General features: G+C 63.3%; 61 protein-coding genes and 3 pseudogenes (1 of these 64 running past the window's edge). 53 read left to right on the top strand and 11 right to left on the bottom strand.

Going from position 1 to position 53,834, the window contains the following annotated elements; genetic code table 11:
• Together ACZYOF_RS10725 and ACZYOF_RS10720 are read left to right on the top strand one after the other, a co-directional pair.
• Positions 1–770, top strand: the end of a protein-coding gene (locus ACZYOF_RS10725) for an FAD-dependent oxidoreductase (protein WP_463715734.1). The gene continues 1,285 nt to the left of window position 1, outside the view; 770 of the gene's 2,055 nt are visible here — the last part of the coding sequence; the start codon falls outside the window, past its left edge; it ends in the stop codon at positions 768–770.
• 142 nt (positions 771–912) lie between these two features.
• On the top strand, positions 913–2,937 hold the full coding sequence (locus ACZYOF_RS10720; protein ID WP_463715744.1) for an ABC transporter ATP-binding protein: 2,025 nt from the start codon (positions 913–915) through the stop codon (positions 2,935–2,937).
• On the opposite strand, the pseudogene ACZYOF_RS10715 reads toward ACZYOF_RS10720, so the two are convergent.
• A pseudogene (locus ACZYOF_RS10715) lies at positions 2,868–4,120 on the bottom strand (FAD-dependent oxidoreductase). The gene ACZYOF_RS10720 and the pseudogene ACZYOF_RS10715 overlap by 70 nt on opposite strands.
• 154 nt (positions 4,121–4,274) lie before the next feature.
• Between ACZYOF_RS10715 and ACZYOF_RS10710 the strand changes: the two are divergent.
• Positions 4,275–5,159: pseudogene (locus ACZYOF_RS10710) on the top strand (GNAT family N-acetyltransferase); the annotation flags it as partial.
• Between the two features lie 171 nt (positions 5,160–5,330).
• Here the strand turns inward: ACZYOF_RS10710 and ACZYOF_RS10705 are convergent.
• Positions 5,331–6,518, bottom strand: a complete 1,188-nt coding sequence (locus tag ACZYOF_RS10705; protein WP_463715733.1) for an FAD-dependent oxidoreductase — start codon at positions 6,516–6,518, stop codon at positions 5,331–5,333.
• 669 nt (positions 6,519–7,187) lie between these two features.
• Between ACZYOF_RS10705 and rpsL the strand changes: the two genes are divergently transcribed.
• The 33 genes from rpsL to ACZYOF_RS10540 all read left to right on the top strand — a co-directional run bounded on the left by rpsL (position 7,188) and on the right by ACZYOF_RS10540 (position 28,844).
• The gene (rpsL, locus tag ACZYOF_RS10700; RefSeq protein WP_028168167.1) at positions 7,188–7,559 is read left to right on the top strand and encodes a 30S ribosomal protein S12; all 372 of its coding nucleotides are present in this window, start codon (positions 7,188–7,190) and stop codon (positions 7,557–7,559) included.
• Positions 7,560–7,574: 15 nt separating this feature from the next.
• Positions 7,575–8,045, top strand: coding sequence for a 30S ribosomal protein S7 (gene rpsG, locus ACZYOF_RS10695; protein WP_028168166.1), 471 nt, complete (start codon positions 7,575–7,577; stop codon positions 8,043–8,045).
• 30 nt (positions 8,046–8,075) lie between these two features.
• Positions 8,076–10,148, top strand: coding sequence for an elongation factor G (gene fusA / locus ACZYOF_RS10690; protein WP_463715732.1), 2,073 nt, complete (start codon positions 8,076–8,078; stop codon positions 10,146–10,148).
• A 40-nt stretch (positions 10,149–10,188) separates the two neighbouring features.
• Positions 10,189–11,379 carry an elongation factor Tu gene (gene tuf, locus ACZYOF_RS10685; RefSeq protein ID WP_027583251.1) on the top strand — a complete coding sequence of 397 codons (1,191 nt, stop codon included), beginning with the start codon at positions 10,189–10,191 and terminating at the stop codon, positions 11,377–11,379.
• A gap of 83 nt (positions 11,380–11,462) precedes the next feature.
• Complete coding sequence (gene rpsJ / locus ACZYOF_RS10680; protein ID WP_002712302.1) at positions 11,463–11,771, top strand: 30S ribosomal protein S10; 309 nt, start codon at positions 11,463–11,465, stop codon at positions 11,769–11,771.
• A gap of 54 nt (positions 11,772–11,825) precedes the next feature.
• Positions 11,826–12,545, top strand: a complete 720-nt coding sequence (gene rplC, locus ACZYOF_RS10675; protein ID WP_130225562.1) for a 50S ribosomal protein L3 — start codon at positions 11,826–11,828, stop codon at positions 12,543–12,545.
• 1 nt (position 12,546) lies between these two features.
• The gene (gene rplD / locus ACZYOF_RS10670) at positions 12,547–13,167 is read left to right on the top strand and encodes a 50S ribosomal protein L4 (RefSeq protein WP_027583253.1); all 621 of its coding nucleotides are present in this window, start codon (positions 12,547–12,549) and stop codon (positions 13,165–13,167) included.
• Positions 13,164–13,463 carry a 50S ribosomal protein L23 gene (locus ACZYOF_RS10665; protein ID WP_028168161.1) on the top strand — a complete coding sequence of 100 codons (300 nt, stop codon included), beginning with the start codon at positions 13,164–13,166 and terminating at the stop codon, positions 13,461–13,463. Before rplD ends, ACZYOF_RS10665 begins: the two co-directional genes overlap by 4 nt.
• 13 nt (positions 13,464–13,476) lie before the next feature.
• On the top strand, positions 13,477–14,310 hold the full coding sequence (rplB, locus tag ACZYOF_RS10660) for a 50S ribosomal protein L2 (RefSeq protein ID WP_028168160.1): 834 nt from the start codon (positions 13,477–13,479) through the stop codon (positions 14,308–14,310).
• Positions 14,311–14,322: 12 nt separating this feature from the next.
• A complete protein-coding gene (rpsS, locus tag ACZYOF_RS10655) occupies positions 14,323–14,601 on the top strand; it encodes a 30S ribosomal protein S19 (RefSeq protein WP_027583256.1) in 279 nt (92 codons plus the stop codon).
• Between the two features lie 10 nt (positions 14,602–14,611).
• Entirely contained in the window at positions 14,612–14,998 is a 387-nt protein-coding gene (gene rplV, locus ACZYOF_RS10650; RefSeq protein ID WP_028168159.1) for a 50S ribosomal protein L22, read from the top strand.
• 22 nt (positions 14,999–15,020) lie between these two features.
• On the top strand, positions 15,021–15,719 hold the full coding sequence (rpsC, locus tag ACZYOF_RS10645) for a 30S ribosomal protein S3 (protein ID WP_027583258.1): 699 nt from the start codon (positions 15,021–15,023) through the stop codon (positions 15,717–15,719).
• A 30-nt stretch (positions 15,720–15,749) separates the two neighbouring features.
• Positions 15,750–16,163: a 50S ribosomal protein L16 gene (gene rplP / locus ACZYOF_RS10640; protein WP_028168157.1), complete on the top strand. Its 414-nt coding sequence runs from the start codon at positions 15,750–15,752 to the stop codon at positions 16,161–16,163.
• Between the two features lie 5 nt (positions 16,164–16,168).
• A complete protein-coding gene (gene rpmC / locus ACZYOF_RS10635) occupies positions 16,169–16,375 on the top strand; it encodes a 50S ribosomal protein L29 (RefSeq protein WP_130577496.1) in 207 nt (68 codons plus the stop codon).
• Positions 16,376–16,385: 10 nt separating this feature from the next.
• Positions 16,386–16,634, top strand: a complete 249-nt coding sequence (rpsQ, locus tag ACZYOF_RS10630) for a 30S ribosomal protein S17 (protein WP_027583261.1) — start codon at positions 16,386–16,388, stop codon at positions 16,632–16,634.
• An 81-nt stretch (positions 16,635–16,715) separates the two neighbouring features.
• Entirely contained in the window at positions 16,716–17,084 is a 369-nt protein-coding gene (rplN, locus tag ACZYOF_RS10625; RefSeq protein WP_028168155.1) for a 50S ribosomal protein L14, read from the top strand.
• A complete protein-coding gene (gene rplX / locus ACZYOF_RS10620) occupies positions 17,084–17,398 on the top strand; it encodes a 50S ribosomal protein L24 (RefSeq protein ID WP_028168154.1) in 315 nt (104 codons plus the stop codon). The genes rplN and rplX overlap by 1 nt, the downstream gene beginning before the upstream one ends.
• Complete coding sequence (gene rplE / locus ACZYOF_RS10615; protein WP_130577495.1) at positions 17,391–17,948, top strand: 50S ribosomal protein L5; 558 nt, start codon at positions 17,391–17,393, stop codon at positions 17,946–17,948. The genes rplX and rplE overlap by 8 nt, the downstream gene beginning before the upstream one ends.
• Before the next feature lie 47 nt (positions 17,949–17,995).
• Positions 17,996–18,301 carry a 30S ribosomal protein S14 gene (gene rpsN, locus ACZYOF_RS10610; protein WP_130577494.1) on the top strand — a complete coding sequence of 102 codons (306 nt, stop codon included), beginning with the start codon at positions 17,996–17,998 and terminating at the stop codon, positions 18,299–18,301.
• A 13-nt stretch (positions 18,302–18,314) separates the two neighbouring features.
• Entirely contained in the window at positions 18,315–18,713 is a 399-nt protein-coding gene (rpsH, locus tag ACZYOF_RS10605; protein ID WP_130577493.1) for a 30S ribosomal protein S8, read from the top strand.
• 14 nt (positions 18,714–18,727) lie between these two features.
• A complete protein-coding gene (gene rplF, locus ACZYOF_RS10600; RefSeq protein WP_130577492.1) occupies positions 18,728–19,261 on the top strand; it encodes a 50S ribosomal protein L6 in 534 nt (177 codons plus the stop codon).
• 11 nt (positions 19,262–19,272) lie between these two features.
• Complete coding sequence (gene rplR, locus ACZYOF_RS10595; RefSeq protein WP_027583268.1) at positions 19,273–19,632, top strand: 50S ribosomal protein L18; 360 nt, start codon at positions 19,273–19,275, stop codon at positions 19,630–19,632.
• 60 nt (positions 19,633–19,692) lie between these two features.
• On the top strand, positions 19,693–20,265 hold the full coding sequence (rpsE, locus tag ACZYOF_RS10590) for a 30S ribosomal protein S5 (RefSeq protein ID WP_027583269.1): 573 nt from the start codon (positions 19,693–19,695) through the stop codon (positions 20,263–20,265).
• 38 nt (positions 20,266–20,303) lie between these two features.
• Positions 20,304–20,498, top strand: coding sequence for a 50S ribosomal protein L30 (gene rpmD, locus ACZYOF_RS10585; protein WP_028168147.1), 195 nt, complete (start codon positions 20,304–20,306; stop codon positions 20,496–20,498).
• 20 nt (positions 20,499–20,518) lie between these two features.
• The gene (rplO, locus tag ACZYOF_RS10580; RefSeq protein ID WP_463715731.1) at positions 20,519–21,007 is read left to right on the top strand and encodes a 50S ribosomal protein L15; all 489 of its coding nucleotides are present in this window, start codon (positions 20,519–20,521) and stop codon (positions 21,005–21,007) included.
• A 141-nt stretch (positions 21,008–21,148) separates the two neighbouring features.
• Positions 21,149–22,480: a preprotein translocase subunit SecY gene (secY, locus tag ACZYOF_RS10575; protein WP_394566289.1), complete on the top strand. Its 1,332-nt coding sequence runs from the start codon at positions 21,149–21,151 to the stop codon at positions 22,478–22,480.
• A gap of 79 nt (positions 22,481–22,559) precedes the next feature.
• The gene (locus tag ACZYOF_RS10570) at positions 22,560–23,423 is read left to right on the top strand and encodes an adenylate kinase (protein WP_463715730.1); all 864 of its coding nucleotides are present in this window, start codon (positions 22,560–22,562) and stop codon (positions 23,421–23,423) included.
• Between the two features lie 186 nt (positions 23,424–23,609).
• Complete coding sequence (gene rpsM / locus ACZYOF_RS10565; protein ID WP_130580944.1) at positions 23,610–23,978, top strand: 30S ribosomal protein S13; 369 nt, start codon at positions 23,610–23,612, stop codon at positions 23,976–23,978.
• Positions 23,979–24,102: 124 nt separating this feature from the next.
• Positions 24,103–24,492, top strand: coding sequence for a 30S ribosomal protein S11 (gene rpsK, locus ACZYOF_RS10560; protein ID WP_006021048.1), 390 nt, complete (start codon positions 24,103–24,105; stop codon positions 24,490–24,492).
• 99 nt (positions 24,493–24,591) lie between these two features.
• On the top strand, positions 24,592–25,635 hold the full coding sequence (locus ACZYOF_RS10555) for a DNA-directed RNA polymerase subunit alpha (RefSeq protein ID WP_207234542.1): 1,044 nt from the start codon (positions 24,592–24,594) through the stop codon (positions 25,633–25,635).
• A gap of 140 nt (positions 25,636–25,775) precedes the next feature.
• Complete coding sequence (gene rplQ / locus ACZYOF_RS10550) at positions 25,776–26,192, top strand: 50S ribosomal protein L17 (protein ID WP_130580942.1); 417 nt, start codon at positions 25,776–25,778, stop codon at positions 26,190–26,192.
• 282 nt (positions 26,193–26,474) lie between these two features.
• A complete protein-coding gene (locus ACZYOF_RS10545; RefSeq protein ID WP_463715729.1) occupies positions 26,475–27,266 on the top strand; it encodes an SDR family NAD(P)-dependent oxidoreductase in 792 nt (263 codons plus the stop codon).
• Between the two features lie 249 nt (positions 27,267–27,515).
• Positions 27,516–28,844 carry a chloride channel protein gene (locus tag ACZYOF_RS10540; RefSeq protein WP_463715728.1) on the top strand — a complete coding sequence of 443 codons (1,329 nt, stop codon included), beginning with the start codon at positions 27,516–27,518 and terminating at the stop codon, positions 28,842–28,844.
• Between the two features lie 42 nt (positions 28,845–28,886).
• Here ACZYOF_RS10540 and ACZYOF_RS10535 read toward each other — a convergent pair whose 3' ends face one another.
• Entirely contained in the window at positions 28,887–29,900 is a 1,014-nt protein-coding gene (locus tag ACZYOF_RS10535) for a zinc-binding alcohol dehydrogenase family protein (RefSeq protein ID WP_463715727.1), read from the bottom strand.
• A gap of 111 nt (positions 29,901–30,011) precedes the next feature.
• Between ACZYOF_RS10535 and ACZYOF_RS10530 the strand changes: the two genes are divergently transcribed.
• From ACZYOF_RS10530 to ACZYOF_RS10520, 3 genes are all read left to right on the top strand, one after another.
• Positions 30,012–30,389 (top strand): winged helix-turn-helix transcriptional regulator, encoded by a 378-nt coding sequence (locus ACZYOF_RS10530; protein ID WP_463715726.1) that lies wholly within the window; start codon positions 30,012–30,014, stop codon positions 30,387–30,389.
• 69 nt (positions 30,390–30,458) lie between these two features.
• Entirely contained in the window at positions 30,459–31,850 is a 1,392-nt protein-coding gene (locus ACZYOF_RS10525; RefSeq protein ID WP_130580937.1) for a DegQ family serine endoprotease, read from the top strand.
• Entirely contained in the window at positions 31,847–33,184 is a 1,338-nt protein-coding gene (locus ACZYOF_RS10520; RefSeq protein ID WP_463715725.1) for a replication-associated recombination protein A, read from the top strand. The genes ACZYOF_RS10525 and ACZYOF_RS10520 overlap by 4 nt, the downstream gene beginning before the upstream one ends.
• Positions 33,185–33,218: 34 nt before the next feature.
• Here the strand turns inward: ACZYOF_RS10520 and ACZYOF_RS10515 are convergent, their stop codons facing one another.
• On the bottom strand, positions 33,219–34,019 hold the full coding sequence (locus ACZYOF_RS10515; RefSeq protein WP_463715724.1) for an LON peptidase substrate-binding domain-containing protein: 801 nt from the start codon (positions 34,017–34,019) through the stop codon (positions 33,219–33,221).
• Between the two features lie 317 nt (positions 34,020–34,336).
• On the opposite strand from ACZYOF_RS10515, the gene ACZYOF_RS10510 reads away from it, so the two are divergent.
• The 5 genes from ACZYOF_RS10510 to blaOXA all read left to right on the top strand — a co-directional run bounded on the left by ACZYOF_RS10510 (position 34,337) and on the right by blaOXA (position 39,691).
• Positions 34,337–35,542 (top strand): RluA family pseudouridine synthase, encoded by a 1,206-nt coding sequence (locus ACZYOF_RS10510; RefSeq protein WP_463715723.1) that lies wholly within the window; start codon positions 34,337–34,339, stop codon positions 35,540–35,542.
• Positions 35,543–36,139: 597 nt separating this feature from the next.
• Complete coding sequence (locus ACZYOF_RS10505) at positions 36,140–36,913, top strand: ATP12 family chaperone protein (RefSeq protein WP_463715722.1); 774 nt, start codon at positions 36,140–36,142, stop codon at positions 36,911–36,913.
• Positions 36,914–37,002: 89 nt separating this feature from the next.
• Positions 37,003–38,541: a flagellar hook-length control protein FliK gene (gene fliK, locus ACZYOF_RS10500; RefSeq protein ID WP_463715721.1), complete on the top strand. Its 1,539-nt coding sequence runs from the start codon at positions 37,003–37,005 to the stop codon at positions 38,539–38,541.
• A complete protein-coding gene (locus ACZYOF_RS10495) occupies positions 38,538–38,804 on the top strand; it encodes an EscU/YscU/HrcU family type III secretion system export apparatus switch protein (protein WP_463715720.1) in 267 nt (88 codons plus the stop codon). Before fliK ends, ACZYOF_RS10495 begins: the two co-directional genes overlap by 4 nt.
• Positions 38,805–38,872: 68 nt before the next feature.
• The gene (gene blaOXA, locus ACZYOF_RS10490) at positions 38,873–39,691 is read left to right on the top strand and encodes a class D beta-lactamase (protein ID WP_463715743.1); all 819 of its coding nucleotides are present in this window, start codon (positions 38,873–38,875) and stop codon (positions 39,689–39,691) included.
• 22 nt (positions 39,692–39,713) lie between these two features.
• Here the strand turns inward: blaOXA and ACZYOF_RS10485 are convergent, their stop codons facing one another.
• Entirely contained in the window at positions 39,714–40,124 is a 411-nt protein-coding gene (locus ACZYOF_RS10485) for a DUF4260 domain-containing protein (protein WP_463715719.1), read from the bottom strand.
• A gap of 147 nt (positions 40,125–40,271) precedes the next feature.
• On the opposite strand from ACZYOF_RS10485, the gene ACZYOF_RS10480 reads away from it, so the two are divergent.
• Positions 40,272–41,804: an acyl-CoA carboxylase subunit beta gene (locus tag ACZYOF_RS10480; protein ID WP_463715718.1), complete on the top strand. Its 1,533-nt coding sequence runs from the start codon at positions 40,272–40,274 to the stop codon at positions 41,802–41,804.
• Between the two features lie 152 nt (positions 41,805–41,956).
• Here ACZYOF_RS10480 and ACZYOF_RS10475 read toward each other — a convergent pair whose 3' ends face one another.
• Positions 41,957–43,057: a hypothetical protein gene (locus ACZYOF_RS10475; protein WP_463715717.1), complete on the bottom strand. Its 1,101-nt coding sequence runs from the start codon at positions 43,055–43,057 to the stop codon at positions 41,957–41,959.
• Between the two features lie 81 nt (positions 43,058–43,138).
• Between ACZYOF_RS10475 and ACZYOF_RS10470 the strand changes: the two genes are divergently transcribed.
• Positions 43,139–43,453, top strand: coding sequence for an EthD domain-containing protein (locus tag ACZYOF_RS10470; protein ID WP_463715742.1), 315 nt, complete (start codon positions 43,139–43,141; stop codon positions 43,451–43,453).
• A gap of 16 nt (positions 43,454–43,469) precedes the next feature.
• Here ACZYOF_RS10470 and ACZYOF_RS10465 read toward each other — a convergent pair whose 3' ends face one another.
• Positions 43,470–43,928, bottom strand: a complete 459-nt coding sequence (locus ACZYOF_RS10465) for a VOC family protein (protein WP_130584394.1) — start codon at positions 43,926–43,928, stop codon at positions 43,470–43,472.
• A 17-nt stretch (positions 43,929–43,945) separates the two neighbouring features.
• Between ACZYOF_RS10465 and ACZYOF_RS10460 the strand changes: the two genes are divergently transcribed.
• On the top strand, positions 43,946–44,458 hold the full coding sequence (locus ACZYOF_RS10460) for a hypothetical protein (protein WP_463715716.1): 513 nt from the start codon (positions 43,946–43,948) through the stop codon (positions 44,456–44,458).
• A 232-nt stretch (positions 44,459–44,690) separates the two neighbouring features.
• Here the strand turns inward: ACZYOF_RS10460 and ACZYOF_RS10455 are convergent, their stop codons facing one another.
• Together ACZYOF_RS10455 and ACZYOF_RS10450 are read right to left on the bottom strand one after the other, a co-directional pair.
• Positions 44,691–44,918 (bottom strand): GCG_CRPN prefix-to-repeats domain-containing protein, encoded by a 228-nt coding sequence (locus ACZYOF_RS10455; RefSeq protein WP_282530737.1) that lies wholly within the window; start codon positions 44,916–44,918, stop codon positions 44,691–44,693.
• Positions 44,919–45,166: 248 nt separating this feature from the next.
• Positions 45,167–45,862: an ArsR/SmtB family transcription factor gene (locus tag ACZYOF_RS10450; protein ID WP_165421400.1), complete on the bottom strand. Its 696-nt coding sequence runs from the start codon at positions 45,860–45,862 to the stop codon at positions 45,167–45,169.
• A gap of 165 nt (positions 45,863–46,027) precedes the next feature.
• Here ACZYOF_RS10450 and ACZYOF_RS10445 point away from each other — a divergent pair, with 165 nt between their 5' ends.
• Genes ACZYOF_RS10445 through ACZYOF_RS10435 form a run of 3 tightly spaced genes read left to right on the top strand, consistent with a single transcriptional unit; the run spans position 46,028 to position 47,576 of the window.
• Complete coding sequence (locus tag ACZYOF_RS10445) at positions 46,028–46,336, top strand: NIPSNAP family protein (protein WP_463715715.1); 309 nt, start codon at positions 46,028–46,030, stop codon at positions 46,334–46,336.
• Positions 46,337–46,367: 31 nt separating this feature from the next.
• Positions 46,368–46,718 carry an antibiotic biosynthesis monooxygenase family protein gene (locus ACZYOF_RS10440; RefSeq protein WP_282530736.1) on the top strand — a complete coding sequence of 117 codons (351 nt, stop codon included), beginning with the start codon at positions 46,368–46,370 and terminating at the stop codon, positions 46,716–46,718.
• Between the two features lie 45 nt (positions 46,719–46,763).
• On the top strand, positions 46,764–47,576 hold the full coding sequence (locus ACZYOF_RS10435; RefSeq protein ID WP_463715714.1) for an isocitrate lyase/PEP mutase family protein: 813 nt from the start codon (positions 46,764–46,766) through the stop codon (positions 47,574–47,576).
• 60 nt (positions 47,577–47,636) lie between these two features.
• On the opposite strand, the gene ACZYOF_RS10430 is transcribed toward ACZYOF_RS10435, so the two are convergent.
• Complete coding sequence (locus tag ACZYOF_RS10430) at positions 47,637–48,044, bottom strand: hypothetical protein (RefSeq protein WP_463715713.1); 408 nt, start codon at positions 48,042–48,044, stop codon at positions 47,637–47,639.
• Between the two features lie 371 nt (positions 48,045–48,415).
• Here ACZYOF_RS10430 and ACZYOF_RS10425 point away from each other — a divergent pair, with 371 nt between their 5' ends.
• From ACZYOF_RS10425 to ACZYOF_RS10415, 3 genes are all read left to right on the top strand, one after another.
• Entirely contained in the window at positions 48,416–51,907 is a 3,492-nt protein-coding gene (locus ACZYOF_RS10425; protein WP_463715712.1) for an indolepyruvate ferredoxin oxidoreductase family protein, read from the top strand.
• Between the two features lie 212 nt (positions 51,908–52,119).
• Entirely contained in the window at positions 52,120–53,268 is a 1,149-nt protein-coding gene (locus ACZYOF_RS10420) for a thiolase domain-containing protein (RefSeq protein ID WP_463715711.1), read from the top strand.
• Entirely contained in the window at positions 53,268–53,657 is a 390-nt protein-coding gene (locus ACZYOF_RS10415) for a Zn-ribbon domain-containing OB-fold protein (protein ID WP_282530731.1), read from the top strand. The genes ACZYOF_RS10420 and ACZYOF_RS10415 overlap by 1 nt, the downstream gene beginning before the upstream one ends.
• 73 nt (positions 53,658–53,730) lie before the next feature.
• Here ACZYOF_RS10415 and ACZYOF_RS10410 read toward each other — a convergent pair.
• Positions 53,731–53,834 (bottom strand): annotated as a pseudogene (locus ACZYOF_RS10410) (IS110 family transposase); the annotation flags it as partial.

The raw sequence follows: 53,834 nt of genomic DNA, 5'->3' as shown, positions 1-53,834 counted from the left end.
CCCTGAACGGCCTGCTCGATTCCTCCGATGCCGCGACCGACATCATCCTGACCGAGATGATCCGGCTGCGCTATGCCCGCGCCCAGGCCGAGCGGCCGCTGTCGGACAAGATCGACCGCGATTATTTCGAGAATTATCGCGGGCAGGGTCCGTACAGCGAGTCGTGGCGCCACTTCACCGATCCCGCGCTGCTGATGGAGATGATCCAGCTCGTCTGGGGCGAGGCCAAGGGCTACAAGCTCCTGGTGGCGGGCTCGGCCAGCGGCGAACTGGTCGGCGCGCTGCGCGAGCGCGGGGTTGACGCCTGGGGTGTCGAGAACAACCGCTTCATCCACGGCAAGACGCCGAAGGCGCTGCAGAAGTACAACAAGCTCGGCTCGGTCGTCGACCTGCCATTCGAGGACAACGAATTCGACTTCGTGTTCGAGACCAGCCTCTGCCATCTCGGCGGAAAGCAGGTGGTGCGCGCGGCGCGCGAACTGCATCGCGTGGTCAAGACCGGCCTCGTGTTCGGCTCGGTGACCTCGGATCTCGCGCCCGGCTTGATCGACCGCTACGATCTGTTGCGTGGCGTCAAGAAGCTCGCCACCTGGTGGGAATGGTCGGAACTGTTCTTCGGCAACGGTTTTGATCTCGCCGCCCACCGTCGCGACTGCACCGAGGCGCTGTGGACCGCGGCGCGCGCCGCCAACAAGGGGCCCGGCCACTGGTACGGCGACTCCGACGCGTTGCGCTATTCGTTCTTCGACAAAGTCGAGGACGAGGATTGACCCAAGGGTTGGCCGGCGCAATCGGCCGGTTCAATTGCTTTGCCCAATCCTTGCTGATCGCATAGAATCGTTGGCATAGCGCGTATCGCGCTGTCGCGCTCGATTTGCGGTCATGCCGGCCGTGCAGTATCGGTTGGTTTCATTGGCATCGAAGCCCCCATCATCTGACGGTCACAATCCGGTTGCGACGGATGAACTCGAGCTGAAAAAGAAGCTCGGGGCGAATGCCGATTCCGCTACGTCTAGGCCCGGCGGGAAGCCTTCGTCGACATCACCGCCTCCCGATGATGATGACGAAGCCGACGACGAGAACGAAGTCGAGCTCGATGACGATGATGAGGACGAGGACCTCGTCGTCTTCACCGCCAAGGAAGCCGCCGGCGCGCTCGCCACGATCTACGGCTTCGTCAAGCCGTATCTCGCCAACTACAAGCAGATGCTGGTCTTCGTCAGCTTCGGCCTTGTGGTCGAGACGTTGTTCAACGTCATCATGCCGCTCAGCCTGAAGTTCCTGATCGACGATGCCCTCGGCGAGGAAGATTTTCAGGCGCTCTACAAGATCCTCGGCGTGCTCGCCGCCGCCGGGATCATCACCTCCATCATCGCGGTCTGGTACGAACGCTGGGACGCGCGGCTTGCCGCCTGCATCATTTCCGACGCGCGGACCAAACTGTTCGAGCACGTCCAGAACCTGCCGTCGGCCTATTTCGCCCGCACCAAGCGCGGCGAGATCCTGTCACGGTTCTCGATCGATCTTTCGGCCTTCGAGGGCTCGGTCAAGAGCTTCGCCAACAGCGCCGCCTTGCCGTTCCTGGAGCTCATTGCCGGCATCATCCTGATGCTGTTCCTGAGCTGGCAGCTCGCCGTGGTCGCGCTACTCGTGTTTCCGATCACCCTGATCGGGCCGCGGATCCTGACCCCGAAAGCGGTGCAGGCCAATTACGAGCAGAAGCTGAACGAGGCCGCGCTGCTCGGCACCGTGCAGGAGAATGTCGCGGCCCAGGCCGTGGTGAAGGCGTTCAACCTGCAGCGCCGCGCGCTCGGCTGGTTCACGATGCGCAACAACGACGTGCGGCGGAAGGCGGCCTCCGCCATGTTCCTGTCGACCATGGTGGAGCGCACCGTCACCATCGCGGTGCTGCTGTTGCACCTCGTGGTGCTCGCGATTGGCGCCTATCTCGCCACCAAGGGCCAGATCACCATCGGCACTTTCGTCACCTTCGAAAGCGCGTTCTGGGAGGTGTCCTACAACATCGCGCACCTGATGCACTTCATCCCGGTATCGATCCAGTCGGCGGCGGCGGTGCAGCACATCCAGGAACTCCTGGATGAGCCGACGCGCGGCGCCGACCGGCCGGGCGCGCCGGACCTGCCGCGCATAACCAATGACATCACCTTCGAGCGCGTGACCTTCCAGTACGAGGGCAGTCAGGAGCCGCTGCTGGATAATTTCAGCCTCAAGCTCAAGGTCGGCCAGCGCATCGCGATCGTCGGCCCCTCTGGCTCGGGCAAGAGCACGCTGCTCAATCTCATCCTGCGGCTTTACGTGCCCGACGAGGGCCGCGTCACCATCGACGGCGTCGATATCCGCAAGGTGACGCGCGAATCGCTCAGGCGGAGCATGGCGGTCGTGTTCCAGGAGAACATGCTGTTCAACATGTCGATCCGGGAGAACATCCGCCTCGGCAAGGAAGGTGCAAGCGACGAGGAAGTCGTGGACGCCGCGCGCAAGGCCGAGATCCATCGCTTCATCATGAGCCTGCCACAGAAATACGACACCGTGGTCGGCGAGCGCGGCGACACCCTGTCGGGCGGCCAGCGCCAGCGCATCGCGATCGCGCGCGCCATCATCCGCAATCCGTCCGTGCTGCTGCTCGACGAAGCCACCTCGGCCCTCGACCAGACCACGGAGGCCGCGATCAACCGTACGCTGTTCAGGGTCGCCGCCGGCCGCACTATGATCTGGTCGACGCACCGGCTGACGTCGGTGGTCGACATGGACGAGATCATCGTGATCTCCGGCGGCAAGGCGATCGAGCGCGGCACCCATGCCGAGCTGCTCGCCGCAAACGGCATCTACCGCAAGCTCTGGGACGATCAGGGCCATGTCGCGCACAATGCCGCCGCGCAGGCCGACGACGACGATGAAGACGACGACGAGGAGTGATCGCTCAGCTTGACGTCGCGATCCGGCCTTGCCGCGCTGGGCGAAACGCGCCGGCGGTGGAATAGCGGACGCCTTGCGCGAAGCGGACCACGAAGCGGCCCCAGCGTCCGGCGCGCCAGGTCAGGCCATGGTCGATCGACAGCGAGCGAAGGTGGTAGGCCTTGGCAAGCGATCGTGCCTCGCAGGCCTGCTTGACCGGATCGTCGTAGAACGCCTGGATCTTCCGCACGTCCATGCCGTCGCTCGAAAGCCACGCCGGGATGTGGACGTTGCACAGTCGCTCGACGTCGGTGAAGACCTTGTCGCTACCGGTGCCGGCGGCGGGGCAGGAGGTGGAGAACGCGTCGCCGACCAGGACGATGCCGGGCTGCAAATATCCTTCGGTGACGTAGAGATCGGCGGGCCTGATCCTGATCGGCCCGGAGACCATGAAGCCTCCGGTCATGCGCGCAAGCCCTGGCATTGTGCTGAGCATGGTTGCTTCCGGCGACTCCCTGAACTGCTGCAGCCATGGGTCGGTCATGTCGCGGTAGACCATGAGATTGGCGCGCATCGTTCCGCCGATCGGGAACAACGTAAGATAGGCCATGCGCGCGCTCGGCCGGCCCGGCCAATAGGTCAGCGCTGGAAAATCGAACATCACGCGGCCGGCCGGCACGACATCGAAGCCTAGCGTGATCGAATGGCACGCGCTGGTGATGCGGCGCTGCATGCCGAGCGTGTGGCGCAGGCCGGTGTTCAGGCCGTTGGCGAGCACGACGAGCCGTGCCGAGATCTCCTGGTTGTTCGATAGCACGATCTTCTGCCGGTCGGCGCTGTTCGAAACAGCGTAGGCCTTGGCATGGATGATCTCGACATCACCGGGAATCTGCGCGCGCATGGTGTTGACCAGCGTGTCGTAGAGGATGCCGTGCTGATCGCTGGGCTTCTTGGCGACGACATAGCCGAACCGCGCCTCCCACACCTGGCCATCCAGCGTCGTGGCGCGCAGCGTCTCTTCGGCGAGGCCGGTCTTGCGCAACAGCTCGAGTTGGTCTCCGCCGAGCTTCTCGCAGCGCAGCTCGGGCGGGTAATTCAGGTGCGGGTCGATCAGGCACGCCGAGATGCCCGCGCGTCCGAGCATCGCCGCGGCGGTCGAACCGGCGAGCCCGCCGCCGATGATGGCAACATCCGTGTAGCGCATGCGTCTTGCCTCTGATCGCAAGGCTCCATGCATGGCCGAGAATCGCAAAGGAACCCTGAATTGGTGCTTCACAATCCAGTCAGTCCCGCGTCCGCTTAATCGAAAAGCAATCTCCCGCAACCACGATCGGCGCGGTTGAAGAGCGCGAATTTCGATGATCACGGTAACGATTGATTCACCCAGGCTGGACATCGCCCTGCAATGGGACGAGCTGGTGCGGCGTGCGTCGTCGAACGTGTTCATGAATCCGGCCGCGCTTGCGGCGGTCGTTGCGACCGACTTTGCCAAGATACGCGTGTTGCTGGCCTGGGAGCAGGGCGCTGCGCGGCGCAGGCTCGTGGGCATCTGGGCGTTGCAGGTGCGGCAGGCGGTGCGGCTGTGGCCAAAGGTATCGGAAGCGCTGCCCTACGAGTACGCTTTTCTCTCCAGCCCCGTCGTCGATCCGGCTTTCGCCGATCAGGTCGTTCCCGCGTTCCTCGCCGCCATCGAACAAGACCCGCTGCTGCCTGATGTCCTCAGCCTCACGTCGCTCGACGGGGAATGCCCGAGCTATGCCGCCATGTCGAAATGGCTGGGCGCGCGTGGCATCGAACCGTTGCTCGTTGCAACGAGCAGCCGACCTTTCGTGACGACGGAATTCGGCGTGAAGCGTAGCGGCTCGACGCGGAAAAAACTGCGTCAGGACTGGAACAGATTGTCAGCGCTTGGCGCCGTCGATATCGTCAACGATCGGTCGCCCGGCGCGGTCCGCCAGGCGTTCGAGACATTTCTGACGATGGAAAAGGCAAGTTGGAAGGGCGAGCGGGGCACGGCGCTGCTGTCGGACGTCCGCGATGCCGCCTTCACCAGACAGTTGGTGCAGAATCTGGCCGACCGTCAGGCTTGCTCCGTCGCCTTGCTGCAGGTGAACGGCGAGGTGGCGGCCGCGCAGGTGCTGATGTATGGCGGCTCGACCGCCTACACCTGGAAGACAGCATACGATGCGCAGTTCGCGCGATATTCGCCCGGGCATCTGCTCGTCGACAAGATGACCGATCAGTTGCTCGCGGAGCCCGAGATCGAGGCGATCAATTCCTGCGCCGCCGAAGACAGTTTCATGGCCCAGCTATGGGCCGGCCGCCGCACCATGCTCGATCTGATCTTCGATGTCAGCGGAACGAAGTCGCTGGGCTACCGGATGGAAGCGGGCCGGCTGCTCGGCTACCATTTCCTACGGCGTCTGCGGCAGCGCCTCCGGCAGCGTCGTCCGGCGTCCTCCGCCAGCAAGCCGCCGCAGGGCGCCTCGGCCAAGCCACGACAGGAAGCGGCCGCCGCGCTGCGCACGCCAGTAAAGGCTGGTGTCCGTCGACACCCGGCGGAAGTCGAAGGCCTTGGCCATTGACCAGGCGTCGCAAGCCTTCTTGACGGGATCGTCGTAGTACGCGGCGATCTTGTCCACGCCCATGCCTTCGCTGGCAAGCCACGCCGGGATATGGACATTGCAGAGCTGGGCGACGTCCGTGAACACCTTGTCGGTGCCGGTACCGGTGACCGGGCAGGTGACCGAGAAGGCATCGCCGACTAGGACGATGCCCGGCCGCCGATAACTGGTACTGACAGAAAGATCGGCCGGACGCACCTTGATAACGCCGGCAACGGCGAACTCGCCGGTGATCCGGGAAAGTCTGGGCAGCGCGGCATTGAGGGTTCTGACCGGGCTCACCCGCATCTCGCGCAGCCAGGGATCATCGGCCTCACGATAGACGAACAGATTGGCACGCATCCGGCGCTCCTCGACCGGAAACAGCGTCAGATAGGGAATGCGGTCGCTGGGCCGCTCCGAGAAATAGGTCAAGGCCGGGAAGGGGAACGCCGGCCGGCCGACGGGGACGAGATCGAAACCGAGCGAGATTGAATGGCAGGGGCTGGTAATCTGTCGTTCGATGCCGATCATGCGGCGCAGCCCGACATTCAGCCCGTTGGCAAGCACGACCAGCCGGGCCGAAACCGTCTCGCCGCCGCCCAGCGTCACCTCCTGCCGCTCGGCGCTGATCGCAACATTGGTGACCTTGTCGTAGATGAACTCGGCGGGGGCGGCGATCTCAGCCCGAATCGCGTTGACGAGCTCGTCATACATGATGCCGTATTGGTCGATCGGCGCCCTGTCGAGCAGTCGGCCGAAGCGGGCGATCCAGTTTTCGCGTGCGTGAGTCGCGCGCGAAAGCACCGCCTCCGCCAATCCGGTCCGCGCGAATCGCTCGATCTGCCCGCCGCCGCCCAGCTTCTCGACGCGGAAATCGAACGGATAGACGTCGTGCGGGTCGATCAGGATGGTCGGAATGCCGGCACGGCCGAGCATGGAGGCTGCCGTGGAGCCGGCCAGTCCCCCGCCGATGATCGCGATGTCGGTATAGCGCATGGGAAATCCCGGTCTCCAAGCGGGTTCTTTGCGCCCGCAATGGCAAACAAAGGCTTATTTTGCGCGATATCTCTGGATGAGAGCCGCGCAAGAGCTGCTTCAGGATATTTATGTCCGGGTAAAAAAGTCGGCCGACTCGCCCGGAGGAAGGGCGCCGAGCCCTGCATTTTCACTCGCGCTGAGCGCGCGAAAGTGCCAAATCCATATGCGGCAGAGGCGTTTCTCGTATTGTCGTTTTGCTTGACTTCACTATCTACCGCTTATACAAGGCGCGAACTTAACGACAGGCGGTGAGCTACGCCAGCGTCGGAACGGAACACCCTATCAGACCCACTGGGACTGAGGCGGGCACCAACCTCGACGAATGCCGCTCAAACGCTGTCGATGATAGCTAGGCAATGCCAGGGCGATCTTTGTTCTCTTGAGCGCGTTCTCTTGAGAGTGAACTCGGATGCATGACCTCGGTTCTCAACCGGACAGCGAGCGCTGATCGGTCGTGATCGCGGTCCTCTGTGGCGTCAAGCGCTTTCCGCTCAGCAACGAGTGGTAGGCGCGATTTCGTTTTGCGCGAATGGTTTTCGTGTGAGGCGGCCGGACGGGCGGCTTGTTCCCGTGAAGAATTTGCGGAGCCAGTGAGGTTCCGCGCGAACTTGAAGGGTGAAGGCTGACATGCCGACGATCAACCAGCTGATCGCAAAACCACGGGAAGTGCAGAAGTCGCGCAAGAAGGTGCCGGCGCTGCAGCAGTCGCCGCAGAAGCGTGGCGTGTGTACGCGCGTCTACACGACGACCCCGAAGAAGCCGAACTCGGCGCTTCGCAAGGTCGCCAAGGTGCGCCTGACCAACGGGTTCGAGGTGATCGGCTACATCCCTGGCGAGGGGCATAACCTTCAGGAGCACTCGGTGGTCATGATCCGCGGCGGCCGCGTCAAGGACTTGCCGGGCGTGCGCTACCACATCCTCCGCGGCGTGCTGGATACCCAGGGCGTCAAAAACCGTAAGCAGCGTCGTTCGAAGTACGGCGCCAAGCGTCCGAAGTAAGCGGGAACAGGTAAGATGTCGCGTCGTCACTCTGCAGAAAAGCGTGAAGTGCTTCCGGACCCGAAGTTCGGAAACATCATCATCACAAAGTTCATGAACTCGGTCATGTACGCCGGCAAGAAGTCGGTCGCCGAGAACATCGTCTATGGCGCGCTCACCATGATCGAGGCCAAGACCAAGCAGAATCCGCTCGGCGTGTTCGAGCAGGCGCTCGAGAACGTTATGCCGACCATCGAGGTGCGTTCCCGCCGCGTCGGTGGTGCGACCTATCAGGTGCCGGTGGAAGTCCGTTCGGTGCGCCGGCAGGCGCTCGGCATCCGCTGGCTGATTTCGGCCGCGCGCGAGCGCAACGAGAAGACCATGACGGAGCGGCTCTCGGCGGAGTTGCTTGATGCGTCGAACAATCGGGGGAACGCCGTCAAGAAGCGTGAAGACGTGCACCGGATGGCGGAAGCCAACCGCGCCTTCTCGCACTATCGCTGGTAAGGCGAACAACGGAATTTAAGGAACAGCCCCATGCCCCGCCAACATGCCATCGAGGACTATCGCAACTTCGGTATCATGGCGCATATCGACGCCGGCAAGACCACGACGACCGAGCGCATCCTCTATTACACCGGCAAGAGCCACAAGATCGGCGAAGTGCACGAAGGTGCCGCGACGATGGACTGGATGGAGCAGGAGCAGGAGCGTGGCATCACCATCACCTCCGCCGCGACCACCGCGTTCTGGAACGGTAAGCGGCTGAACATCATCGACACCCCCGGCCACGTCGACTTCACCATTGAAGTTGAGCGCAGCTTGCGCGTGCTCGATGGCGCTGTGTGCGTGCTCGACTCCAACCAGGGCGTCGAGCCGCAGACCGAGACCGTCTGGCGCCAGGGTGATAAGTACAAGGTTCCGCGCATCGTCTTCGCCAACAAGATGGACAAGACCGGCGCTGACTTCTTCAAGTGCCTGTCCGACATCGTCGACCGCCTCGGTGCCAAGCCGATCGCGATCCAGCTTCCGATCGGCGCCGAGAACAACTTCAAGGGTCTCGTCGATCTCGTGAAGATGAAGGGCATCGTCTGGAACGATGAATCCCTCGGTGCGAAGTTCGACTATGTCGACATTCCGGAAGACCTCGTCGACCAGGCCAAGGAATACCGCGAGAAGATGGTGGAAGCCGCCGTCGAGCTCGACGACGACGCATTGGCCGCCTTCCTCGATGGCAACGAGCCGGATGAGGCGACGCTGAAGCGGCTGATCCGCAAGGCGGTGCTGACCGGCGCGTTCTATCCCGTGCTGTGCGGCTCCGCGTTCAAGAACAAGGGCGTGCAGCCGCTGCTTGACGCTGTCGTCGACTATTTGCCGTCGCCGATCGACGTGCCCGCGATCAAGGGTACCGACGAGGACGGCAACGAAGTCGTGCGCAAGGCGGACGACAAGGAGCCGCTGGCGCTGCTCGCGTTCAAGATCATGGACGACCCGTTCGTCGGCACTATCACCTTCTGCCGCATCTATTCGGGCATCCTGCAGAGCGGCACCGGCGTGGTGAACTCGACCCGCGAGAAGAAGGAGCGAATCGGGCGCATGCTGTTGATGCATGCGAACAACCGCGAGGACATCAAGGAAGCCTATGCCGGCGACATCGTCGCGCTGGCGGGCCTGAAGGAAGCGCGCACCGGTGACACCCTGTGCGATCCCAACAAGCAGGTGATCCTGGAAAAGATGGAATTCCCGGACCCGGTGATCGAGATTGCGATCGAGCCGAAGTCGAAGGCCGACCAGGAAAAGCTCGGTGTCGCGCTCGCGAAGCTCGCCGCTGAGGATCCGTCGTTCCGGGTTTCGACCGACCACGAGTCCGGTCAGACCATCCTGAAGGGCATGGGCGAACTGCATCTCGACATCAAGGTCGACATCCTGAAGCGCACCTACAAGGTCGATGCCAATATCGGCGCGCCGCAGGTGGCGTTCCGTGAGCGCGTGACCAAGCGGGTCGAGCACAGCTACACCCACAAGAAGCAGACCGGCGGCACCGGCCAGTTCGCGGCCGTGACGCTGATCGTCGAGCCGAACGAGGCCGGCAAGGGCTACGAGTTCGAATCGAAGATCGTCGGCGGCGCGGTGCCGAAGGAATACATCCCCGGCGTCGAGAAGGGTCTCGAGAGCGTGCTGGGCTCGGGCGTCGTCGCCGGCTTCCCGATCGTCGACGTCAAGGTGCAGCTCATCGACGGCAAGTATCACGACGTCGACTCGTCGGCACTGGCCTTCGAAATCGCAACGCGCGCCTGCTTCCGCGAAGCGCTGCAGATGGGCAAGTCCGTCCTGCTCGAGCCGATCATGAAGGTCGAGGTGGTGACGCCAGAAGACTACACCGGGTCCGTCATCGGCGACCTGAACTCCCGGCGCGGCCAGATCCAGGGCCAAGACATGCGCGGCAATGCCAACGTCATCAACGCGATGGTGCCGCTCATGAACATGTTCGGTTACGTGAACAACCTGCGCTCGATGAGCCAGGGTCGCGCGACCTTCACCATGCAGTTCGATCACTACGCCGAAGCGCCGGCGAACGTGTCGGCTGAAGTCCAGAAGAAGTTTGCCTGATTATCGTTGGTTGGCAGCTAACGATTGAACGGAGAGTCAAATGGCCAAAGCAAAATTTGAGCGTAACAAACCGCACTGCAACATCGGCACCATCGGTCACGTCGACCATGGCAAGACCTCGCTGACCGCCGCGATCACCAAGATCCTGGCGGAAACCGGCGGTGCGACGTTCACCGCCTACGACCAGATCGACAAGGCCCCGGAAGAGAAGGCGCGCGGCATCACGATCTCGACCGCTCACGTCGAGTACGAGACCAAGAACCGCCACTACGCCCACGTCGACTGCCCCGGCCACGCCGACTACGTGAAGAACATGATCACCGGCGCCGCCCAGATGGACGGTGCGATCCTCGTCGTGTCGGCTGCCGACGGCCCGATGCCGCAGACCCGCGAGCACATCCTGCTCGCCCGCCAGGTCGGCGTTCCCGCGCTCGTCGTGTTCCTCAACAAGTGCGACATGGTCGATGATCCGGAGCTGCTCGAGCTCGTCGAGCTCGAAGTGCGCGAGCTGCTCTCCAAGTACGACTTCCCCGGCGACAAGATCCCGATCGTCAAGGGTTCAGCGCTGGCCGCTCTGGAAGACAGCGACAAGAAGCTCGGCCATGACGCGGTTCTCGAGCTGATGCGCAATGTCGACGAGTACATTCCGCAGCCGGAGCGTCCGATCGACCAGCCCTTCCTGATGCCGGTCGAAGACGTGTTCTCGATCTCGGGCCGCGGCACCGTGGTGACCGGCCGTGTCGAGCGCGGCATCGTCAAGGTCGGCGACGAAATCGAGATCGTCGGTCTGCGCGACACTCAGAAGACCACCGTCACCGGCGTCGAAATGTTCCGCAAGCTGCTCGATCAGGGCCAGGCGGGCGACAACATCGGTGCGCTGCTCCGCGGTACCAAGCGCGAGGAAGTCGAGCGCGGCCAGGTGCTGTGCAAGCCGGGTTCGGTCAAGCCGCACACCAAGTTCAAGGCCGAGGCGTACATCCTCACCAAGGAAGAGGGCGGCCGTCACACCCCGTTCTTCACCAACTACCGCCCGCAGTTCTACTTCCGCACCACCGACGTGACCGGTGTGGTGCATCTGCCTGAGGGCACCGAGATGGTGATGCCGGGCGACAACATCGCGATGGAAGTGCACCTGATCGTGCCGATCGCGATGGAGGAGAAGCTGCGCTTCGCCATCCGCGAGGGTGGCCGCACCGTCGGCGCCGGCGTCGTCGCCTCGATCCTCGAGTAAGAAGCGAATAGGGAATGGCGAGTGGCGAATAGGAATTTCTATTCGCTACTCGCTACTCGCCACTCACCAAAGAAAGTACGGCAATGAACGGCCAGAATATCCGCATCCGTCTCAAGGCGTTCGACCATCGTATTCTCGATACGTCGACCCGCGAGATCGTGAACACGGCGAAACGCACCGGTGCCCAGGTTCGCGGTCCTATTCCGCTGCCGACCCGCATCGAGAAGTTCACCGTCAACCGTTCGCCGCACGTCGACAAGAAGAGCCGCGAACAGTTCGAGATGCGCACCCACAAGCGCCTTCTCGACATCGTCGATCCGACCCCGCAGACCGTCGATGCTCTCATGAAGCTCGATCTGGCCGCCGGTGTCGACGTCGAGATCAAGCTCTAAGTTTTTTGGATTGAAGTCCGCGCGAGTGGACGAAAGAGAACAGGAACCACGCCGATGCGCTCCGGAGTGATCGCACAAAAGGTCGGGATGACGCGGGTCTTTACAGAGGCCGGCGAACATATCCCCGTGACCGTGCTGAAGCTCGGCAACTGCCAGGTGCTGGGCCACCGCACCACTGAAACGAACGGTTATGTTGCGCTGCAGCTCGGCTCGGGCTCGCGCAAGACCGTGTACATGCCGAAGGCCGAGCGCGGCCAGTTCGCCGTCGCCAAGGTCGAGCCGAAGCGCAAGGTCGCGGAATTCCGCGTCTCCGAGGATGCGCTGATTCCGGTCGGCGCCGAGATCCAGGCCGATCACTTCGTGGTCGGTCAGTTCGTCGACGTTACCGGCACCTCGATCGGTAAGGGCTTTGCCGGCGGCATGAAGCGCTGGAATTTCGGCGGTCTGCGCGCCACCCACGGCGTGTCGATCTCGCACCGTTCGATCGGTTCGACCGGCGGCCGTCAGGATCCCGGCAAGACCTGGAAGAACAAGAAGATGCCCGGCCACATGGGTGTCGATCGCATCACCACGCTCAACCTTCGCGTCGTGCAGACCGATGTCGAGCGTGGCCTGATCCTGGTCGAAGGTGCCGTTCCCGGCTCCAAGGGCGGCTGGATCAGGGTGCGCGACGCCATCAAGAAGCCGCTGCCGAAGGAAGCTCCGAAGCCCGGCAAGTTCAAGGTCGCGGGCGAGCAGGCTGCCGAGGCGCCGGCCGAGCAGGAGGGTGCGTGAGATGGAACTGAAAGTCACCACCCTTGAGGGCAAGGAAGCCGGCTCGGTCCAGCTTTCCGACGCCATTTTCGGCCTCGAGCCGCGCGCCGATATCATTCAGCGCTGCGTGCAGTGGCAGCTCAACAAGCGCCAGGCCGGCACGCACAAGGCCAAGGGTCGCGCCGAGATCTGGCGCACCGGCAAGAAGATGTACAAGCAGAAGGGCACCGGCGGTGCCCGTCACGGCTCGGCGCGCGTGCCGCAGTTCCGTGGCGGTGGCCGCGCCTTCGGTCCGGTGGTTCGCTCGCATGCGACCGACCTGCCGAAGAAGGTGCGTGCGCTCGCGCTCAAGCATGCTTTGTCGGCCAAGGCCAAGGACGGCGGCCTGGTCGTGCTTGACAGCGCTGATATCAAGGAAGCCAAGACCAAGGCGCTGGTCGGTCACTTCTCCGGCCTCGGGCTCACCAATGCGCTGATCATCGACGGCGCCGAGCTCAACAACGGTTTCGCGTCCGCGGCCCGCAACATTCCGAATATCGACGTGCTGCCGATCCAGGGCATCAACGTCTACGACATCCTGCGCCGCCAGAAGCTGGTCCTGACCAAGGCGGCCGTCGATGCGCTGGAGGCGCGCTTCAAATGAAGAATATCGATCCGCGCCACTACGACGTTATCGTCGCGCCCGTTGTGACCGAAAAGGCGACGCTCGCCTCCGAGCACAACAAGGTGCTGTTCAAGGTCGCCTCCAAGGCCACCAAGCCGCAGATCAAGGAAGCGGTCGAGAAGCTCTTCGACGTCAAGGTCAAGAGCGTGAACACGCTGGTGCGCAAGGGCAAGACCAAGGTGTTCCGCGGCAATTTCGGTTCGCAGTCGGACACCAAGCGCGCGATCGTGACCCTGGAAGAGGGTCACCGCATCGACGTGACTACCGGACTATAAGGGCGTAACGACGATGGCATTGAAAACCTACAATCCAACGACGCCGGGCCAGCGCCAGCTGGTGATGGTCGATCGTTCGGCGCTCTACAAGGGCAAGCCGGTCAAGGCGCTCACCGAGGGCAAGCAGTCGAACGGTGGCCGCAACAACACCGGTCGCATCACCGTGCGCTTCCGCGGCGGCGGCCACAAGAAGGCCTATCGCAATGTCGACTTCCGCCGCGACAAGGTGGATGTGCCGGCGATCGTCGAGCGGCTGGAATATGACCCGAACCGCACCGCCTTCATCGCGCTGATCAAGTATCAGGACGGCGAGCAGGCCTACATCCTGGCGCCGCAGCGGCTCGCCGCAGGCGACACGGTGGTGGCCGGCAGCTATGTCGACGTCAAGCCGGGCAACGTGATGCCGCTCGGCAACATGCCGGTCGGCACGATCGTCCACAACATCGAGCTGAAGATCGGCAAGGGCGGTCAGCTTGCGCGCTCCGCCGGCACCTATGCCCAGATCGTCGGCCGCGACCAGGACTACGTCATCATCCGCCTGAACTCGGGCGAGCAGCGCCTGGTGCACGGCCGTTGCCGCGGCGCGATCGGCGCGGTGTCGAATCCCGATCACATGAACATCTCGATCGGCAAGGCCGGCCGCACCCGCTGGCTCGGCTGGCGCCCGCACAACCGCGGTGTCGTCATGAACCCGATCGACCACCCGCATGGCGGCGGTGAAGGCCGCACCTCGGGCGGCCGCCACCCGGTGACACCGTGGGGCAAGCCGACCAAGGGCAAGAAGACGCGCTCGAACAAGTCGACCAACAAATTCATTCTCCTAAGCCGCCACAAGCGGAAGAAGTAAGGAACGCCGGACATGGTTCGTTCAGTCTGGAAAGGCCCGTTCGTCGAGGCATCGCTGCTCAAGAAGGCAGATGCCGCGCGCGCGTCCGGCCGTCACGACGTTATCAAGATCTGGAGTCGCCGCTCGACCATCCTGCCGCAGTTCGTGGGCCTGACCTTCGGCGTCTACAACGGTCAGAAGCACGTGCCGGTTTCGGTGAACGAGGAAATGGTGGGTCACAAGTTCGGCGAGTTCTCGCCGACCCGTACCTTCCACGGCCACTCTGGCGACAAGAAAGCCAAGAGGGCTTGAGGATTAAGCGATGAGCAAACCAAAGCGCGAACGTGTCCTCGCGGACAATGAGGCCAAGGCCGTCGCCCGGATGCTGCGCGTCAGCCCGCAGAAGCTGAACCTTGTCGCGCAGATGATCCGTGGCCGCAAGGCTTCGGCTGCACTCGCCGACCTGCAGTTCTCGCGCAAGCGGATCGCGGTCGACGTCAAGAAGTGCCTGGAATCGGCGATTGCCAATGCTGAGAACAACCACGACCTCGAGGTCGACGATCTCGTCGTCGCCGAGGCTCATGTCGGCAATGGCCTCGTCATGAAGCGTTTTGCCCCGCGCGGCCGTGGCCGTTCGGGCCGTGTCTACAAACCGTTCTCGCATCTCACGATCGTGGTTCGTGAGGTCGAGGCCGAGGCGAGCGCTTAAAGAAGAAGCGCAGGAGAATAAGATGGGTCAAAAGATCAATCCGATCGGGCTGCGTCTCGGCATCAACCGGACCTGGGATTCGCGTTGGTTCGCCGGGAAGGCCGAATACGGCAAGCTGTTGCACGAGGACGTCAAGATCCGCGAGATCCTGCACAAGGAGCTCAAGCAGGCCGCAGTGGCGCGCATCGTGATCGAGCGTCCGCACAAGAAGTGCCGGGTGACGATTCACTCGGCGCGTCCGGGCGTCGTGATCGGCAAGAAGGGCGCCGACATCGACAAGCTGCGCAAGAAGGTTGCCGACATCACCGCTTCCGACGTCGTCATCAACATCGTCGAGATCCGCAAGCCGGAGCTCGATGCCACGCTGGTTGCCGAATCGATCGCGCAGCAGCTCGAGCGCCGCGTCGCGTTCCGCCGCGCCATGAAGCGCGCGGTGCAGTCGGCGATGCGTCTTGGTGCCGAGGGCATCCGTATCAACTGCTCGGGTCGGTTGGGTGGCGCTGAAATCGCGCGCATGGAATGGTACCGCGAGGGCCGGGTGCCGCTGCACACGCTACGCGCCGACGTCGACTACGGCGTTGCCACCGCGTTCACCACCTTCGGCACCTGCGGCGTCAAGGTCTGGATCTTCAAGGGCGAAATCCTCGAGCACGATCCGATGGCCCAGGACAAGCGGATGGCCGAGGGCGACAGCCCGCGGTCCCGTCGCGACGCCGCCTAACGGCAAATGAGAGTTTGAGGGCTTAACGCCATGATGCAACCAAAGAAAACGAAGTTCCGGAAGGCGCATAAGGGCCGCATCCACGGCGTTGCGACTTCGGGCGCGACGTTGTCCTTCGGCCAGTTCGGCCTGAAGGCGCTCGAGCCGGAACGCGTCACCGCGCGCCAGATCGAGGCCGCTCGCCGCGCGCTGACCCGCCACATGAAGCGCGCCGGCCGCGTCTGGATCCGCGTGTTCCCTGATTTGCCGGTGTCGAAGAAGCCCGCCGAAGTGCGCATGGGCTCGGGCAAGGGCGCGCCGGAATTGTGGGTGGCCCGCGTCAAGCCCGGTCGTGTGCTGTTCGAGATCGACGGCGTCACCAACCAGGTCGCGCGCGAGGCGCTGACCTTGGCCGCCGCCAAGCTGCCGATCAAGACGCGCTTCGTCGCGCGCATCGCGGAGTAACCGAGATGGCCCAGATGAAAGTCGAGGATATCCGCGCGATGAGCGCCGACCAGATGGAGGACGCGATCCTCAATCTGAAGAAGGAGCGGTTCAACCTGCGCTTCCAGCGCGCCACCGGTCAGCTCGAGAACACCTCGCGGCTGAAGGAAGCGCGCCGCGACATCGCCCGTATCAAGACCATCGCCGCGCAGCAGCGCGCGAAGAAGAAGTAAGAGGCCGAACATGCCGAAACGTACGCTACAGGGCGTGGTCGTCAGCGACAAGCAAGCCAAGACGGTGGTGGTGCGCGTCGATCGCCGCTTCACCCATCCGATCTACAAGAAGACGATCCGCCGTTCGAAGAACTATCACGCGCACGACGAGAGCGACCAGTTCAAGCCGGGCGACACGGTGTGGATCGAGGAATCGAAGCCGATCTCGAAGTTGAAGCGCTGGATCGTGATCCGGGGCGAGCAGAAGCAAACGGCCTGACGCGCATTCGGCTTCGAAGCCGGAGAATGTCAGGAAAATTTTGAGCGCAAGTGAAGCGCAGAAAGAGGACGAGGTGCATCAATGATTCAGATGCAGACCAACCTCGACGTGGCCGATAATTCAGGCGCACGCCGTGTCATGTGCATCAAGGTGCTTGGAGGCTCCAAGCGCCGCTATGCCACCGTGGGCGACATTATCGTTGTGTCGATCAAGGAAGCCATTCCGCGTGGCAAGGTGAAGAAGGGCGACGTCATGAAGGCGGTCGTGGTGCGGGTCCGCAAAGACATTCGCCGCCCCGACGGCTCGGTCATCCGCTTCGACCGCAATGCCGCCGTGCTGGTCAACAACCAGTCCGAGCCGGTCGGCACCCGTATCTTCGGGCCGGTGCCGCGCGAGCTGCGCGCCAAGAACCACATGAAGATCATCTCGCTTGCGCCGGAGGTGCTGTGATGGCTGCCAAGATCCGCAAGGGTGACAGGGTCATCGTGCTGACCGGCCGCGACAAGGGCCGCACCGGCGAAGTGTTCGAAGTGCGTCCGGCCGAAAACACCGCGTTGGTGCGCGGCGTCAACATGGTGAAGCGTCACCAGAAGCAGACCCAGAACCAGGAGGGCGGCATCATCTCCAAGGAGGCGCCGGTCCACCTCTCCAACGTCGCGTATGTCGGCAAGGACGGAAAGCCGACCCGCATCGGGTTCAAGATTCAGGCTGATGGCAAGAAGGTTCGCATTGCCAAGAGCTCGGGAGCAGAGATCGATGGCTGAGACCGCTTATGTGCCGCGCTTGCGCACGGAATATGACAGGAAGATTCGCGGCCTGCTGACCGAGAAGTTCGGTTACGAGAACGCGATGCAGGTGCCACGGCTGGACAAGGTCGTGCTCAACATGGGCGTCGGCGATTCCGTCAACGACCGCAAGAAGGCCGAGACCGCTGCCGCCGAGCTGACGCAGATCGCCGGCCAGAAGGCGATCGTGACCTATTCGCGGGTTGCGATTGCGACCTTCAAGCTGCGCGAGAACCAGCCGATCGGCTGCAAGGTCACGCTCCGCAAGGCGCGCATGTACGAGTTCATCGATCGCCTGGTCACCGTCGCGCTGCCGCGCGTGCGCGACTTCCGCGGGCTGAACCCGAAGAGCTTCGATGGCCGCGGCAACTATTCGCTCGGCATCAAGGAGCACATCATTTTCCCCGAGATCGACTTCGACAAGGTCTCGGAAGCGCGGGGCATGGACATCACCGTGTGTACCACGGCCAAGACCGACGACGAGGCTCGCGCCTTGTTGACCGCTTTCAATTTCCCGTTCCGGCAGTGAGACGCTGACGAACAGCCTCTCAAACGCGGAAACGTAAGGAGCCACGCATGGCAAAGAAGAGTGCAGTCGAGAAGAACAACCGGCGCAAGCGGATGGCCAAGAACGCCGCCGCGAGCCGCGCCCGGTTGAAGGCGATCATCGCCGACAAGACCAAGCCGATGGAAGAGCGTTTCGCGGCGACCTTGAAGCTTGCGGAAATGCCGCGCAACTCGTCGGCGACCCGGATCCGGAATCGTTGCGAGCTGACGGGCCGCCCGCGCTCGAACTATCGCAAGAACAAGTTGTCCCGCATCGCGCTGCGCGAGCTCGGCTCCAAGGGCCTGATCCCGGGCCTCGTGAAGTCGAGCTGGTAAGGAGGGTCGGAAGATGTCAACGCACGATCCGATCTCTGATCTCATCACCCGCATCCGCAACGCGCAGATGCGCTCGAAGTCGAAGGTCTCGAGCCCGGGCTCGAAGATGCGCCAGAACGTGCTCGAGGTGCTGAAGGCGGAAGGCTATATCCGCGGTTACGCCAGCGTCGAGCATTCGTCCGGCCGCAGCGAGCTCGAGATCGAGTTGAAATATTTCGACGGCGAGCCGGTCATCCGCGAGATCGAGCGCGTGTCGAAGCCGGGCCGCCGGGTCTACACGTCGGTGAAGAACCTGCCGCGCGTGAACAACGGTCTCGGCATCTCCGTTTTGTCGACGCCGAAGGGAATCATGGCTGACCACGAAGCGCGCGACGCGAACGTGGGCGGCGAAGTTCTCTTCACGGTGTTCTGAGGAAGGATTGAGCCATGTCACGTATTGGCAAGAGGCCTGTGGCGATCCCGTCGGGTGTGACGGCGACTGTCGACGGGCAGACGGTGAAGGTGAAGGGGCCGAAGGGCCAGCTTCAGTTCGTCGTGCATAACGACGTCGAGGTGAAGTTCGAGAACGGCCAGGTCAAGGTCGCTCCACGCGTGGACACCAACCGCGCGCAGGCGATGTACGGCACCGCGCGCGCCCAGGTTGCCAACCTGGTCGAAGGCGTCACCAAGGGCTTTGAGAAGAAGCTCGAGATCACCGGCGTCGGCTACCGCGCCGCGATGCAGGGCAAGAACCTGCAGCTTGCGCTCGGCTACAGCCACGACGTCATCTATCCGATCCCGGAGGGCATCTCGATCGCGGTGCCGAAACCGACCGAAATCACGGTCTCGGGCATCGATTCGCAGCGCGTGGGGCAGGTTGCGGCCGAGATCCGCGCCTATCGTCCGCCGGAGCCCTACAAGGGCAAGGGCGTGAAGTACGCCAACGAATTCATCTTCCGCAAGGAAGGCAAGAAGAAGTAACGGAGCCGGTCATGTCACTGAAGGTTACCAATGCCCGGCGCAAGCAACGCGTACGCTTGGCGCTGCGCCGTTCCGGGGGCGGACGTCCGCGTCTGTCGGTGTTCCGCTCGTCCAAGCACATCTACGCCCAGGTGATCGACGATCAGAAGGGCGAGACGCTGGCGTCGGCCTCGTCGCTCGAGAAGTCGATGCGCGATGGCGGCAACACGGGTGCGAATATCGATGCAGCCAAGGCCGTCGGCAAGCTGCTCGCCGAGCGCGCCACGCAGAAGGGCGTCAAGGAAGTCGTGTTCGACCGCGGCGCCTATCTCTATCACGGGCGCGTCAAGGCGCTTGCCGATGCGGCCCGCGAAGGCGGACTGAGCTTCTGAGCAAGTTTCGAGCGGATATTAGGACTGAGGCATAAGCCTTTCTAGAGATTGGAAAACACCATGGCAGAACGCGAACGCGGCGGACGCGAACGGAGCAGGGAGCGCGAGGAGCGCGACAGCGAGTTCGTCGACAAGCTCGTGCACATCAATCGCGTGGCAAAGGTCGTGAAGGGCGGCAAGCGCTTCGGCTTTGCGGCGCTGGTCGTGATCGGCGACCAGAAGGGCCGGGTCGGTTTCGGCCACGGCAAGGCGCGCGAAGTGCCGGAAGCGATCCGCAAGGCGACCGAATCCGCCAAGCGCAACCTGACCCGCGTGGCGCTGCGCGAAGGCCGCACGCTGCATCACGACATCGCCGGCCGTCACGGCGCCGGCCGCGTCTACCTGCGTGCCGCGCCGGCCGGTACCGGCATCATCGCCGGCGGCCCGATGCGTGCGGTGTTCGAGACCCTCGGCATCCAGGACGTGGTTGCGAAGTCGATCGGTTCGTCGAATCCGTACAACATGGTCCGCGCCACCTTCGACGCGCTGAAGAACCAGGATTCGCCGCGTTCGGTCGCTGCGCGCCGCAACATCAAGGTGTCCACCCTGCAGGCCCGCCGCGTCGGTGGCGATGCAGAAGTGGTGGCTGAATAACTCGCGCTAAGCCAGCGCGCTATCTGGAGTTTTAAGAGATGGCCCAGGCCGCAAAGACGATCAAGGTCGAGCAGATCGGCAGCCCGATTCGCCGCCATCATTCGCAGCGTTCGACGCTGATCGGCCTCAAGCTCAACAAGATCGGCCGGGTTGCCGAGCATCAGGACACTCCTGAGGTTCGCGGCATGATCAGCAAGGTTCAACACCTCGTCCGCGTCGTCGGCGAAGGTTAAGACAGACAAGGAGAAGGGCGATGAAGCTCAGCGAGATCGCCGACAATCCCGGTTCGCGCAAGAAGCGCATGCGCATCGGCCGCGGTATCGGTTCGGGCAAGGGCAAGACCGGCGGCCGTGGCGGCAAGGGCCAGACCGCGCGTACCGGCGTGCGCATCAAGGGCTTTGAAGGCGGCCAGATGCCGCTGCATCGCCGCCTGCCCAAGCGCGGGTTCAACAACATCTTCAGGCTCGATTTCGCGGAAGTTAATCTCGACCGATTGCAGCAGGCGGTCGACGCCAAGCAGCTCGACACTGGTGCGGTCGTGAACGCGGAAGCGCTGGTGAAGTCGGGCGTGCTGCGCCGCGCCAAGGACGGCGTGCGGCTGCTCGGCCGCGGCGAGCTCACGGCCAAGCTCAACATCGAGGTGCATGGCGCCTCCAAGTCCGCGGTCGCCGCGGTGGAGAAGGCCGGCGGCACGGTGAAGATCCTGGCGCCCGCCAAGAAGGACGAAGGCGAGGCGGCGTAACATCTGCGTCATTGCCTGGCTCGCGCAGGCAGGGACGGCAGAGAACGTTGGACTTATCGAAGCCGAGCACCAAATAATGTCCGGTGTCCGCCGATGATCCCGTGGGGGACGTCGGCGGGGGCTCCGGGAGAAAGCCGAAACATGGTCTCAGCAGCGGAACAACTCGCGTCCAACCTCAATTTCGCAGCGCTCGGCAAGGCCGAAGAGCTGAAGAAGCGCATCTGGTTCACGCTGGGTGCGCTGCTTGTTTATCGGCTCGGCACCTACATCCCGCTGCCCGGCATCGACCCCAACGTGTGGGAGCAGGTGTTCCGCTCCCAGGCCGGCGGCATCCTCGGCATGTTCAATATGTTCGCCGGCGGCGGTATCCACCGCATGGCGATCTTCGCGCTGAACATCATGCCGTACATCTCGGCATCGATCATCATCCAGCTCCTGACCACCGTCTCGCCGCAACTCGAGGCGCTGAAGAAGGAAGGCGAGGCCGGCCGCAAGACGCTGAACCAGTACACCCGCTACCTCACCGTGATCCTGGCCCTGTTCCAGTCTTACGGCATCGCGGTGGGCCTCGAGGGCGCCGGTAACGTCGTCACCGACCCCGGCATGTTCTTCCGTCTCTCGACCGCGATCACGCTGACCGGCGGCACCATGTTCCTGATGTGGCTGGGTGAGCAGATCACCTCGCGCGGCATCGGCAACGGCATCTCGCTGATCATCCTGTCCGGCATCGTCGCGGAACTGCCGGCGGCGCTCGCCAACATGCTCGAACTCGGCCGCCAGGGCGCGATGTCGACCGGCCTGATCCTGGTCGTGATCGTGATGGCGGTTGCCGTGATCGCCTTCATTGTCTTCATGGAGCGCGCGCAACGCCGGCTCCTGATCCAGTATCCGAAGCGCCAGGTCGGCAACAAGATGTTCGAGGGCCAGTCCTCGCATCTGCCGCTCAAGCTCAACACCTCCGGCGTGATCCCGCCGATCTTCGCGTCCTCGCTGCTGCTGCTGCCGACCACGGTCGCGAACTTCAATGCCGGCAAGGGCCCGGAATGGATGCAGTGGATCACCACCCAGCTCAGCCACGGCCGGCCGCTGTTCCTGATTCTCTACCTCGCCCTGATCGTGTTCTTCGCCTTCTTCTACACGGCGATCGTGTTCAACCCGACCGAGACCGCCGACAACCTGAAGAAGCATGGTGGCTTCATCCCGGGCATTCGGCCTGGCGAGCGCACGGCGGAGTACATCGACTATGTGCTGTCGCGCGTCACAGTGGTTGGCGCGATCTATCTTGCGATCGTATGTCTCATCCCGGAGATTCTGATTTCCTACGCCTCCGTGCCGTTCTACTTTGGCGGTACCTCGCTTCTGATCGTGGTCAGCGTGACCATGGATACGGTGGCACAGGTTCAGGGCTATCTGCTTGCCCATCAGTATGAAGGGCTGATCAGAAAGTCCAAGCTCAGGGGCCGTCGCCGCTGATAGAGCGGAATGCGGGCGGCGCAAAAGTCAAAACCAAGGGTGTGCGGATCGCGCTCACCAAGCCGGGGGGCGAAAAATCATGAGATTGATCCTTTTGGGGCCGCCGGGCTCGGGCAAGGGGACCCAGGCCCAGCGGCTGGTTCAGAAGCACGGTATTATCCAGCTCTCGACCGGGGAGATGCTGCGCGCCGCGGTCGCCGCCGGCACGCCGGTCGGCCTGCAGGCCAAGGACATCATGGCCGCGGGCGGGCTGGTACCCGACGAGATCGTGATCGGCATCATCTCCGATCGGATCGATCAGCCCGACGCCAAGAACGGCTTCATCCTCGACGGCTTTCCGCGCACGGTTCCGCAGGCCGAGGCGCTGGATGACCTCCTGAAGAAGAAGCGCCTCAAGCTCGACGCCGTGGTCGAGCTTCGCGTCAATGAGAGCGCGCTGCTCGAGCGGGTGGAGAAGCGCGCCGCCGAGACGCGGGCGCGCGGCGAGGAAGTCCGCGCCGACGATACGCCGGAAGTGCTGACCAAGCGGCTGGCAAGCTACCGCGCCCAGACCGAACCCCTGATTCACTACTATTCCGAGCGCCGCAAGCTGCTGACCGTAGATGGCATGATGACCATCGAGCACGTTACGGGTGAAATCAACCGGATCCTGGAGGCGCTCGGCGCCACGGAACCCAAGGCGGCACGGCGAGCCTCTCCAGCCAAGCGCTCCGCCTCTGGAGCCGCCCGAAAGGGAGCCAAGGCGCCCGCCAAGAAGGCGGCCGCCAAAGCCAAAGGAGGGGCCGGCAAGGGAACCAAAAAGGCCGCCACCTCCGCCCGGAAGGCCCGTAAAACGGTCTCCAAGGCCGCCAAGGCCAGGGGCGTCGGCAAGGCCAAGAAGACGGTAAGGCAGGCCGCTAAGCGGCCCGCAAAAAAGCTCACGAAAAAGCGAGCTAAGCGCTAGGAGCGGTTGACGAAACCGACATGAATCCTTTAATAAGCCTCGCATCCAAGTCGGATAGTTTTATGACGATGCCGGGCCCCGAAGGAACGAGGGGAGGGCGTCGTGTTCGCGTTTGTGGACACCTGCCCGAGATAGCAGAGATCTAGGAAGCACCGATCCCAGGGATCGGCGACAGGAGAGAAGGCCGTGGCCCGTATTGCCGGCGTGAATATTCCAACCAACAAGCGCGTGCTGATCGCGCTTCAGTACATCCATGGCATCGGCCAGAAGAACGCAGCCGACATCGTGGAGAAGGTCAAGATCCCGCTGGATCGTCGCGTCAGCCAGTTGACCGACCAGGAAGTGCTGCAGATTCGCGAAGTGATCGACCGCGACTATGTCGTCGAGGGTGACCTTCGTCGCGAGGTCGGCATCAACATCAAGCGGCTGATGGACCTCGGCTGCTATCGTGGCCTGCGCCATCGCCGTGGCCTGCCGGTGCGCGGCCAGCGCACCCACACCAATGCGCGCACGCGCAAGGGGCCGGCCAAGGCGATCGCCGGCAAGAAGAAGTAAGTTTGCGAATAGCGAATAGGGAATGGCGAATAGTGATCTATTCGCTACTCGCCATTCGCCACTCGCCTTTTGAGGTGTAGCCGCTGGCATTACGGCGGCGTTGAGATCATAGGAAAGGTTTGGAATGGGCAAGGAAGCCACCCGCGTACGCCGCCGCGAACGCAAGAACATCGCCTCCGGCATCGCGCATGTGAATTCGTCGTTCAACAATACCACGATCACCATCACCGACGCGCAGGGCAATACCATTGCCTGGTCTTCCGCGGGCACGATGGGTTTCAAGGGGTCGCGCAAGTCGACCCCGTATGCCGCACAGGTCGCGGCGGAGGACGTTTCCAAGAAGGCGCAGGAGCATGGCATGCGCACGCTGGAAGTCGAAGTCGCGGGCCCCGGTTCGGGTCGTGAGTCGGCGCTCCGCGCGTTGCAGGCTGCGGGCTTCACCGTCACCTCGATCCGCGACGTGACGACGATCCCGCACAATGGCTGCCGTCCGCGCAAGCGCCGGCGCGTCTGATTGTTGGTCGCGGGGCGGCTTTGCCGTCTCGCGATTGTTTTTGGAATTGACCGCGCGGACTAATCCGCGACGCCAGTAAGTTGATGTCGACTGGCCCAAATCGACTTCACCACGGGTGACACAGTGACGATCCAGAAGAATTGGCAGGAACTTATTCGACCGAACAAGCTGCAGGTGACGGCCGGCTCCGATGCCGCGCGGTTTGCGACCATTGTCGCCGAGCCGCTCGAGCGCGGCTTCGGCCAGACGCTCGGCAACGCGTTGCGCCGCATCCTGTTGTCCTCGCTGCAGGGCGCTGCGGTGCAGTCGGTGCATATCGACGGCGTGCTGCACGAGTTCTCTTCGATCGCGGGCGTCCGTGAGGACGTTACCGACATCGTCCTCAACATCAAGGACATCTCGATCAAGATGCAGGGCGAAGGCCCCAAGCGGATGGTCGTGAAGAAGCAGGGTCCGGGCGTCGTCACCGCCGGCGACATCCAGACCGTCGGCGACGTCGTGGTGCTCAATCCCGATCTCGTGCTCTGCACCCTGGACGACGGTGCCGAGATCCGCATGGAGTTCACGGTCGCGACTGGCAAGGGCTATGTGCCCGCCGAGCGCAACCGTCCTGAGGACGCGCCGATCGGCCTGATCCCGGTCGACAGCCTGTTCTCGCCGGTGCGCAAGGTCTCCTACAAGGTCGAGAACACCCGCGAGGGCCAGATCCTCGACTACGACAAGCTGACGATGACGATCGAGACCAACGGCGCGATCACGCCGGATGACTCGGTGGCCTATGCCGCGCGTATCCTGCAGGATCAGCTCAACGTGTTCGTCAATTTCGAGGAGCCGCGCAAGGAAGTCGCGCAGGAGATCATCCCCGATCTCGCCTTCAACCCGGCGTTCCTCAAGAAGGTCGACGAGCTCGAACTGTCGGTGCGTTCGGCCAACTGCCTGAAGAACGACAACATCGTCTATATCGGCGATCTCGTGCAGAAGTCCGAAGCGGAAATGCTCCGCACCCCGAACTTCGGCCGCAAGTCGCTGAACGAGATCAAGGAAGTGCTGGCCCAGATGGGGCTGCATCTCGGCATGGAAGTGCCGGGCTGGCCGCCGGAGAACATCGACGAGCTCGCCAAGCGCTTCGAGGATCATTACTGAGCGAAATATGAAGTGGCGAATAGCGAGTGGAAAACCACTCGTTATTCACCATTGGCTACTCACCATCCTGGGCGAACGCAGGAAGCCCACCTGAGAAACATGTCCGACGAGCCGTCGTGACAATCGAAAAGGAATAGATCATGCGTCACGGAAAGGTTCATCGGAAGCTCAATCGCACGGCCGAGCATCGGCGCGCGATGTTCGCCAACATGGCTGCGGCCCTGATCAAGCACGAGCAGATCGTGACCACGCTGCCGAAGGCCAAGGAGCTGCGCCCGATCGTCGAGAAGCTGGTCACGCTCGGCAAGAAGGGCGGGCTGGCGCTGCGCCGCCAGGCGATCTCGGAACTGCGCGACGTCGACATGGTCAAGAAGCTCTTCGACACGCTGGCGACCCGCTACAAGGACCGCCAGGGCGGCTACACCCGCATCATCAAGGCCGGCTTCCGCTATGGCGACAATGCCGCGATGGCCGTGATCGAGTTCGTCGACCGCGATGTCGACGCCAAGGGCCAGGATTCCGGCCCGGTGCAGGAAAAGGAAGCCGAGGCGGCGTAAGCCTGCTTCGATCCTGAAGGTTTGTGAAAGCGGCGCCATCGAGCGCCGCTTTTTCATTTCCGAGTGTAGGGTGGGCAAAGCGTAGCGTGCCCACCATCACGAGCGGAGTGTGAATGGTGGGCACGGCGCTGACGCGCCTTTGCCCACCCTACAATTCTGTTCGGCCTCGCTTTTCATTTTTGCACGGATACGTTGGCGCGACGTCAGCCATGCTGCATCCGGCAATTGCGTCCGTATCTCGGGCTCCCGATATCTCCGTGATCGAATTTACGGAGATACAACATGAAGATCGATCTTTCGGGAAAAACCGCGCTCGTCACGGGCTCGACTGCCGGCATTGGGCTGGCCATTGCCCGCGGCCTGGCGGCAACCGGCGCGGAGGTGATCGTCAACGGCCGCAGCCAGCCCAAGATCGACGCCGCCGTTGCTGCGATTCAGAAGGCAGTCGCAGGCGCCAAGGTTCGCGGCAGCGCCGCCGACGTTTCCACAGCTAGCGGATGCAAGGCGCTGCTCTCGGCACAACCCGACGTCGACATCCTCATCAATAATGCCGGTATCTTCGAGCCCAAGAACTTCTTCGAAATCCCCGACGAGGACTGGACCCGCTTCTTCGAGGTCAATGTGATGTCGGGCGTGCGCCTGTCGCGCGGCTATATGCAGGGCATGCTGAAGCGCAACTGGGGCCGCATCGTCTTCATCGCCTCCGAGTCCGCGCTGAGCATTCCGAAGGAAATGATCCAGTACGGCATGACCAAGACCGCCCAGCTTTCGATTTCGCGCGGGCTCGCTGAGCTCACTCGCGGCACTGCGGTGACCGTCAATTCCGTTCTGCCGGGCCCGACCCTGTCGGAAGGCGTGGACACCTTCGTCAAGGATCTCGCCAGGCAGAACGGAGAGCCTGAGGACGAGGCGGTGGCGAACTTCGTCAAGCAGCACCGCCCGACCTCGCTCCTGCAGCGCTTCGCCAGCGTCGACGAGATCGCAAACATGGTGGTCTACGTTTCTTCGAAAGAGGCCTCCGCGACCAACGGGGCGGCACTCCGCGTCGAAGGGGGTATCATCAACACCATCTGAGGCGGCTCGCGCTCCGTCATTGCGAGCGTAAGCGAAGCAATCCATAGTACCGCTTGCTGAGGCGTGGATTGCTTCGTCGCTGTCGCTCCTCGCAATGACGAGGGAGGGGGCGCGGGCTCAATTGTGGGGTGGGCAAAGCGCAGCGTGCCCACCATCACGAGCACGGCGTTAGACGGTGGGCACGCTGCGCTTTACCCACCCCACGGATCAGCGCTTTTTTCGGAGGCGCGGATTGCGTAGAACAGTTTCATGAAGTTGACCCTGTCCACCCGCCATCAGCGGCTGGTTAAGATCACCTCGGCGCGCTGGCAGCGACGTGCGATCTTTCTGCTCGGCGGCATCGTTGTTGGCGCGGCCGCGGTGCTGCTGGCCCAGCTCTCCGATCTGGCGCAGCAGGCCTTCGCGATGCTGCTGTCCAAATCGCGTTATGCATCGCTTCTTGTCACGCCGATCGGCTTTGGGCTGTCGGCGTTGCTCACGGCCAGGCTGTTTCCGAACGCCCAGGGCAGCGGCATTCCGCAGGCGATCGCCGCGCGTCATCTCACCAACCAGCAGGCGAGGGAACGGCTCGTATCCATACGTATCGCGGTCGGAAAGATCATCCTGACCCTCTTTGGCTTGCTATGCGGTGCTTCGATCGGCCGCGAAGGACCAACGGTCCAGGTCGGTGCGTCCATCATGTTCGCAATCGGACGGGTGTCGCCACGGCGGCAGCCGGGATTGATCCTGGCCGGTGCCGCGGCCGGTGTTGCCGCTGCCTTCAACACGCCGCTCGCGGGCATCGTGTTTGGCATCGAGGAGATGAGCCGCGCTTTCGAAACGCGCACCAGCAGCTTGATTATCGCGGCCGTCATTGCTGCGGGCCTGACGTCGCTCGCGCTGATGGGCAATTATGACTATTTCGGCACGAGCGCGGTGACGTTGAACCGCGGCATCGACTGGCTCGCCATTCCCGTCTGCGGAGTCGTCGGCGGTTTGATGGGCGGCCTGTTCAGTCGCATCGTCATTACCGTGGCGCGCGGGTTTCGGGGATTCGTGGGACAGGCGATTCGACGCCATTCAGTGCCATTTGCAGCACTGTGCGGCCTGGCGGTTGCGCTCTGTGGACTGGCGTCCGGCGACACGGTCTATGGCACAGGCTACTCGCAAGTGAAGGATGCACTCGAGAGCGGCGCACCGTTGCCTGAGAGCTTCGGGTTCCTGAAGTTCCTGGCCACTGCCTTGGCAGCCATCAGCGGCATTCCCGGCGGCATCTTTTCGCCATCGCTGGCGGTAGGCGCTGGACTTGGCTCGAACGTGGCGTCCTTCTTTCACGGAGCGCCTTTGGCGGCGATCATGCTGCTCGGCATGGTCTCGTATTTCGCCGGTGTCGTGCAAGCCCCCATCACGGCGTTCGTCATCGTGACCGAGATGACCGGGGATCACACCATGGTGGTGCCGCTGATGACCGCCGCATTGATTGCCTACGGCACCTCGCGATTGGTTTGCGAGGAAGGAATTTACCACGCGCTCGCCAAAGGCTTCATCGAGCGGTCAACGCCGCCTACCGAAGCGGCGCGTCCACCAGTTCAGGCGTGACACGAGCGGGCGCGCACCAGGCGCGCCCGCATGCAGTCGGGTCTACCACCCCTCCAGCACGATCTTGCCGCGCGACTTGCCGCTCTCGAGCAGGGCATGCGCCCGCTTCAGATTGGCTGCGTTGATGGTGCCGAACGTCTCGGCGAGCGTGGTGCGCAGCACGCCCTTGTCGATGAGATCGGCGACATCGTTCAGCAGATAGTGCTGCGCGATCATGTCCGGGGTCTGGAACGAGGAGCGCGTGAACATTGATTCCCAGTGTACCGACACCGCCTTGCCCTTGAACGCACTGACATTGAATTCCGGCGGATCGTCGATCAGGCCGAACTTGCCCTGCGGCGCCATGAAATCGGCGATCGCCTTGTAGTGCTGGTCGGTATAAGTGAGGCTGGCGACGAGGACGACCGGCGGCAGCTTCAATTTCTCGATCTGCTCCTTCATCGGCTTGCCATGATCGACCACGGCATGCGCGCCGAGCTCTAGGCACCATTTCTGCGACTCCGGCCGCGTCGCGGTCGCGACCACCGTCAGGCCGGTCAGCCGCCGCGCGAGCTGGATCAGGATCGAGCCGACGCCGCCGGCGCCGCCGACGATCAGGAGCGTACGTGGATCGAGGCTCTTGCCGGGTGCGGCGCCGAGCCGGTCGAACAGCAATTCCCACGCCGTGATCGAGGTCAGGGGCAGGGCAGCGGCCTGCGCAAACGACAGCGTCTTCGGCTTCGCGCCGACGATGCGCTCATCGACCAGATGGAATTCCGAATTGGTGCCCTGGCGCAGGATCGAGCCCGCATAGAAGACCTCGTCCCCTCGCTTGAACAGGCTGACGTCGGGGCCGACAGCGTCGACCACGCCGGCTGCGTCGAAGCCCAAAATCTTGACCTCGCCCTCGGGCGGAGCGGCGCGCTTGCGCACCTTGTAATCGACGGGATTGGCGGAGATCGCCTTGACCGCGACGCGGATGTCGCGCCCCTTGGGTTCCGGTCTTGCGGCATCGAAATCGAACAGCGATTCCGCATCCTCGATCGGCAGGGATTTCTTGTATCCGACGGCCTTCATTGCCTTCTCCCTTGTCTGGTTGCGATCTAACTCTCGCGCTGGCGCCCAGTTGGCAAGTACGGTAAATTCAGGGAACTAGTCCCTGTTTGGATACTATTGGAAGAAAGCCCCATGAAACGGCGGAATTTTGCCCATCGGCCGGGCTGCGCGGTCGAGGCGACGCTCGACCTGATCGATGGCAAATGGAAGGGGGTCATCCTGTTCCATCTGTTGTCCGGCACGCAGCGGTTCGGCGAGTTGCGACGGCGGATGCCCGGCATCACCCAGCGCATGCTGACCAAGCAGCTTCGCGCGCTCGAGGAGGACCAGCTCATCCTCCGCAAGGTCTATGCCGAGGTGCCGCCACGGGTCGAATACACCGTGTCCGAAATCGGCGAGAGCCTGCGGCCGGTGATCGAGATCCTGAAGCAATGGGGCGAGACTCACCGGGCGCGGCTGTCCTGTGCGCCCGCACCTGATCCCATCGAAGCGGCGCAGACCGCCGCCTGAAGCAAGCAATCGCTTCTCTCACCGCTGGCTCACGCCTATATCAGAACGACGAATTTCCGGGAACTTTACATGACGCTGATTCGCTTAGCCGCCGTGTTGTTGATTTCAGCCGCCGCCGCGACACCGGCGCTGGCGCAGGACCGGCGCGTGCCGTCCTCGCCGGCCGAGCTGAAACTGTCCTATGCGCCGATCGTGCAGCGCGTACAGCCGGCGGTCGTCAACGTCTACGCCGCCAAGACCGTGCAGACCCGCAATCCGTTCCTGGATGACCCGATCTTCCGCCGCTTCTTCGGTGTGCCCGGCCAGCCCGAGCAGATGCAGCGCTCGCTCGGCTCCGGCGTGATGGTCGATCCCTCCGGCCTCGTCGTCACCAACAACCACGTCATCGAGGGCGCCGACCAGGTGAAGATCTCGCTCGCCGACAAACGCGAGTTCGAGGCTGAGATCGTGCTCAAGGACAGCCGCACCGACCTCGCGGTGCTGCGCATAAAGGACGCGAAAGAGAAATTCGCGACGCTTGATTTCGCCAATTCCGACGAACTCCTGGTCGGCGATGTCGTGCTCGCGATCGGCAATCCCTTCGGCGTCGGCCAGACCGTGACGCATGGCATCATCTCGGCACTCGCGCGTACGCAAGTCGGCATCACCGACTACCAGTTCTTCATCCAGACCGATGCGGCCATCAATCCCGGCAATTCCGGCGGCGCGCTGGTCGACATGACCGGGCGGCTCGCCGGCATCAACACCGCGATCTTCTCGCGCTCCGGCGGTTCGCAGGGCATCGGCTTTGCGATTCCCGCCAACATGGTGCGCGTGGTGGTGGCGTCCGCCAAGAGCGGCGGCAAGGCGGTTAAGCGGCCGTGGCTTGGCGCGCGGCTGCAGGCGGTGACGCCTGATATCGCCGAGACACTCGGGCTGAAGCTGCCGAACGGTGCACTGGTCGCGAACGTCGCGCCGAACAGTCCCGCAGCGCATGCGGGGCTAAAGCCGTCGGACCTGATCGTTGCGATCGATGGCCAGACCATCGATGATCCCAACGCCTTCGACTACCGTTTTGCGACCCGTCCGCTCGGCGGCTCCGCCCAGATCGACGTGCAGCGCGGCGGCAAGACCATCAAGCTCACCGTGCCGCTGGAGACCGCGCCCGATACGGGACGTGACGAGATCGTGCTGACCGCGCGCTCGCCATTCCAGGGCGCCAAGGTGGCAAATATCTCGCCGGCGCTCGCGGACGAATTGCATCTCGATGCCGGGGTCGAAGGCGTCGTCGTCACCGACCTCGCCGATGACGGCACGGCTGCCAATGTCGGCTTCCAGAAGGGCGACATCATCCTCGCGGTCAACAACCAGAAGATCGCGCGCACTGGCGATCTCGAGAAGGCCTCGAAAGCGGCGTCGCGGATCTGGCGGATCACGCTGGTGCGCGGCGGCCAGCAGATCAACGTGACCCTCGGCGGATGAGCGCGAAGCGCCAGCAGGAACCCACCACCAACCTCTTTGCCGCGGCAGGGATGGAGCAGGATGCTCCGCATCCGCTCCCCGACCGGCTGCGGCCGCGAAAGCTTTCCGACGTCGTTGGCCAGGACCATATCCTTGGCCCCGACGGCGCGCTGACGCGCATGCTGGAGACGCGTACGCTGGGCTCGCTGATCTTCTGGGGCCCGCCGGGCACCGGCAAGACCACGGTGGCGCGGCTTCTGGCTGACGCGACCGAGCTGCATTTCGAGCAGATTTCAGCGGTGTTTTCCGGCGTCGCCGATCTGAAGAAGGCGTTCGACGCGGCGCGTGCGCGGCGCGAGACCGGCAAGGGCACGCTGCTGTTCGTCGACGAGGTCCATCGCTTCAACCGCGCGCAGCAGGATTCCTTCCTGCCTGTGATGGAAGACGGCACGGTGGTTTTGGTCGGCGCCACCACCGAAAATCCGTCCTTCGAGCTCAACGCCGCGCTCCTGTCGCGGGCGCGCGTGCTGGTGTTCCATTCGCTCGATACCGAAGCGATCGAAAAGCTCTACGCGCATGCTGAAGAGGTCGAGGGCAGGAAGCTGCCGCTGGATGCGGAGGCGCGCGCCGTGCTGGTGCGGATGGCCGACGGCGACGGCCGCGCCGCGCTGACGCTCGCCGAAGAGGTCTGGCGCTCCGCGCGCAAGGATGAGGTTTTCACCCCCGCCCAATTGCAGGACATCCTGCAGCGCCGCGCGCCGATCTACGACAAGTCCGCCGACGGCCATTACAACCTGATCTCGGCGCTGCATAAATCGGTGCGCGGCTCCGATCCGGATGCGGCGTTGTATTATTTCGCGCGCATGCTCGATGCCGGGGAGGACCCGCTGTTCCTGGCGCGGCGCGTGGTGCGCATGGCGGTGGAGGATATCGGCCTTGCCGATCCGCAGGCGCTGGTGATCGCCAATGCCGCCAAGGACGCTTATGACTTCCTCGGCTCGCCCGAAGGCGAACTCGCGATCGCGCAGGCCGTGGTCTATGTCGCCACCGCGCCGAAATCGAATGCCGTCTACACCGCGTTCGGCGCGGCGAAGCAGGTGGCAAAGCAGGGCGGCTCCCTGCTGCCGCCGAAACACATCCTGAACTCCCCGACCAAATTGATGAAGTCGGAAGGCTATGGCTCCGGCTACCAATACGACCACGATGCGCCCGACGCCTTCTCCGGGCAGGACTACTTTCCGGAAGCCCTGGGCCGCCAGACCTTTTACGATCCGCCCGACCGCGGCTTCGAGCGCGAAATCCGCAAGCGGCTGGACTATTGGGCAAGGCTGAGGAAAGAGCGGGGCGGGACGTAGACCGCCCCAACTCTGAATCCTCTAGCTCGATCCTCTAACTGGCCTTGGCGTGCGCGCCGCTACGCATCCAGCCGAGGATGGTTTCGAGCCTTGCGACCACGTCCTGGATTTCCAGGACCTGCTGCATTTTTTCGACATCGACCTCCAGGAGCTGGACGACGACGTCGGCAAGCACGCCCGGCTCGCCGGCATAGCGGTAGAGCGACTGCGGCGGCACCGTGTTGGTGGAGCTCCGATACGCCTCGAAGATCTCACCCGTCAGCGCGAAAGCCTCCGTATCGAGCGCCCGCAACTCTTCGAGGGGCACGACTTCGGCCGCGAGGAAGTCGGCTTCCGCGGGTCTGACGACGGCCACGCGCTTGCCGCAGGAAACCCTTACCTTCTGGTTTCCGTTCGGCAACTCGACGCGGTTCATGATATCGGCGACGACGCCGACCGAATAAAGCGCGTCGAAATCCGGGTCGTCGTCTTCGGCCCGTCGCTGCGTAATCACGACGATGCGCCCATCATTGGCGGCCGCGCTTTCGATCGCGCGCCGCGTCTTCTCGCGCCCGACGAAGATCGGGGAGATCAACTGCGGGAAGAACACGATGTCCCGCATCGGCGCGACGGGGATCACCGTGCCGCCGTTGAGCGACGGGGCAGGGGGACCCTTTCCCTGGGCGGCAACCGGCTGGCTGGACTGGATGGCCGCCGACAGCACGTTCCAGTCGTGAAAGCCCAAGGTCCTGGCGACCAGTTCAAGGCTCTCGCTGTGGCTGACGGATATTGATTTGGCTTTGAGCGCATCGCGCAGCGTCTGCGCCATGGCCTTGGCATCGCGGAAATCGCGCATGGATCGTCCTCTGCTGTAAGCGAACGAGAAATCGTCAGGCGCTTGCGTTGCTGACTCGTTCGCCGGGGCAAAGGAAGCCGGAAGCGGCTCGATACGTTCACCATACCCTGTTCGGGCGCAAGCAGCGGGTCGTATCCACCCGCGGAAAATATGCATGGCGTTCCCGACACTGTCAACGAGTATAGGTGGCTTGTTGCACGCGTCTCGTCAAACCGACGTCACCTTTTGGAGGTTTTGCGCGGGATTTGCGGTGATTTCGCCGTGACGGCCAGCCGCATTTGCGCTACGCAACACCCGACCTCTGGAGCCGAAACAGCATGAGCCGCCGCGTCAAGAGACCATTGTCAAAATCGGGCGATCGTGGTGATCGCCCGAAGGGCGCGCGGCCCTTTCGCAATCGTCACGAGGGCGATCGGCCGCCGATGCATCGCGCGGGTGCAAAGCCGCCGCGCTTTGCCCAGCCGCGGCGGGAGAAATCGGCCCCGCCCGTTGCAGCAGAGCCCGCGAAAGCTGCCGCCGAGCTGCCGTTGCCGACAAAAGTCCAGACCGTCACCGTGACCGCGGACGAGAACAACATGCGCGTCGACCGGTTTCTCGAGGCGCGGTTTCCCGGGCTGTCGTTCTCTCATATCCAGCGCATCGTTCGAAAGGGCGAGCTGCGCGTCAACGGCAAGCGCGCCGACAGCAAGGACCGGTTGGAGGAGGGACAGAGCGTACGCATCCCACCGCTGAAGCTCGATGCCCCGAAGGTGGTTGGTCAGCTCTCCGAGGCCGCGACGAAGACGCTTGCCGCGCTGAAGGAGATGACGCTGTTCGAGGACGCCGACGTGCTGGTGCTGAACAAGCCCGCCGGGCTTGCCGTGCAGGGCGGTTCCGGCACTACGCGCCATGTCGATCAGATGCTGGAAGTGATGCGCGACGCCAAGGGGCAGAAGCCGCGCCTCGTGCACCGGATCGACAAGGAGACCTCGGGCTGCCTCCTGGTCGCGAAGACGCGCTTTGCCGCGACGCATCTGACCGGTGCGTTTCGTTCGCGCTCGGCGCGCAAGATCTATTGGGCGCTGGTGGCCGGCGTGCCGAAGCCGAAACAGGGCCGTATCTCGACCTATCTTGCGAAGGAGGAGGGCGAGGACGACACTATCATGCGGATCGCTGCCCATGGCGATGAGGGCGCAAGCCACGCCGTCACCTACTACGCGGTGGTCGAAACCGCTGCGCAGAAGCTGGGGTGGGTATCGCTGAAGCCGGTCACGGGACGTACCCACCAGTTGCGCGCGCATATGGCGCATATTGGTCACGCGATCGTGGGCGATCCCAAATATTTCAATCGGGAGAATTGGGAACTTCCGGGCGGGTTGCAGAACAGGCTGCATCTGCTCGCGCGGCGCATCGTGATTCCGCATCCGCGCGGCGGGGTCATCGACGTCACCGCACCGTTGCCGCCGCATATGCAGCAATCCTGGAACCTGCTAGGGCTCGACACCAGCCGGTTCGACCCGATCGAGAATGCGCCCGAGGAATAATTTATTTGCGGTTTCAAAGGGGCGTTCCGACATATCCATCATGAGATATTCAGCGCTTGCACTCACCCTTGCCTTGCTGCTTGCCGCGCCCGCAGCGTCGGCACAGTTCATCGCGCCTGGCACTAACCCGAACCTTTTTCCGCCCCCTCCTGCACCGCCGCCGCCACCGAAGATCGTGGCGCCGACGACCCCGATGATGCGCGGAGAACCAGAATCTCAGTTGCCCCGATTGCCAAGTCCCCGCGCGTCGACCCGCCGATCGTTCGGTGACCGTGTCAGAAGCTGTCTCGACGAGGGCGCGGCTGCCGGCCTCGATCCCGCCGATCGCGCCGCCTATTCGCGCAGTTGCGCCGCACGTGACTGAGGCCTGAACTGACTGAAGAGCAGGTCTCTCAGCCGTCATTGCGAGGAGCGAAGCGACGAAGCAATCCACGTCTCCGCAAGTGGCGAAATGGATTGCTTCGCTTCGCTCGCAATGACGGGGGGCGGCAACGGCTGCGGTGCCCACAACGATCTTCCTGATCCCGTCGGCTTTATTTGCCCCGACGCCTGACTTATCCTGTGAGCAGACGAACCCCAACGGAAGCTTGCGAAGACATGCGCGAATTGTTCGATGAAGCGGCGGGACAATCCCCGCTGGATCCGCAGGAGGCGGCGCGCCGCAACGTGCGCGCGCCGCAGCGCAGGCGGTTCTATGGCCGCGCCGATGTCGCCGAGGAGGATGGCGGCTTTGCCGTGACGCTCGATGGCCGGCCGATCCGTACGCCATCGGGAAAGAAGGTGACGGTGCCGTCGTGCGCAATCGCGGACGCCGTCGCTGCCGAGTGGAACGCGCAAGGAGAGATGATCGATCCGCTGACCATGCCGCTGACGCGCTTTGCCAACAGCGTGATCGAGGGCGTGGTTGGTCGCGTCGACGTGGTCGCTGACGACGCCGCAAAATATCTCGGCTCGGATCTGTTGTTCTATCGCGCCGGCCGTCCAGAGGCGCTGGTCGCCCGCGAGGCCGAGCATTGGGATCCGATCCTGTTTTGGGCCGCGGATACGCTCGGCGCGCATTTCATCCTCGCGGAAGGCATCGTGCACGTCGCCCAGCCGGAAAGCGCGATCCAAGCCGCGCGCGAGGCGTTTCCGAGCGATCCATGGTCGGTGGCGGCGCTGCATGTGGTGACGACGCTCACCGGCTCGGCGTTGCTTGCGCTGGCCTTGACCCACGGTTTTCGGGACGCGGCGCAAATCTGGACCGCCGCCCATGTCGACGAGGACTGGAACATCGAGCAGTGGGGCTTGGACGAGGAGGTCGCCGCGCGCCGCGCCGCACGGCTGGTCGATTTCAACGCGGCCACCAGCATCCTGAAGACGCTGAACTGAGTTCCTTTGGCGCAACCGCCACCCGCTAAGTTAACGGGAGGTTTACGGCGCGGAGGTAGGCTCTAGCCTTCCAGCCGAGACCCTCCGACATGGCGCTGACCATCAATCCCGTGCTGCCGGTGCTTTCCGCCAAGGAGGTGGGCAGCGTCGCACCCGATCTCGTGCTGCAGCCGGGCAGCGTGATCAATGCGCAGGTGCTGAAGGTGCTCTCCGCCGACCTGGTCCGGATCGCGATCTCGAGCCTGTCGATCGACGTGCTCTCGGAAGTTCCCTTGAAGGAGGGGCAGGCGCTGCAGCTCGCGGTATCCCAGACCAAGGACGGGATCCGTCTTGCGATGCTCGGGCAGGGCGATGCCGCCGCTGACGACGCGGTGACGCTATCGCCCGACGCGCAGCTCGCCACCGCCAATCCCTCGACGACGGCCCAGCCCAAGAACGTCCTTACGCCGGTGGAGCGCGCGGCTGTCGCCAACGCTACGCAAAATGCGGCGACGGTGCAGCAGAGCCTGGCGCCGCTGTTTGCCAATCTCGGTGCACTGGCCGCCGCGGGTAACCTGCCGCCAAGGCTGCAGCAGGCGATTGCGCAAGTGTTGACGCAGCAGACCCGGCTCGACTCGAGCCTTGACGGCGGCGATATCAAGAATGCGTTCGAGCGCTCCGGCCTGTTCTTCGAGGCGGCGCTGGCCGCCGGCACCGCATCGCCGGCCGCGGGCGTTCCCGATCTGAAGGCCGCGCTGATCGTGCTGCGGCAGACCCTGCTGTCGTCGCTCGGCACGGCGAATGCCGCGCCGCCGGCCTCCACCGCCGCGGGACAGGGCGCGGCACATCCCGCGCTCACCCAAAATCTCGCGCCATCCGATCTCGAGGTCGAGGAAATCCTGCTGCCGCAGGCGCGCGTTCCGGTCGCCGACGATCTCGTGATGCCCGGCACCATCGGCCGGGGCACGTCAAATGCCGGCTCCTCCGCCGGTGCGACGCTGAATCTGCTGCAGGAACTCGGCAATTCCGCGCGTCCGACTGACATCGCCGCCGATGTTACCGTCCACACCAATACGCCGCCACCGCCGTTCCGAGGCGCGCTTCCCACCGCCCAGCCCGTCGCCTCGCCATCGGTCGCGCCGGATATGCCGCTCGCCGCCGCGGCGCATCATCTGCTTGGCGACACCGATGCCGCGTTGGCGCGGCAGACGCTGTTGCAGGTGGCGTCCCTGCCGGACCGCATCGATCCCGCGCATCAGCAGATCGACACCTCGTCGCCGCGCTGGCATTTCGAGATCCCGTTCGCGACGCCGCAGGGCACGGCGATGGCGCAGTTCGAGATTTCCCGTGACGGCGGCGGCGGTGTCGAGGCCGAGGCTGCCAAGCGCATCTGGCGGGCGCGTTTCTCGCTCGATGTCGAACCGGCGGGCCCGGTCCACGCGTTGATCTCGCTCATCGGCGACCAGACGTCGGTGCGGATGTGGGCGGAACGCCCGGCGACCGCCGCGCAGCTTCGCGCTGGCGTGCCGCAGTTGAGCCAGGCGCTGAGCCGGGCCGAGCTTCTGCCCGGCGATATCGTGATCCAGGACGGCGCGCCGCCGCAGGCAACGCCGGCCCGTGCCGGTCATTTCCTGGACCGCGCGCTATGAGCGTCGAGACCAAGAGCCAGCTCGCCGTCGCCCTGCATTACGACCACGGCGGCGCGCCGACGGTGGTCGCCAAGGGTAGGGGGGCGATTGGCGCCAAGATCATCGAGGTCGCAAAAGCCCACGACATCCCGATCGAGGAGAACGAGGTCCTGGCGGGAGCGCTTTCCAATGTCGAGCTCGGCGACGAAATCCCCGTCGAGCTCTACAAGGCCGTCGCGGAAGTGCTGGTGTTCGTGCTCCGCCTGTCGGGCCGCGCTCGGTAAGGTTCTTGCCATCGTTTCATCACGATGGCATCCATCATGGCCTGCTCCTCAAGCCATCAGGTTCTGCCGTGATCAATCGCCGCCAAGCGCTCGGTCTCCTCACTGCCGCGTCCGTTTTGCCAACCCGCAGCCTTGCCAACGTGTCCTACCAGCGCAACGAGTTTCGCGACAGCCTGTCGCGACGATTCTTCGAGCTCGGCACCGAGGGGACCTTCGTCGCCTACAAGGTCGACGACTACCTGATCATCGCCAGCGACAAGCGGAGGTCGAGCGAAGGCAAATTGCCGGCCTCGACCTTCAAGATTCCGAATTCGGTCATCGCGCTGGACACCGGCGTCGTCGAAGATCCCGACAAGGACGTGTTCAAGTGGGACGGCGTGACGCGCAGCATCGAGGCCTGGAACAAGGACCATACGCTGCGTTCGGCGATCGCCGTTTCCGCCGTGCCGGTCTATCAGGAGATCGCACGGCGCATCGGCGAAGAGCGGATGAAGAAATATGTCGATCTGCTCGAATACGGCAACCAAGACATCGGCGGCGGCATCGACCAGTTCTGGCTGACGGGAAACCTGCGCATCGATCCGGTTCAGCAAATCGATTTCGTGGACCGGCTGCGGCGCGGCACGTTGCCGGTCTCCAAGCGCGCCCAGGAATTGACCCGCGACATCCTTCCCGTGACCAAGGTCGGCGACGCCACGATCCGCGCCAAGAGCGGCCTCGTCGGCGCGGAGATCGGCAAGCCTTCGCTCGGCTGGCTGGTCGGCTGGGTCGAGAAGGGGTCCTCCGTCACCGTGTTCGCAATGAACATGGACTGCAAGAACGAGAGCCACATCGCCGCCCGCATGACCGTGACGCAGCAATGCCTCGCCGATATCGTGGCGTATTGATGGGCTGATGCGCGCCCGCGCGTCAAGCCTGAGGCGACTTCGCCTTTCCTATCCGTCCCATATGGGTGAAGCCGAACCCGGCTTGGTATTTCAATCCATAGCCGAGCGCGCGGTCGATGCCGATATGGGCGAGCCAGATCATTGCGATCGAGAGCACCAGCGGCTCGGCGCTCGCAAAGCCAGCGGTCATCAGGGCCACGGGCGCCATATAGCTGTGGGCGGCATTGTAGATGACCGCGCCCTCCTTGGGGCCGATGACATAGCCGGCAAAGCTCAAATCGGGCGCCAGGAACAGGATCGCGTAGACCCACCACGAGCCGCCCCACATCGCATACAGCACCGTCATGCCCACAAACAGCGTCAGCCCCTCCAGCCTGAGCAATAGGCGCACGCCGCCGGTGACCGAGCCGGCCTCGGCTGTGGTGTTATCCATGGTTTCCTCCCCAAATTTGCGCTGATCCAAGTACCGCCCCGTGCCCGGGATTCGGGGCAAGAAGGTGGTTTCCGGTTCAGAAAATGCCGTGTTAGAACCCCGCGCGGGTTCCAGCAGCCAATCACTAGCTAATGCGGGCGGAAGCAAATGAAAGATATCCTCGACACCCTCGAAGAGCGGCGCGCCGGCGCCAAGCTGGGCGGCGGCATCAAGCGCATCGAGGCGCAGCATGCCCGCGGCAAGCTGACGGCGCGGGAGCGCATCGAGCTGCTCCTGGACAAGGGCTCGTTCGAGGAATTCGACATGTTCGTCGAGCACCGCTCGACGGAATTCGGCATGGAGAAGTCCAAGGTTCCTGGCGACGGCGTCGTCACCGGATGGGGCACCGTTAACGGCCGCAAGACCTTCGTCTTCGCCAAGGATTTTACCGTGTTCGGCGGCTCGCTGTCGGAAACGCATGCGCTGAAGATCACCAAGCTGCAGGATATGGCGATGAAGGCGAGGGCGCCGATCATCGGCCTCTATGACGCCGGCGGCGCGCGGATCCAGGAGGGCGTCGCGGCGCTGGCGGGCTATTCCTACGTGTTCCGCCGCAACGTCATCGCCTCCGGCGTGATCCCGCAGATTTCCGTCATCATGGGCCCCTGCGCCGGCGGTGACGTCTATTCGCCTGCCATGACCGACTTCATCTTCATGGTGAAGAACACGAGCTACATGTTCGTGACTGGTCCTGATGTGGTGAAGACCGTGACCAACGAAGTGGTGACCGCCGAGGAGCTCGGCGGCGCCTCGGTGCACGCGACGCGCTCCTCGATCGCCGACGGCGCGTTCGAGAACGACGTCGACGCGCTGTTGCAGATGCGTCGGCTGATCGACTTCCTGCCCTCGAACAACACCGACGGCGTGCCGGAATGGCCGAGCTTCGACGATATCGGCCGGGTCGACATGTCCCTGGACACGCTGATCCCCGATAATCCGAACAAGCCCTATGACATGAAGGAATTGATCCTGAAGGTCGTTGACGAGGGCGACTTCTTCGAGATCTCCGAGACGTTCGCCAAGAACATCGTCACCGGATTCGGCCGCATCGCGGGCCGCACGGTGGGCTTTGTCGCCAACCAGCCGATGGTGCTCGCCGGCGTGCTCGACAGCGATGCGTCGCGCAAGGCCGCGCGCTTTGTTCGTTTTTGCGATGCCTTCAACATCCCGATCGTCACCTTCGTCGACGTGCCCGGCTTCCTGCCCGGCACCGCGCAGGAATATGGCGGCCTGATCAAGCACGGCGCAAAACTGTTGTTCGCCTATTCGCAATGCACGGTGCCGCTCGTCACCATCATCACCCGCAAGGCCTATGGCGGTGCCTTCGACGTCATGGCCTCGAAGGAGATCGGCGCTGACATGAACTATGCCTGGCCGACCGCGCAGATCGCGGTGATGGGCGCCAAGGGCGCGGTCGAGATCATCTTCCGCTCCGACATCGGCGACCCAGACAAGATCGCCGCCCGCACCAAGGAATACGAAGACCGCTTCCTCTCCCCCTTCATCGCCGCCGAGCGCGGCTATATCGACGACGTCATCATGCCGCATTCGACGCGGCGCCGGATCGCGCGGGCACTCGCGATGCTCAAGGACAAGAAGGTCGAGATCCCCGCAAAGAAGCACGACAATTTGCCGTTGTAGGGATGCCGTAGGGCGGATTAGCTTTCTAGCGCAGCTTGAACGAGCAAAGGCAGAAAGTGTAATCCGCCACTCTCTTGCGATCCACACGCCGGACAAGCGAGTGTCAGCTAACTAACACGCCCTACGAGCTGCCGTTCTGATAGGATAGAGTCTCACGTCGCATCAAGCGCTCGAGAAAAGATCGCCTCCTCAGGATTCTTGATTGCTGAAACAATGTTCTCAGCGACTTTCTCGATGAGTTTCTCGCCCCAGAACGGATCGCTTACGTCGTAGTATATCACCCGAATATGTTTGAGATCGAAAGGTACGTCGTCACTGTTCGACGAAACGAGAACAACCGGTTTTTGAAGAGCATGTGCCAAGCCAAGTTCGTAAAAGACGTTCGGGTTTCGAGTTGTCATCTCGCAAATTAGGACTTTGGCTGCGTTGATCCCCGCCCATATCTGATCGATGATCTTCCCAGTTCCGAATATTTCGTTATCAGCGCGCACGGGGCGTAACCCGGCTTTCCTGATCGCTGGCTCATATATGTTTTGATAGTATGCCCCGATGGGTTCGGCGAACGGCATTACTACGAAGCAAGTATCGTTCGCGTCTACTTTAACTCCTTGGGTGATTTTTTTCAGGGTGTCTGATCGCTCGCCGACGCGGTCCGGACCTGCTGTCACATCAAGTACGCGCAGTTTTTCGCCGCGCTGCTCAACAAGGTTTGCGGATTTTAGTGAGCTTATAAAGATATCGGTGAACTCCCCAACCTTCTCCGCAGGAATGTCGAACGTGTCGATCAGCGCGTTTTCGAAGAACTTTCCGTCGGGTAGGTTTTCACCCCGATAGTGACGATAGACATCAGATATATTGGGCGCGCTGAGGATGGCCTCCCGAAGCGCCTCAATTTCTTCGCCTGGTTTCTGAGGTCGAATAGCTTGGCGCGCCAGATCTGTGACCTCTACGTGACCGGGCTTGGGTCGCCGGAGAAAGCCGTACTTCAGCGATGAACTCAGTTCTACCGCATAGGGGCCGTTGTATCCGACTCCAGCAAATCGGGCGGAGTCGCGATCGCTACACTCTCTTCCTGCGTTTTGGTCGATTATGGCCTTTGGTATCCGCAAAGCTTTTTCTACGGAATGCCGCGGATAGGGCGCATTAGCCGTCTTTGCTTTAACTGCCTTCCGCGTAGCCTTCGTCTTCTTGGCCGTTGTTTTCCCCAGCCCCAAATTGTAAGAGTGTAAGCTTGCAACGAGGGAGTAATACAAGCGTTAAATTGCGCTGTCCAACGATCCAGATCGTTGCCGTTGGAGGTAATCGATTTACAAGAGTTGTTCGCGGAGGATCAGATGCCCACTACCCACTTCATCGTCCGTGCCACCGTCACTGATCCCGCGAAACGCGCCGCGTTCGACACATGGTATTCGCGCGAGCATTTGCCGGATGCGCTGAAATCGTTCCGGGCGCAGAAAGCGTGGCGGTGTTGGAGCGCGACTGATCCGTCGCAGCATCTGGCGACTTATCAGTTCGCCGACCAAGACTCGCTTGAGCGCGCGGTTGGTGGCGAGGAGATGAAGCGGCTGATTGCCGACTTCAACCGCGATTGGCCTGATGTCACGCGCACGCGGGAGGTGCTGGTGTTGGCTGAGGAGGTTGCGGCGTAACGCCTGCGCGTCGCGCCTACGCCGCCTTGCCCTGGTTCTTGAACATCTCCGCCGCGCGCTTCTTCAGTTCGTCAGGCGCGACGTCCTCGATATGTGTGCCGAAGAACCATGCGTTGCCCGCGACATCCTTCACGCCGCCGGTGCGGTCGCCGTAGAACTGATCCGCCGGTTCCATGATCGAGGTCGCGCCGGCCTTGATGGCGTTCCGGTAGGCGGTGTCGACGTCGGGCACGTAGAGATAGAGCATCGCGGGCATCGCCTTGGCGTGCTCGGAGGCATCGGCAATCATCACCATGGAATCGCCGATCCTAAGCGTCGCGTGCATGATCGTGCCGTCGGGCCGCAGGGTCGGCTCGTGGTGCTTCCGGGCGCCCAGCGCCTGCTCCAGGAAGCTGATGATCTTCTCGGCGCCTTCCACGATGAGATAGGGCGTCACGGTATGAAACCCGTCCGGAGTTGGTCGTGCCTTCGCCATGGTGTTCTCCTGCGGAGTTGGAGCTGACCCCGTTAACGCAGAGCATCCATTTTGGTCGCATCGTGTCGGCAAAAAAAGATCGTGACGGTCCACGGATGCAGAGGCGCGCGCGATTGCCGCGGCGCTTTTTGTCGCGCCGAGCGCACGCGCAAAGTTCAGCGGGCATTCATCTCGCGGCGGCAACACTGTTCTGGCATCACATGCTGAGTAAGAAAAGGATAATGTTCATGGAACGCCGCCACTTTTTGAAGATTGCATTGGGCGCTGCCGCAGGTGTGGCAACCTTTGCTGCAACCGCGCAAGCCGCGCCGATGGTGCCATTAAGCGAAGACGCGCGGCGGCCTTCCAGCCCGGATGCCCATCCTGCGGTCTCCACCGGCGATGAAGTTGACAACCTCAAGCCCGAACAGGTGCAGTGGCATGGCGGTCATGGGCATCGCGGTCATGGGCATCGTCGCCACGGGCATCCTCACCGGGGCTGGCGCCACCGCCACCGCCACTGGCACCGTCGGCACTGGCGTCGCTGGTGAGGCCGGTCTAGCAGGCCGCCATAAAGCTTGCGTGGTCGGGGAGTCGGAGCTCCAAGCCTATCAATCCGAAAGCCTTTGGTTTCCGAATCTCCGCCACCACTGATCGAAAAAAAAGGGCAGGGACCGCGAGCCGCAGTCCCTGCCCATTATTGTTTGGGCCACTAAAGTTTAGCCCGCTCTGCTCGGCCAATCTGATTGGCCGAGCTTTGTTCGATTACGTTTTAACGAAAGTTTAGAAAGGCCGGCAGCGGCCATGGCGCCAAATGAAGCCGCGGGGGCAGACGCGAGGCGCCACCACGACCCGCGGCGCCGGCCGCACGACGACAACGCGGCCGTTGGGCCGGCAACCGCCATACGGGCCGCGGTGGAAGCCGGGGCCGCAACCACCCGCTGCGTTAGCGGAGCTGAAGCTCGCGACCATGCCAGCCGCAACGACAGCCGCCGCCAGAAGATACTTCATTCTTGTTCTCCCATTGAGTTCTCGCCGCACGCAAATGCGACACAGTGATTCGCCACGCTGGAGTGTCGCAGACGCCGCATCACTTGTCGCGAAGCATAGTTTTCAGGACTGAACGCGATGTGAACGGAGCGGTTGCTTCTTACCGCGGAGCGAAGAAACTCGCCGCCAGCGTTGGGACTCGCCAGTCATTTGCGGGTGCAAATGACGGAGCAATGACGGCGCCAGTTCTTCGTTGCGCTCGCGCGCCGCTATTCGCCGGTCCCGAATAGCGCTGCAAATCGCTTTTCGCCGTTTCGTGAAAAGTTGACCACGCGGCTGCCCGGTGTCGAATCGCGCGCCGCCCATTTCAGCTCGGTGAAGCGCTCCATGAGCGCAGCGCCCAGCGTGCCCGCCAGATGATGCCGCCGCTCGCTCCAGTCGAGGCAGGCCTTGCACACGGGGCGGCGGGGATGGATGAGCGCGTCGGCGTCGATCTGCAGCGCCTTCGCTATGAAGCGCTTGCCTTCGCCGGTCAGCTCCATCGCATCCTTGCTCTGCCGGATCAATCGCTGCTTCTTCATGCTGTCGAGCATTTGAACGCCGAGGTCGCCGGCGAGATGGTCGTAGCAGATCCGCGCGCGGCGGAGCGCGGGGTCCTTCGGCCCGGTGCGCACGCGCATGTGGCCGGCGCGCGCGGCAAGCCCCGCAAGCCCCTCCAGGACACCTGCGACGTCGGTGCCGGTGAGGCGGTAATAGCGGTGGCGACCCTGCTTTTCCGGCTCGATCAGCCCGCCAGTTTCGAGCTTGGAGAGATGCGAGCTCGCGGTCTGCGGCGTAATGCCCGCTTCCTGCGCAAGCTCGCTTGCGGTAAGCGCCCGGCCGCTCAAAAGCGCGGTGAGCATGTTGGCGCGCGCGGGGTCGCCGACCAGCGACGCGACCATGGCAATGTCGGGACCAGCTTTCATAGTTCGATCATAACCGAAGCATTAGTGTCGGACAAGGCGATATTCTCCAAACCGTAGCTGTCATTGCGAGGAGCGCAGCGACGAAGCAATCCATGCCGGCCGCTCGTGGTGGCATGGATTTGCTTTGCTGCGCTCGCAATGACGGTGGAGAACTTGGAGCAGCCCATGACCATCACCGTGTTCATCCGCTACCAGCTCGATCCGTTCAAGCGCGCGCAATTCGAGGAATATTCCAGGCGCTGGCTCGCCATCATTCCGAGATGCGGGGGCGATCTCATCGGCTACTTCATGCCGCATGAGGGTACCAACAACATCGCCTTTGCGCTGATCTCGTTCGAAAGCCTTGCCGCCTATGAGGCCTATCGCGCACGGCTGCGCGCCGACGCGGAGGGTATTGCCAACTTCAATTTCGCCGAGGAACACAAATTCATCCTGGCCGAAGAGCGGACTTTTTTGCGCCCTGTTACGTTGTAAGCTGTCGCTTTGGGCAACGAGGGAGGTGCCGATGATCGCCGTGATCTTCGAGGTCTGGCCGAAGCCGGAACTTCGGCAGCAATATTTCGATCTTGCCGCCGAGTTGCGGCCGATCCTGGAGACCATTGACGGCTTCATTTCCGTGGAGCGCTTCGAAAGCCTGACCGAGAAAGGGAAGTTCCTGTCGATATCGTTCTTCCGCAATGAAGCCGCCGTCGAGGCCTGGCGCAATGTGGTGGAACATCGCAGGTCGCAGGCGAAGGGGCGCGCGGTCATCTTTGAGGACTACCGTATCAGGATCGCCAGCGTGGTCCGCGATTACGGCATGAACGATCGCGCGCAGGCGCCGAAGGACAGCCGTGCCGTTCATGAGCCGCACTAGCGCGTGATACGTCTGGTGTCACCAATCATCGAAAGGAGAGCAAACATGCCGGTCACGACTGCCGAGAAGCGCGCCGCGTTCAGGAAGCTGCACGAGAGCGGTTGCTTCATCCTGCCCAATCCCTTTGACGTGGGCAGCGCCCGCGCACTGCAGCAACTCGGCTTCAAGGCGCTCGCCTCCACCAGCGCCGGCTTTGCCTGGACCATCGGCAAGGCCGACAACCGCGTCACGGTTGATGATGTCGTCAACCATCTGACGGCGCTCTGCGCCGCCGTCGATCTGCCCGTCAACGCCGATTTCGAAGGCGGCTTTGCCGTCGAGCCGGACAAGGTCGCCACCAACGTCGCCCGCGGCGTCAGGACGGGTGTCGCGGGGCTCTCGATCGAGGACTCGACTGGAGATGCGGCAGAGCCGCTGTACGATTCCAGCCTGGCGGTCGAGCGCATCAAGGCGGCGCGCAAGGCGATCGACGCCGAGGATAGCGGCGTTCTGCTCACCGGCCGCTGCGAAGCCTTCCTGTGGGGACGGAACGATCTCAATCTCGTCATTGAGCGGCTGCAAGGCTATTCCGCCGCCGGCGCCGATTGCCTCTATGCGCCCGGCATCAAGACGAAGGAAGAGATCGCGGCGGTCGTGAAGGCCGTGCATCCCAAGCCGGTCAATCTCCTGAACGCTTCCGGCCTGTCGCTGCAGGAAGCCACTGACCTCGGCGTGCGCCGCATCAGCGTCGGCGGCTCGCTGGCGCGCGCCGCCTGGGCCGGCTTCATGAAAGCCGCACGCGAGATGGCGGAGCAGGGGACCTTCACCGAGCTCGGCCACGGCTATCCCGGCGGCGAGCTCAACAAGATGTTCAAGTAGCGGTTCAACAAGAACACGGCGGGCCAATCGGTGCCCGCCGTGCGAGAGTGTCGATACCTCTTACTTGTTGCTGTCCGGTTTGGCCGAATGGTCGACGTCCTGGCCGGTCGGATTAGACTGCGGCGGTGTCGGGCGGTTGGTCGCCGCGCCGGTGGTCGTGCCGGGGTCGGTGTTGGCCTTCGGCATGGTCGATGGAGATGCAGGGTTGGCCGGCTGGTTCTGCGCGCTCTGCGACGGCGGCGTCGTGCCGGCATTGTTAACGGACGTGTTGTTCAGGCCATAGAACACTGCGCCAAGCACCACCGCGATCGCAATCGCGAACATCGCGATCTTCGCTCCGCTGGCCGGGCCCTCGGCAAGCTCCGGATCCGGCTGCAACTCATTGTCCAGATTGTCGAGACGCGCCTGATGGCGGATCTCTTCCTCGGTCATATTGCTGCGATTAGGGTCATTCGGTTGGTTTGCCATTGGGTTTCCTCCGTTAGCCTAGGTTACAACTCGCCAACGCTCCCCGACGTTCCCGTGATCCCGCGCGCGGAGAAGAACGCACTGCACAAAACGCGCAAACGAGAATCGCGCGGCCACCTGACGCCGTCGCCGCATCCACCTGCGCGCCGCCGCTCCTCCAGGGACCCAACGGCGTTTCGCGCAACACCCCTCCGACGCACGAAGCGAAAACAAACCCGATCATTCCAGGCACGAAATTGCGAACTTCGAAAGCGAGGCGCCTGCGCACAGAATTGTGCTGCGCGGCCTTCGAAAACCGACATAGACTGGTTCTAAAGCGCTTGGATGACTAGCTAAAATCAGTCGTCCCGACCAGGAATACGAGGGCTTAGATGGGAATCAACCAGGGTCCGATCAGTCTCGACCAGAAGTATACCCAGGGCACCGGCCATATCTTCCTGACCGGCATCCAGGCCCTGGTCCGCCTGCCGATGGCGCAGATCCGCCGCGACCGCGCGGCCGGCCTCAACACCGCGGGCTTCATCTCCGGCTACCGCGGCTCCCCGCTTGGTGGCTACGACCAGCAGCTCTTCGCGGCCAAGCATCACCTCGAGCAGTACAAGATCAAGTTCCAGCCCGGCGTGAACGAGGACCTGGCTGCCACCGCGATTTGGGGCTCGCAGCAGCTCCACCTCTCGCCCGGCGCCAACTACGACGGCGTGGTCGGCATCTGGTACGGCAAGGGCCCCGGCGTCGACCGCTGCGGCGACGTGTTCCGTCACGGCAATGCGGCAGGCTCCGCCAAGCATGGCGGCGTGCTGTGTCTCGCCGGCGACGACCATGGCGCCAAATCCTCCACCGTCCCGCACCAGTCGGACCACGCCTTCATCTCGGCGCTGATGCCCTATCTCTATCCGTCCAGCATCCATGAGATGATCGAGATGGGCCTCTTGGGCATCGCGATGTCGCGCTACTCCGGCTGCTGGGTCGGCATGAAGGTGATCACGGAAACGGTCGAGACCACGGCCGAGATCGACCTCAGCGACGAGATGACACCGTTCGTGATCCCGACCGATTTCGAGCTGCCGCCGGGCGGGCTGAACATCCGCTGGCCGGACGATCGCTTCGACCAGGATCGGCGCCTGCAAGACTACAAGGGCTATGCGGCGATCGCCTTTGCCCGTGCGAACAAGGTCAACCGCATCACCATGGATTCGCCGAACGCGCGCTACGGCATCATGGCGTCCGGCAAGAGCTATGAGGACATCCGTCAGGCGCTGCGCGAGCTCGGCATTACGCCGGAGATCGCCGCCAAGATCGGCATCCGCCTCTACAAGATCGGCATGCCCTGGCCGCTCGAGCCGGAAGGCGTGCGTAACTTTGCCGTTGGCCTGGAGGAGATCTTCATCGTCGAGGAACGGCGCGAGATCGTCGAGAACCAGGTCAAGCAGGAGCTGTTCAACTGGCGCGACGACGTCCGCCCGCGCATCGTCGGCAAGATGGACGAGCACGAGAAACGCTTCCTGACCTTCGCCGCCGAGCTCAGCGTCGCCTCGCTCGCAAGCTCGCTGACCGAGCGCCTGCTTCGGCTCAATCTCAACCCAGAGATCGCCGAGATGCTGCGTGCCAAGGCCGACTGGTTCAACGGCCGCCAGGCGACGCAAATGCAGGCCACATCCCCGATCGCCCGCGTCCCGTATTTCTGCTCGGGCTGCCCGCACAACACGTCAACAAAGGTGCCGGAAGGCAGCCGTGCCATGGCCGGCATCGGCTGTCACTTCATGGCGCTGTGGATGAACCGCAACACCGAGACCTTCACCCATATGGGCGGGGAGGGCGTGCCGTGGGTCGGCATCGCGCCGTTCACCAACGAGAACCACATCTTCGCCAATCTCGGCGATGGCACCTATTTCCATTCCGGCATTCTGGCGATCCGGCAGGCGATCGCTTCCAAGGCCAACATCACCTACAAGATCCTCTACAACGACGCGGTCGCGATGACCGGCGGCCAGCGCCACGACGGCGACCTGTCGCCGCAGCAGATCACCTTCCAGCTCCACGCCGAAGGCATCCGCGAGATCTACCTCGTCTCCGAAAATCCCGACGCCTATCCGGCCAGCACCATCGCGCCGGGTGTGAAGCTCGCTCATCGCGACGAGCTCGAGAACGTCATGAAGGCGTGCCGCGAGTTCAAGGGCACCTCCGCGATCGTGTTCGTGCAGACCTGCGCCGCTGAAAAACGCCGCCGCCGCAAGCGCGGCCTGATGGAGGACCCGCAGCGCCGCGTTCTGATCAATCCCGCCGTCTGCGAGGGCTGCGGCGACTGCTCGGTGCAGTCGAACTGCATCTCGGTCGAGCCGCTGGAGACCGAATTCGGCCGCAAGCGCACCATCAACCAGTCGACCTGCAACAAGGACTATTCGTGCGTGAAGGGTTTTTGCCCGTCCTTCGTCACCGTCGATGGCGGCAAGCTGCGCCGCCGCGCGCCGCCGGATCTCGGCGCCATCGGTGACCTGCCAGAGCCGGCCACCCGGCCATCGCTGGAGCGTCCGTATAATATCGCGGTCGGCGGCGTCGGCGGCACCGGCGTGCTGACGATTGGCGCACTGCTCGGCATGGCCGCGCATATCGAAGGCAAGGCCAGCATGATCCTGGACATGTCGGGCCTCGCGCAAAAGGGCGGGGCGGTGCTGAGCCACGTCCGCTTGTCCGATCATCCGGCCGACGTCACCTGTTCGCGCATCGTCACCGGCACCGCCGATCTCGTGCTGGCCGCCGACGAGGTGGTCGCCGCGTCGAAGGAGACGATCACGCTCTGCGAACCCAGCCGCACGGCCGGCATCATCAACAGCCATGTGATCCCGACCGCGGATTTCATTCTCAACCGCGACTTCAACTTCCAGGTTCCCAAGGTGAACTCGGTGCTGGAGAACGCCCTGCGCCAGCACTCCGCTTTCTTCGATTTCACCAGGCCGGCTGAAGCCCTGCTTGGCGACAGCATCGCCACCAACATCATGATGATGGGCTACGCCTATCAGAAGGGCCTGCTGCCGCTGTCGGCAGCTTCGATCGAGCAGGCGATCGAGGTCAACGGCGTCTCGATCAAGATGAACAAGGACGCCTTCCAGCTCGGCCGTCTTGCCGCCGCCGATCCGGCGCGGCTGGCCGAGATGATGAAGGACCAGGACGAGCCGGTGGTGCCGAAGACGCTGGATGCCATGACGCTGGACGAGATCATCGCCCACCGCAGCGCCCATCTCACCGCCTACCAGAATGGCAGATTGGCAAAACGCTATCGCAAACTGGTCGACCAGGTGCGCGATGCCGCCACCAAGGGCGGCTATGGCGAAGCACTGCCGCGGGCGGTTGCGATCAACTACGCCAAATTGCTCGCCTACAAGGACGAGTATGAGGTGGCGCGGCTCTACACCGACGGCCGGTTCGAGCACCAGCTTCGCGAGCAGTTCGAAGGCGATTTCAAGTTCAACTTCAACCTCGCTCCACCGATCTTGGCGCGCGGCGTCGATGCCCAGGGCCGCCCGAAGAAGCGCGCCTTCGGTCCGTGGATGCTGAATGCCTTCCGCGTGCTGGCCAGGCTGCGTTTCCTGCGCGGTACACCGCTCGACATCTTCGGCTACAGCGCCGACCGCAAGCTCGAGCGCGACTTGATCGCAGGCTACGAGAAGGACGTCGCGACGGTGCTCGGTCTCCTGTCGCCGGCCACGGTCGAGACCGCTGTCGAATTGCTGTCGCTGCCCGACCGCATCCGCGGCTACGGCCCGGTGAAGGAAAAGGCGGTGCAGGACGCAAAAGCCCGCTACGCCCAACTCGCCGCCGACCTGGCCAACCCGCCGCCGGCCCCGCGCCAGATGGCAGCCGAGTAGGGCACTGCCGTAGGGTGGGCAAAGCGGAGCGTGCCCACCTTTCTTGCACCGAACGTGGATGGTGGGCACGCTCCGCTTTGCCCACCCTACGATCCTGTGCCGCGTCTCCCTCGATGTTTGCCCTCTCGCCGCACGGAATATTTCCGCGCTTGCCAAGGCCTGCCTGACGGTCCAGAAAAACGCTCGCACTAGAAACGCCAGCGGAGAACGAGTTGACCATCAAAGGCAAGGCTTACATTGCCGGCATCTATGAGCATCCCACCCGGCATGCTCCCGACAAATCCACCGCGCAGCTCCATGCCGAGGTCGCCAAGGGCGCGATCGAGGATGCGGGGCTGACCAAGGACGATATCGACGGCTATTTCCTCGCCGGCGACGCGCCCGGCGGGCTCTGGCCGATGGTCGATTATCTCGGCCTCAAAGTACGTCATGTCGATTCCACCGAGACCGGCGGCTGTTCCTATCTGATCCATCTCGGCCATGCCGCGCAGGCGATCGCCGCCGGCAAATGTTCGATCGCGCTGGTGACGCTCGCCGGCAAGCCGCGCACCGGGGTGATGCCGCCGCGCGCCGCCGGCGCCGAGGCCGATTTCGAGTCCGCCTACGGGGCTACCACGCATAACGCCTACGGTATGTGTGCCATGCGCCACATGCACGATTACGGCACCACCAGCGAGCAGCTCGCCTGGATCAAGGTCGCCGCGTCCCATCACGCGCAATACAACCCCCACGCGATGCTGAAGGAAGTCGTCACCGTCGAGGACGTGCTGAACTCGCCGATGATCTCCGATCCGCTGCATCGCATGGATTGCTGCGTCGTCACCGACGGCGGCGGCGCGATGATCGTCACCACGCCCGAGATCGCCAGGAGCCTGAAGAAGCCGCTGGTGCGCCTGATCGGCCATGGCGAAGCGATGAAGGGCCCGCGCGGCGGCAAGGATCTCGATCTCACTTATTCGGCCGGCGTGTGGTCCGGCCCGCGCGCCTTCGAGGAAGCGGGCGTGACGCCGAAGGATATCAAGTATGCGTCGATCTACGACAGCTTCACCATCACCGTGCTGATGCAGCTCGAAGACCTAGGCTTCTGCAAGAAAGGCGAGGGCGGCAAGTTCGTCGCCGACGGCAATTTGATTTCCGGCGTCGGCAAATTGCCGTTCAACACCGACGGCGGCGGGCTCTGCAGCAACCATCCCGTCAACCGCGGCGGCATGACCAAGATCCTCGAAGCTGTCAGGCAATTGCGCGGCGAAGCGCATCCGAAGGTGCAGGTGCCCAATTGCGATCTTGCGATTGCGCATGGCACCGGCGGCCTGCTCGGCGTCCGCCACGCCGCCTCGACCTGCATTCTGGAGCGCGTGTGATGACTGAAGCGAAGAAATACAATGCGCCGGTGACGAACCCGGAAAGCGCGCCGTTCTGGGAAGCGGCCAAGCAAGGCAAGTTCCTGATCAAGCGCTGCACCGCCTGCGGCGAGCCGCATTACTTCCCGCGTTCGATCTGCCCGTTCTGCTTCTCCGACAAGACGGTGTGGGAAGAGAGTTCGGGCGAGGCGACGGTCTATACCTACAGTCTGATGCGAAAGTCGCCGACCGGTCCATATGCGATCGCCTATGTCACGCTGAAGGAAGGCCCGTCGCTGCAGACCAATATCGTCGACTGCGACCTGGACAAGATCAGGATCGGCCAGAAGGTGAAGGTGGTGTGGAAGCCAACCGACGGCGCGCCATTGCCGTTCTTCACGGTGGCCTAAAAAATACCTTCTCCCCTTGTGGGAGAAGGTGGCGCGCATGCAATGCGCGTCGGATGAGCGACTATCTGGATTGTCAAGTTGCATTGGCGTAAGCGGCACGCGCCTCGCGTGCTTTGGCGTTGAGGCGGACCAGGAGCTTACGGGCGAGCGCAATGCGAATGACCATTTTTTCCTTTC

The organism is Bradyrhizobium sp. LeoA1Lang (assembly GCF_055413685.1).
This window is presented reverse-complemented; position numbering and strand designations above follow the sequence as displayed.

What these genes read in the sequence shown, in the direction of transcription:
- ACZYOF_RS10705 (WP_463715733.1), bottom strand. Translation starts at nt 6,518, where the DNA reads ATGCGCTATACCGACATCGCGATCATCGGCGGGGGACTGGCCGGCTCC.
- rpsL (WP_028168167.1), top strand. Translation starts at nt 7,188, where the DNA reads ATGCCGACGATCAACCAGCTGATCGCAAAACCACGGGAAGTGCAGAAG.
- rpsG (WP_028168166.1), top strand. Translation starts at nt 7,575, where the DNA reads ATGTCGCGTCGTCACTCTGCAGAAAAGCGTGAAGTGCTTCCGGACCCG.
- fusA (WP_463715732.1), top strand. Translation starts at nt 8,076, where the DNA reads ATGCCCCGCCAACATGCCATCGAGGACTATCGCAACTTCGGTATCATG.
- tuf (WP_027583251.1), top strand. Translation starts at nt 10,189, where the DNA reads ATGGCCAAAGCAAAATTTGAGCGTAACAAACCGCACTGCAACATCGGC.
- rpsJ (WP_002712302.1), top strand. Translation starts at nt 11,463, where the DNA reads ATGAACGGCCAGAATATCCGCATCCGTCTCAAGGCGTTCGACCATCGT.
- rplC (WP_130225562.1), top strand. Translation starts at nt 11,826, where the DNA reads ATGCGCTCCGGAGTGATCGCACAAAAGGTCGGGATGACGCGGGTCTTT.
- rplD (WP_027583253.1), top strand. Translation starts at nt 12,547, where the DNA reads ATGGAACTGAAAGTCACCACCCTTGAGGGCAAGGAAGCCGGCTCGGTC.
- ACZYOF_RS10665 (WP_028168161.1), top strand. Translation starts at nt 13,164, where the DNA reads ATGAAGAATATCGATCCGCGCCACTACGACGTTATCGTCGCGCCCGTT.
- rplB (WP_028168160.1), top strand. Translation starts at nt 13,477, where the DNA reads ATGGCATTGAAAACCTACAATCCAACGACGCCGGGCCAGCGCCAGCTG.
- rpsS (WP_027583256.1), top strand. Translation starts at nt 14,323, where the DNA reads ATGGTTCGTTCAGTCTGGAAAGGCCCGTTCGTCGAGGCATCGCTGCTC.
- rplV (WP_028168159.1), top strand. Translation starts at nt 14,612, where the DNA reads ATGAGCAAACCAAAGCGCGAACGTGTCCTCGCGGACAATGAGGCCAAG.
- rpsC (WP_027583258.1), top strand. Translation starts at nt 15,021, where the DNA reads ATGGGTCAAAAGATCAATCCGATCGGGCTGCGTCTCGGCATCAACCGG.
- rplP (WP_028168157.1), top strand. Translation starts at nt 15,750, where the DNA reads ATGATGCAACCAAAGAAAACGAAGTTCCGGAAGGCGCATAAGGGCCGC.
- rpmC (WP_130577496.1), top strand. Translation starts at nt 16,169, where the DNA reads ATGGCCCAGATGAAAGTCGAGGATATCCGCGCGATGAGCGCCGACCAG.
- rpsQ (WP_027583261.1), top strand. Translation starts at nt 16,386, where the DNA reads ATGCCGAAACGTACGCTACAGGGCGTGGTCGTCAGCGACAAGCAAGCC.
- rplN (WP_028168155.1), top strand. Translation starts at nt 16,716, where the DNA reads ATGATTCAGATGCAGACCAACCTCGACGTGGCCGATAATTCAGGCGCA.
- rplX (WP_028168154.1), top strand. Translation starts at nt 17,084, where the DNA reads ATGGCTGCCAAGATCCGCAAGGGTGACAGGGTCATCGTGCTGACCGGC.
- rplE (WP_130577495.1), top strand. Translation starts at nt 17,391, where the DNA reads ATGGCTGAGACCGCTTATGTGCCGCGCTTGCGCACGGAATATGACAGG.
- rpsN (WP_130577494.1), top strand. Translation starts at nt 17,996, where the DNA reads ATGGCAAAGAAGAGTGCAGTCGAGAAGAACAACCGGCGCAAGCGGATG.
- rpsH (WP_130577493.1), top strand. Translation starts at nt 18,315, where the DNA reads ATGTCAACGCACGATCCGATCTCTGATCTCATCACCCGCATCCGCAAC.
- rplF (WP_130577492.1), top strand. Translation starts at nt 18,728, where the DNA reads ATGTCACGTATTGGCAAGAGGCCTGTGGCGATCCCGTCGGGTGTGACG.
- rplR (WP_027583268.1), top strand. Translation starts at nt 19,273, where the DNA reads ATGTCACTGAAGGTTACCAATGCCCGGCGCAAGCAACGCGTACGCTTG.
- rpsE (WP_027583269.1), top strand. Translation starts at nt 19,693, where the DNA reads ATGGCAGAACGCGAACGCGGCGGACGCGAACGGAGCAGGGAGCGCGAG.
- rpmD (WP_028168147.1), top strand. Translation starts at nt 20,304, where the DNA reads ATGGCCCAGGCCGCAAAGACGATCAAGGTCGAGCAGATCGGCAGCCCG.
- rplO (WP_463715731.1), top strand. Translation starts at nt 20,519, where the DNA reads ATGAAGCTCAGCGAGATCGCCGACAATCCCGGTTCGCGCAAGAAGCGC.
- secY (WP_394566289.1), top strand. Translation starts at nt 21,149, where the DNA reads ATGGTCTCAGCAGCGGAACAACTCGCGTCCAACCTCAATTTCGCAGCG.
- ACZYOF_RS10570 (WP_463715730.1), top strand. Translation starts at nt 22,560, where the DNA reads ATGAGATTGATCCTTTTGGGGCCGCCGGGCTCGGGCAAGGGGACCCAG.
- rpsK (WP_006021048.1), top strand. Translation starts at nt 24,103, where the DNA reads ATGGGCAAGGAAGCCACCCGCGTACGCCGCCGCGAACGCAAGAACATC.
- rplQ (WP_130580942.1), top strand. Translation starts at nt 25,776, where the DNA reads ATGCGTCACGGAAAGGTTCATCGGAAGCTCAATCGCACGGCCGAGCAT.
- ACZYOF_RS10545 (WP_463715729.1), top strand. Translation starts at nt 26,475, where the DNA reads ATGAAGATCGATCTTTCGGGAAAAACCGCGCTCGTCACGGGCTCGACT.
- ACZYOF_RS10540 (WP_463715728.1), top strand. Translation starts at nt 27,516, where the DNA reads ATGAAGTTGACCCTGTCCACCCGCCATCAGCGGCTGGTTAAGATCACC.
- ACZYOF_RS10535 (WP_463715727.1), bottom strand. Translation starts at nt 29,900, where the DNA reads ATGAAGGCCGTCGGATACAAGAAATCCCTGCCGATCGAGGATGCGGAA.
- ACZYOF_RS10530 (WP_463715726.1), top strand. Translation starts at nt 30,012, where the DNA reads ATGAAACGGCGGAATTTTGCCCATCGGCCGGGCTGCGCGGTCGAGGCG.
- ACZYOF_RS10525 (WP_130580937.1), top strand. Translation starts at nt 30,459, where the DNA reads ATGACGCTGATTCGCTTAGCCGCCGTGTTGTTGATTTCAGCCGCCGCC.
- ACZYOF_RS10520 (WP_463715725.1), top strand. Translation starts at nt 31,847, where the DNA reads ATGAGCGCGAAGCGCCAGCAGGAACCCACCACCAACCTCTTTGCCGCG.
- ACZYOF_RS10515 (WP_463715724.1), bottom strand. Translation starts at nt 34,019, where the DNA reads ATGCGCGATTTCCGCGATGCCAAGGCCATGGCGCAGACGCTGCGCGAT.
- ACZYOF_RS10510 (WP_463715723.1), top strand. Translation starts at nt 34,337, where the DNA reads ATGAGCCGCCGCGTCAAGAGACCATTGTCAAAATCGGGCGATCGTGGT.
- ACZYOF_RS10505 (WP_463715722.1), top strand. Translation starts at nt 36,140, where the DNA reads ATGCGCGAATTGTTCGATGAAGCGGCGGGACAATCCCCGCTGGATCCG.
- fliK (WP_463715721.1), top strand. Translation starts at nt 37,003, where the DNA reads ATGGCGCTGACCATCAATCCCGTGCTGCCGGTGCTTTCCGCCAAGGAG.
- ACZYOF_RS10495 (WP_463715720.1), top strand. Translation starts at nt 38,538, where the DNA reads ATGAGCGTCGAGACCAAGAGCCAGCTCGCCGTCGCCCTGCATTACGAC.
- ACZYOF_RS10485 (WP_463715719.1), bottom strand. Translation starts at nt 40,124, where the DNA reads ATGGATAACACCACAGCCGAGGCCGGCTCGGTCACCGGCGGCGTGCGC.
- ACZYOF_RS10480 (WP_463715718.1), top strand. Translation starts at nt 40,272, where the DNA reads ATGAAAGATATCCTCGACACCCTCGAAGAGCGGCGCGCCGGCGCCAAG.
- ACZYOF_RS10470 (WP_463715742.1), top strand. Translation starts at nt 43,139, where the DNA reads ATGCCCACTACCCACTTCATCGTCCGTGCCACCGTCACTGATCCCGCG.
- ACZYOF_RS10465 (WP_130584394.1), bottom strand. Translation starts at nt 43,928, where the DNA reads ATGGCGAAGGCACGACCAACTCCGGACGGGTTTCATACCGTGACGCCC.
- ACZYOF_RS10455 (WP_282530737.1), bottom strand. Translation starts at nt 44,918, where the DNA reads ATGAAGTATCTTCTGGCGGCGGCTGTCGTTGCGGCTGGCATGGTCGCG.
- ACZYOF_RS10450 (WP_165421400.1), bottom strand. Translation starts at nt 45,862, where the DNA reads ATGAAAGCTGGTCCCGACATTGCCATGGTCGCGTCGCTGGTCGGCGAC.
- ACZYOF_RS10445 (WP_463715715.1), top strand. Translation starts at nt 46,028, where the DNA reads ATGACCATCACCGTGTTCATCCGCTACCAGCTCGATCCGTTCAAGCGC.
- ACZYOF_RS10440 (WP_282530736.1), top strand. Translation starts at nt 46,368, where the DNA reads ATGATCGCCGTGATCTTCGAGGTCTGGCCGAAGCCGGAACTTCGGCAG.
- ACZYOF_RS10435 (WP_463715714.1), top strand. Translation starts at nt 46,764, where the DNA reads ATGCCGGTCACGACTGCCGAGAAGCGCGCCGCGTTCAGGAAGCTGCAC.
- ACZYOF_RS10430 (WP_463715713.1), bottom strand. Translation starts at nt 48,044, where the DNA reads ATGGCAAACCAACCGAATGACCCTAATCGCAGCAATATGACCGAGGAA.
- ACZYOF_RS10425 (WP_463715712.1), top strand. Translation starts at nt 48,416, where the DNA reads ATGGGAATCAACCAGGGTCCGATCAGTCTCGACCAGAAGTATACCCAG.
- ACZYOF_RS10415 (WP_282530731.1), top strand. Translation starts at nt 53,268, where the DNA reads ATGACTGAAGCGAAGAAATACAATGCGCCGGTGACGAACCCGGAAAGC.